The organism is Streptomyces sp. Sge12, from assembly GCF_002080455.1.
GTDB lineage: Bacteria > Actinomycetota > Actinomycetes > Streptomycetales > Streptomycetaceae > Streptomyces.
The window spans coordinates 4,633,170-4,688,488 of the sequence record NZ_CP020555.1 but is presented as its reverse complement, the minus strand read 5'-3'; the positions used below and the strand labels follow the sequence as shown (position 1 = coordinate 4,688,488).

At 73.4% G+C, this 55,319-nt stretch carries 55 protein-coding genes (2 of these 55 cut by a window edge); 21 read left to right on the top strand and 34 right to left on the bottom strand.

Features of this window, described 5'->3' with window-relative positions; genetic code table 11:
- The 5 genes from B6R96_RS21025 to mscL form a co-directional block, all read left to right on the top strand.
- Positions 1-293, top strand: partial view of an S-methyl-5'-thioadenosine phosphorylase gene (locus B6R96_RS21025; protein ID WP_030386243.1) — the final stretch only. The gene continues 541 nt to the left of window position 1, outside the view; only the last 293 of its 834 coding nucleotides appear in the window; its start codon lies beyond the left edge, outside the window; it ends in the stop codon at positions 291-293.
- Between the two features lie 84 nt (positions 294-377).
- Positions 378-935 (top strand): carboxymuconolactone decarboxylase family protein, encoded by a 558-nt coding sequence (locus tag B6R96_RS21020; RefSeq protein ID WP_081523227.1) that lies wholly within the window; start codon positions 378-380, stop codon positions 933-935.
- A 16-nt stretch (positions 936-951) separates the two neighbouring features.
- The gene (pyrF, locus tag B6R96_RS21015; protein WP_081523225.1) at positions 952-1,818 is read left to right on the top strand and encodes an orotidine-5'-phosphate decarboxylase; all 867 of its coding nucleotides are present in this window, start codon (positions 952-954) and stop codon (positions 1,816-1,818) included.
- A 175-nt stretch (positions 1,819-1,993) separates the two neighbouring features.
- The gene (locus B6R96_RS21010) at positions 1,994-2,479 is read left to right on the top strand and encodes a hypothetical protein (RefSeq protein ID WP_443069935.1); all 486 of its coding nucleotides are present in this window, start codon (positions 1,994-1,996) and stop codon (positions 2,477-2,479) included.
- 132 nt (positions 2,480-2,611) lie between these two features.
- The gene (gene mscL, locus B6R96_RS21005) at positions 2,612-3,097 is read left to right on the top strand and encodes a large conductance mechanosensitive channel protein MscL (RefSeq protein WP_384506274.1); all 486 of its coding nucleotides are present in this window, start codon (positions 2,612-2,614) and stop codon (positions 3,095-3,097) included.
- Positions 3,098-3,119: 22 nt separating this feature from the next.
- Here the strand turns inward: mscL and B6R96_RS21000 are convergent, their stop codons facing one another.
- Positions 3,120-3,332, bottom strand: a complete 213-nt coding sequence (locus B6R96_RS21000) for a hypothetical protein (protein ID WP_081523222.1) — start codon at positions 3,330-3,332, stop codon at positions 3,120-3,122.
- 245 nt (positions 3,333-3,577) lie between these two features.
- Here B6R96_RS21000 and B6R96_RS20995 point away from each other — a divergent pair, with 245 nt between their 5' ends.
- Positions 3,578-4,726 (top strand): low temperature requirement protein A, encoded by a 1,149-nt coding sequence (locus B6R96_RS20995; RefSeq protein ID WP_081523221.1) that lies wholly within the window; start codon positions 3,578-3,580, stop codon positions 4,724-4,726.
- Positions 4,727-4,794: 68 nt separating this feature from the next.
- Positions 4,795-6,048 (top strand): cytochrome P450, encoded by a 1,254-nt coding sequence (locus B6R96_RS20990; protein WP_081523220.1) that lies wholly within the window; start codon positions 4,795-4,797, stop codon positions 6,046-6,048.
- Positions 6,049-6,168: 120 nt separating this feature from the next.
- Here B6R96_RS20990 and B6R96_RS20985 read toward each other — a convergent pair whose 3' ends face one another.
- Together B6R96_RS20985 and B6R96_RS20980 are read right to left on the bottom strand one after the other, a co-directional pair.
- A complete protein-coding gene (locus tag B6R96_RS20985) occupies positions 6,169-6,663 on the bottom strand; it encodes a DUF5949 family protein (RefSeq protein WP_030009737.1) in 495 nt (164 codons plus the stop codon).
- A gap of 56 nt (positions 6,664-6,719) precedes the next feature.
- The gene (locus tag B6R96_RS20980; protein ID WP_051779231.1) at positions 6,720-7,337 is read right to left on the bottom strand and encodes a hypothetical protein; all 618 of its coding nucleotides are present in this window, start codon (positions 7,335-7,337) and stop codon (positions 6,720-6,722) included.
- Positions 7,338-7,493: 156 nt separating this feature from the next.
- Here B6R96_RS20980 and B6R96_RS20975 point away from each other — a divergent pair, with 156 nt between their 5' ends.
- Positions 7,494-7,931 carry a DUF6299 family protein gene (locus B6R96_RS20975; protein ID WP_081523219.1) on the top strand — a complete coding sequence of 146 codons (438 nt, stop codon included), beginning with the start codon at positions 7,494-7,496 and terminating at the stop codon, positions 7,929-7,931.
- A 71-nt stretch (positions 7,932-8,002) separates the two neighbouring features.
- On the opposite strand, the gene B6R96_RS37310 is transcribed toward B6R96_RS20975, so the two are convergent.
- The 5 genes from B6R96_RS37310 to B6R96_RS20955 all read right to left on the bottom strand — a co-directional run bounded on the left by B6R96_RS37310 (position 8,003) and on the right by B6R96_RS20955 (position 13,513).
- On the bottom strand, positions 8,003-8,170 hold the full coding sequence (locus B6R96_RS37310; protein ID WP_159061886.1) for a hypothetical protein: 168 nt from the start codon (positions 8,168-8,170) through the stop codon (positions 8,003-8,005).
- A gap of 71 nt (positions 8,171-8,241) precedes the next feature.
- Positions 8,242-10,326, bottom strand: coding sequence for a SpoIIE family protein phosphatase (locus B6R96_RS20970; RefSeq protein ID WP_237291475.1), 2,085 nt, complete (start codon positions 10,324-10,326; stop codon positions 8,242-8,244).
- A gap of 12 nt (positions 10,327-10,338) precedes the next feature.
- A complete protein-coding gene (locus tag B6R96_RS20965) occupies positions 10,339-10,596 on the bottom strand; it encodes a hypothetical protein (protein WP_030386254.1) in 258 nt (85 codons plus the stop codon).
- 24 nt (positions 10,597-10,620) lie between these two features.
- The gene (locus tag B6R96_RS20960; protein ID WP_053701867.1) at positions 10,621-11,922 is read right to left on the bottom strand and encodes an NAD(P)-binding domain-containing protein; all 1,302 of its coding nucleotides are present in this window, start codon (positions 11,920-11,922) and stop codon (positions 10,621-10,623) included.
- 91 nt (positions 11,923-12,013) lie between these two features.
- Positions 12,014-13,513 (bottom strand): carboxylate--amine ligase, encoded by a 1,500-nt coding sequence (locus tag B6R96_RS20955; RefSeq protein ID WP_443069934.1) that lies wholly within the window; start codon positions 13,511-13,513, stop codon positions 12,014-12,016.
- A 183-nt stretch (positions 13,514-13,696) separates the two neighbouring features.
- On the opposite strand from B6R96_RS20955, the gene B6R96_RS20950 reads away from it, so the two are divergent.
- Positions 13,697-15,331 (top strand): glycoside hydrolase family 26 protein, encoded by a 1,635-nt coding sequence (locus B6R96_RS20950; protein WP_081523217.1) that lies wholly within the window; start codon positions 13,697-13,699, stop codon positions 15,329-15,331.
- 5 nt (positions 15,332-15,336) lie between these two features.
- On the opposite strand, the gene B6R96_RS20945 is transcribed toward B6R96_RS20950, so the two are convergent.
- The 9 genes from B6R96_RS20945 to B6R96_RS20905 all read right to left on the bottom strand — a co-directional run bounded on the left by B6R96_RS20945 (position 15,337) and on the right by B6R96_RS20905 (position 26,711).
- Positions 15,337-16,479 carry a GNAT family N-acetyltransferase gene (locus B6R96_RS20945; RefSeq protein ID WP_030386258.1) on the bottom strand — a complete coding sequence of 381 codons (1,143 nt, stop codon included), beginning with the start codon at positions 16,477-16,479 and terminating at the stop codon, positions 15,337-15,339.
- Entirely contained in the window at positions 16,476-17,297 is an 822-nt protein-coding gene (locus B6R96_RS20940; protein WP_237291474.1) for a lipopolysaccharide biosynthesis protein, read from the bottom strand. Before B6R96_RS20940 ends, B6R96_RS20945 begins: the two co-directional genes overlap by 4 nt.
- Before the next feature lie 71 nt (positions 17,298-17,368).
- Positions 17,369-18,628: a glycosyltransferase gene (locus B6R96_RS20935; RefSeq protein ID WP_030386260.1), complete on the bottom strand. Its 1,260-nt coding sequence runs from the start codon at positions 18,626-18,628 to the stop codon at positions 17,369-17,371.
- Positions 18,625-19,401 carry a polysaccharide deacetylase family protein gene (locus B6R96_RS20930; RefSeq protein ID WP_081523216.1) on the bottom strand — a complete coding sequence of 259 codons (777 nt, stop codon included), beginning with the start codon at positions 19,399-19,401 and terminating at the stop codon, positions 18,625-18,627. The genes B6R96_RS20935 and B6R96_RS20930 overlap by 4 nt, the downstream gene beginning before the upstream one ends.
- Positions 19,391-21,166 (bottom strand): murein biosynthesis integral membrane protein MurJ, encoded by a 1,776-nt coding sequence (gene murJ / locus B6R96_RS20925; protein WP_443070018.1) that lies wholly within the window; start codon positions 21,164-21,166, stop codon positions 19,391-19,393. Before murJ ends, B6R96_RS20930 begins: the two co-directional genes overlap by 11 nt.
- Positions 21,167-21,513: 347 nt before the next feature.
- Entirely contained in the window at positions 21,514-22,896 is a 1,383-nt protein-coding gene (locus tag B6R96_RS20920) for an O-antigen ligase family protein (RefSeq protein WP_081523215.1), read from the bottom strand.
- Positions 22,896-24,416 carry an exopolysaccharide biosynthesis polyprenyl glycosylphosphotransferase gene (locus B6R96_RS20915; RefSeq protein ID WP_384506144.1) on the bottom strand — a complete coding sequence of 507 codons (1,521 nt, stop codon included), beginning with the start codon at positions 24,414-24,416 and terminating at the stop codon, positions 22,896-22,898. Before B6R96_RS20915 ends, B6R96_RS20920 begins: the two co-directional genes overlap by 1 nt.
- Positions 24,413-25,600: a glycosyltransferase gene (locus B6R96_RS20910; RefSeq protein WP_081523214.1), complete on the bottom strand. Its 1,188-nt coding sequence runs from the start codon at positions 25,598-25,600 to the stop codon at positions 24,413-24,415. Before B6R96_RS20910 ends, B6R96_RS20915 begins: the two co-directional genes overlap by 4 nt.
- A 19-nt stretch (positions 25,601-25,619) precedes the next feature.
- Complete coding sequence (locus B6R96_RS20905; RefSeq protein WP_037860106.1) at positions 25,620-26,711, bottom strand: hypothetical protein; 1,092 nt, start codon at positions 26,709-26,711, stop codon at positions 25,620-25,622.
- Positions 26,712-26,885: 174 nt separating this feature from the next.
- On the opposite strand from B6R96_RS20905, the gene B6R96_RS20900 reads away from it, so the two are divergent.
- From B6R96_RS20900 to B6R96_RS20880, 6 genes are all read left to right on the top strand, one after another.
- The gene (locus B6R96_RS20900) at positions 26,886-27,140 is read left to right on the top strand and encodes a chaplin (protein WP_053701828.1); all 255 of its coding nucleotides are present in this window, start codon (positions 26,886-26,888) and stop codon (positions 27,138-27,140) included.
- A 118-nt stretch (positions 27,141-27,258) separates the two neighbouring features.
- Positions 27,259-27,669, top strand: coding sequence for a rodlin (locus tag B6R96_RS20895; protein ID WP_030386268.1), 411 nt, complete (start codon positions 27,259-27,261; stop codon positions 27,667-27,669).
- 255 nt (positions 27,670-27,924) lie between these two features.
- Positions 27,925-28,158, top strand: a complete 234-nt coding sequence (locus B6R96_RS20890; RefSeq protein ID WP_081523213.1) for a chaplin — start codon at positions 27,925-27,927, stop codon at positions 28,156-28,158.
- A 121-nt stretch (positions 28,159-28,279) separates the two neighbouring features.
- The gene (locus B6R96_RS20885; protein ID WP_081523212.1) at positions 28,280-29,329 is read left to right on the top strand and encodes a chaplin; all 1,050 of its coding nucleotides are present in this window, start codon (positions 28,280-28,282) and stop codon (positions 29,327-29,329) included.
- 8 nt (positions 29,330-29,337) lie between these two features.
- Positions 29,338-29,442, top strand: coding sequence for an LPXTG cell wall anchor domain-containing protein (locus B6R96_RS36905; RefSeq protein WP_107475556.1), 105 nt, complete (start codon positions 29,338-29,340; stop codon positions 29,440-29,442).
- 179 nt (positions 29,443-29,621) lie between these two features.
- Positions 29,622-29,969: a hypothetical protein gene (locus tag B6R96_RS20880; protein WP_081523211.1), complete on the top strand. Its 348-nt coding sequence runs from the start codon at positions 29,622-29,624 to the stop codon at positions 29,967-29,969.
- An 84-nt stretch (positions 29,970-30,053) separates the two neighbouring features.
- On the opposite strand, the gene B6R96_RS20875 is transcribed toward B6R96_RS20880, so the two are convergent.
- Positions 30,054-30,293, bottom strand: coding sequence for a chaplin (locus B6R96_RS20875; protein ID WP_030386272.1), 240 nt, complete (start codon positions 30,291-30,293; stop codon positions 30,054-30,056).
- A gap of 152 nt (positions 30,294-30,445) precedes the next feature.
- Complete coding sequence (locus tag B6R96_RS20870) at positions 30,446-30,904, bottom strand: hypothetical protein (RefSeq protein WP_053176767.1); 459 nt, start codon at positions 30,902-30,904, stop codon at positions 30,446-30,448.
- A gap of 271 nt (positions 30,905-31,175) precedes the next feature.
- Here B6R96_RS20870 and B6R96_RS20865 point away from each other — a divergent pair, with 271 nt between their 5' ends.
- Positions 31,176-31,586: a rodlin gene (locus B6R96_RS20865; RefSeq protein ID WP_030386274.1), complete on the top strand. Its 411-nt coding sequence runs from the start codon at positions 31,176-31,178 to the stop codon at positions 31,584-31,586.
- 112 nt (positions 31,587-31,698) lie between these two features.
- On the opposite strand, the gene B6R96_RS20860 is transcribed toward B6R96_RS20865, so the two are convergent.
- Positions 31,699-32,340 (bottom strand): vitamin K epoxide reductase family protein, encoded by a 642-nt coding sequence (locus B6R96_RS20860; RefSeq protein WP_030386275.1) that lies wholly within the window; start codon positions 32,338-32,340, stop codon positions 31,699-31,701.
- A gap of 192 nt (positions 32,341-32,532) precedes the next feature.
- Between B6R96_RS20860 and B6R96_RS20855 the strand changes: the two genes are divergently transcribed.
- Positions 32,533-33,309 (top strand): DUF6227 family protein, encoded by a 777-nt coding sequence (locus B6R96_RS20855; RefSeq protein WP_081523210.1) that lies wholly within the window; start codon positions 32,533-32,535, stop codon positions 33,307-33,309.
- A gap of 36 nt (positions 33,310-33,345) precedes the next feature.
- Here B6R96_RS20855 and pfkB read toward each other — a convergent pair whose 3' ends face one another.
- From pfkB to B6R96_RS20840, 3 genes are all read right to left on the bottom strand, one after another.
- Entirely contained in the window at positions 33,346-34,290 is a 945-nt protein-coding gene (pfkB, locus tag B6R96_RS20850; RefSeq protein WP_081523209.1) for a 1-phosphofructokinase, read from the bottom strand.
- Positions 34,287-35,048, bottom strand: coding sequence for a DeoR/GlpR family DNA-binding transcription regulator (locus tag B6R96_RS20845; protein ID WP_081523208.1), 762 nt, complete (start codon positions 35,046-35,048; stop codon positions 34,287-34,289). The genes pfkB and B6R96_RS20845 overlap by 4 nt, the downstream gene beginning before the upstream one ends.
- A gap of 137 nt (positions 35,049-35,185) precedes the next feature.
- Positions 35,186-36,748: an MFS transporter gene (locus B6R96_RS20840; RefSeq protein ID WP_081523207.1), complete on the bottom strand. Its 1,563-nt coding sequence runs from the start codon at positions 36,746-36,748 to the stop codon at positions 35,186-35,188.
- Between the two features lie 62 nt (positions 36,749-36,810).
- On the opposite strand from B6R96_RS20840, the gene B6R96_RS20835 reads away from it, so the two are divergent.
- A complete protein-coding gene (locus B6R96_RS20835; protein WP_030386280.1) occupies positions 36,811-37,764 on the top strand; it encodes a helix-turn-helix transcriptional regulator in 954 nt (317 codons plus the stop codon).
- A gap of 67 nt (positions 37,765-37,831) precedes the next feature.
- Here B6R96_RS20835 and B6R96_RS20830 read toward each other — a convergent pair whose 3' ends face one another.
- The 4 genes from B6R96_RS20830 to B6R96_RS20815 form a co-directional block, all read right to left on the bottom strand.
- Positions 37,832-38,809 carry a sigma-70 family RNA polymerase sigma factor gene (locus tag B6R96_RS20830; RefSeq protein ID WP_081523206.1) on the bottom strand — a complete coding sequence of 326 codons (978 nt, stop codon included), beginning with the start codon at positions 38,807-38,809 and terminating at the stop codon, positions 37,832-37,834.
- A 514-nt stretch (positions 38,810-39,323) separates the two neighbouring features.
- Complete coding sequence (locus tag B6R96_RS20825; RefSeq protein WP_237291472.1) at positions 39,324-40,097, bottom strand: dioxygenase family protein; 774 nt, start codon at positions 40,095-40,097, stop codon at positions 39,324-39,326.
- A 111-nt stretch (positions 40,098-40,208) separates the two neighbouring features.
- The gene (locus tag B6R96_RS20820; RefSeq protein ID WP_053176775.1) at positions 40,209-41,741 is read right to left on the bottom strand and encodes an MFS transporter; all 1,533 of its coding nucleotides are present in this window, start codon (positions 41,739-41,741) and stop codon (positions 40,209-40,211) included.
- A gap of 62 nt (positions 41,742-41,803) precedes the next feature.
- Positions 41,804-42,523, bottom strand: coding sequence for a TetR/AcrR family transcriptional regulator (locus tag B6R96_RS20815; RefSeq protein WP_081523205.1), 720 nt, complete (start codon positions 42,521-42,523; stop codon positions 41,804-41,806).
- 304 nt (positions 42,524-42,827) lie between these two features.
- Here B6R96_RS20815 and B6R96_RS20810 point away from each other — a divergent pair, with 304 nt between their 5' ends.
- A complete protein-coding gene (locus tag B6R96_RS20810; RefSeq protein WP_030386286.1) occupies positions 42,828-44,105 on the top strand; it encodes a M6 family metalloprotease domain-containing protein in 1,278 nt (425 codons plus the stop codon).
- Positions 44,106-44,182: 77 nt separating this feature from the next.
- Here B6R96_RS20810 and B6R96_RS20805 read toward each other — a convergent pair whose 3' ends face one another.
- The 7 genes from B6R96_RS20805 to B6R96_RS20775 all read right to left on the bottom strand — a co-directional run bounded on the left by B6R96_RS20805 (position 44,183) and on the right by B6R96_RS20775 (position 53,737).
- Entirely contained in the window at positions 44,183-46,375 is a 2,193-nt protein-coding gene (locus tag B6R96_RS20805; protein WP_081523204.1) for an FAD/NAD(P)-binding protein, read from the bottom strand.
- A gap of 78 nt (positions 46,376-46,453) precedes the next feature.
- Entirely contained in the window at positions 46,454-47,569 is a 1,116-nt protein-coding gene (locus B6R96_RS20800; RefSeq protein ID WP_081523203.1) for a 2-aminoethylphosphonate aminotransferase, read from the bottom strand.
- A complete protein-coding gene (gene aepY / locus B6R96_RS20795; protein ID WP_237291471.1) occupies positions 47,566-48,738 on the bottom strand; it encodes a phosphonopyruvate decarboxylase in 1,173 nt (390 codons plus the stop codon). The genes B6R96_RS20800 and aepY overlap by 4 nt, the downstream gene beginning before the upstream one ends.
- On the bottom strand, positions 48,735-50,372 hold the full coding sequence (locus B6R96_RS38205) for an isocitrate lyase/phosphoenolpyruvate mutase family protein (RefSeq protein WP_237291470.1): 1,638 nt from the start codon (positions 50,370-50,372) through the stop codon (positions 48,735-48,737). The genes aepY and B6R96_RS38205 overlap by 4 nt, the downstream gene beginning before the upstream one ends.
- A gap of 148 nt (positions 50,373-50,520) precedes the next feature.
- A complete protein-coding gene (locus tag B6R96_RS20785) occupies positions 50,521-51,201 on the bottom strand; it encodes a 4'-phosphopantetheinyl transferase family protein (protein ID WP_081523202.1) in 681 nt (226 codons plus the stop codon).
- On the bottom strand, positions 51,198-52,805 hold the full coding sequence (locus B6R96_RS20780; protein WP_081523201.1) for an MFS transporter: 1,608 nt from the start codon (positions 52,803-52,805) through the stop codon (positions 51,198-51,200). The genes B6R96_RS20785 and B6R96_RS20780 overlap by 4 nt, the downstream gene beginning before the upstream one ends.
- Complete coding sequence (locus B6R96_RS20775; RefSeq protein WP_053701801.1) at positions 52,802-53,737, bottom strand: sterol desaturase family protein; 936 nt, start codon at positions 53,735-53,737, stop codon at positions 52,802-52,804. Before B6R96_RS20775 ends, B6R96_RS20780 begins: the two co-directional genes overlap by 4 nt.
- 268 nt (positions 53,738-54,005) lie before the next feature.
- On the opposite strand from B6R96_RS20775, the gene B6R96_RS20770 reads away from it, so the two are divergent.
- Complete coding sequence (locus B6R96_RS20770; RefSeq protein WP_159396353.1) at positions 54,006-54,809, top strand: alpha/beta fold hydrolase; 804 nt, start codon at positions 54,006-54,008, stop codon at positions 54,807-54,809.
- Between the two features lie 3 nt (positions 54,810-54,812).
- Positions 54,813-55,319: the 5' end (the start) of a beta-ketoacyl-[acyl-carrier-protein] synthase family protein gene (locus B6R96_RS20765; RefSeq protein WP_081523199.1), read on the top strand. 750 nt of this gene lie beyond the right edge of the window; only the first 507 of its 1,257 coding nucleotides appear in the window; it begins with the start codon at positions 54,813-54,815; its stop codon lies off the right edge, out of view.

The following is a 55,319-nucleotide window of genomic DNA, read 5'->3' as shown; positions in this document are numbered from 1 at the left end:
ACGCGGCGGCGGGCTGGTCGGTGGTCGGCATGACCGGTCACCCGGAGGCGGTCCTCGCCCGTGAGCTGGGGCTCTGCTACACCTCCATGGCCCTGGTCACGGACCTGGACGCGGGCGCCGAAACCGGCGAGGGGGTCTCTCACACGGAGGTCCTGAAGGTGTTCGGCGAGAACGTCGGCCGGCTGCGCGAGGTCCTCTTCGACGCGGTGGCGGCCCTGCCGGCCACCGAGACCCGGGACTGCCTGTGCACGCACGCCCACGACGGCTGGGACCTGGGCATCGAGCTCCCGTAGGGCCCGCTGTCACATTCGGCCCGGCTGTCCGGTCCTCCCTGTGAAGGCGGAAACAAGACCGCCCCTGCCCGGGAGATGACTGTCATGCCGCGTATCTCGCTCACCCCGCCCCGCACCCTCCTCATGCGCATCGGCTCGTGGTACTCGCGCCGCACCTACGGCAAGGTGCTCGACCCGGGCCGGGCGTACGGGCACCACTCGCAGGTGCTGCTGTCCTACGTCCGGCTGGAGCGGAGCGCGGCGAAGTGGAGGGCGCTCGACGCCGGCCTCAAGCACCTCGCGGTGATGGCGTCGGCGGCCCGCATCAACTGTTCGTGGTGCATGGACTTCGGCTACTGGGAGGGCCACGAGCTGGGCGTGCCGGCGGAGAAGATCGAACGGGTGCCGCGGTGGCGGGAGGCCCCGGAGGTGTTCACCGTGCTGGAACTGCTGGTCATGGAGTACGCCGAGGCCATGACGGAGACCGAGCCGACGGTCACGGACGAGCTCGCGCGGGAGCTGATCGCGCGGCTCGGCGAGGAGGCGTTCGTCGAGCTGACCGCGACGGTCGCGCTGGAGAACTGGCGCTCGCGCGTCAACAGCGCCTTCGGCCTGACCAGTCAGGGCTTCTCGGAGGCCTGCCGGGTCCCGACCGGGCGATGACGTCGACAATGACGGCGTGAACACGGACCCCGCCCCCGCACCCGCCCTTGCTCCCGTCCCCGCTCCCGTTCCCGCTCCCGCTCCCGCCGACCGCAAGGTGATCGTCGCCCTCGACTTCGACGAGCGCCGGGCCGCCGAGGCGCTCGTCGAGCGGCTCGGCGATGCCTGCGGCTTCTACAAGATCGGCCTGGAGCTGCTGACCTGCGCGGGCCCCGGACTCGCACGGGACCTCGTCGGGCGGGGGCACGAGGTCTTCCTCGACCTGAAGCTCTTCGAGATCCCGAACTCCGTGGCCGGCGCCGTCCGGGCCGCCGGCGCGCTGGGCGCGTCCATGGTGACCGTGCACGCCATGGGCGGTACGGGGATCATGTCCGCGGCGGTGGAGGCGGCGCGGGAGTTCCCGCGGCTGCGGGTGCTCGCGCTGACGGTGGTCACGAGCATGACCGGGAGCGACCTGGCGGACATCGGCGTCGACGCGGGCACCGAGGAGCAGGTGCTGCGGCTGGCCCGGCTGGCGGCGGGCGCGGGATGCGACGGGGTCGTCGCCTCGCCCCGGGAGGCCGCGGGGGTGCGCCAGCTGCTGGGGCCGGACCGGCTGGTCGTCACGCCGGGGGTGGCCCTACAGCCGGAGGGCTCGGCGGGCTCCGGTGGGACGGCGGGCTTCGGTGGCGCGGCGGGCTCCGGTGGCGCGGCGGGCTTCGGTGGCGCGGCGGGCTTCGGTGGCGCGGCGGGCTTCGGTGGCGCGGCGGGTGGGCATGCCCGGGCGGGGACGCCCCGGGCGGCCTTCGCGGCCGGGGCCTCGCACGTGGTGGTGGGCCGGTCCGTCAGCCGGGCGGCGGACCCGGTGGCGGCGCTGCGGCGGGTGGTGCGGGCCGCTGGTTGACTCTTGCGGGTGACGGGGTTGTCCACAGGCCGGGGACGGTCCACAGGCTCCGGCGGGATTCCGTGGGAGGCCGGATCGTGGGAGGTGTCCGGGCGACGGGTCCGGGCCCGGCTTCTCACTCCGTCTGGTGGTGTTCGTCATGTCCCGTTGTTCCACGGCCTCTTCGACTTCCTCCGTGTGTCCCCCCGCCCGCCCGGTCCCGCCGTTCCCCCCGCTTCGGGTCGGGCGGGGCGGGGACCGGCTGCGCCGCGCCGTGCGGCGCCGGCGGCGGGTCGCCTCGGCCGCGCTGGCCGTCGTGGCGGCGGCGCTGGCCGTGGGCGGGACGGAGGCGCAGGCCTCGCGGGGCGCCGCGCCGCCCGAGGCGCGGGCCGCCCGGGGCGCTCCGCCCGCCGCGGTGCGGATGGTGTCGGCCCCGGTGCGCATCGCGGACGCCGCGACCGTGCGGCTGCTGCGGCCCGGGGACCGGGTGGACGTGGTCGCTGCGGAGCGGTCCGGATCGCCCACGGTGGTGGCCGCCGGAGCGCGGGTGGCCGAAGTCCCCCACCCGGAGAAGGGTGTTGCGGACGGCGGGGCGCTGGTGGTGCTGTCCGTCCCGCGGGACACCGCGCGGGTTCTCGTGGGTGCGGGTGCCACGACGCGACTGGCGGTGACGCTGTGCTGATTCGCACAAAGGGCCAGTCAAGTCACCACGGGGTGAGACCCGATTGGACACGCCGCGCCCGGACTGCCGTAACTTTCGGAACCGTTGGCTCCGTGTTCGGCAGATACGAAGAAAGGCTCAGTGGTGAGCGAGATGAAGAAGGAGAGCGTGCTGGCAGGCTTCAAGGCCTTCCTGATGCGCGGCAACGTGGTCGACCTGGCGGTGGCCGTGGTCATCGGCGCCGCGTTCACGAACATCGTGAACTCCGTGGTCAAGGGGATCATCAGCCCGGTGGTGGGCGCGGTCGGCACGCAGAGCCTGGACGGTTACAAGTCCTGCCTCAAGGCGCCCTGCGGTATCGGTGCGAACGGCCAGCCGACCGGTGTCGAGATCCTCTGGGGCTCGGTGCTGAATGCGGCGCTGACTTTCGTGATCACCGCTGCGGTCGTGTACTTCCTGATGGTGCTGCCGATGGCGAAGTACCTGGCGCGGCAGGAAGCCCGCCGCAAGGCCCGCGAAGGCGTCCAGGAGCTCGTCGAGATCACCGAGCTGGAGGTCCTGAAGGAGATCCGGGACGAGCTGGTCGCACAGCGCTCGGGCGGCGGCAGCGGGCCGGTGGGCTCCCGCGACGGGTTCTGACCGATCCGGCCGCCCCGGCCGGTCAGATGTGGTGCGGGGGCTTCTCGTCGAGGAATCGGGCCAGGTCGGCCGCGCTTCCACCGGCGGGCGGCCGCTCGCCCCAGCCCCGGTCGGTGTCGTCCGAGGACTGCTGGTCCAGCGGGTCGTCGAAGACCAGCCTCGGCTTGGGGCGGGGCTCGTCGGCCTCGGGGGCGGGGCGCACGGGCTGCGGCTCGGGGGCGGGGGTGCTGCTCATGCCTCCAGGGTACGGCCGGTCCGTCCCCGGGCCGGTACGTCTCGGCCCGGTGCGAGCGCACCCGCGGGGCGGGTGCGGGGGTGGTTGTGGACAGGGCCGTCGGTCCTTCGGGGCGCGGAGCCACAGTCCGATCACACCCCCGGTCCGTCGGTCGCGGCTCCGGCAGCCGCCGCCCGGGGCACACCACGGGGGTGAGCAGCGCGTCCGGACTGCCGCGGAGCGGTCCCTCTGGTCTCCTGGCCGGTATGGCCTACTCCCCCATGACCGCCCGCAGCCGCGACGAGGACCACCGTGCGGCCACCCCGCTGGAGCTGTTCTTCGACCTGTGCTTCGTCGTGGCGATCGCGCAGTGCGGGCAGCGGCTGGTGCACTCGCTGGCCGAGGGCCATCCCGTCACCGGGGTGATCGGCTACTTCTTCGTCTTCTTCGGCGTGTGGTGGGCGTGGATGAACTTCACGTGGTTCGCCTCCGCCTACGACTGCGACGACGTGCCCTACCGGATCGCGACCCTCGTCCAGATCGCGGGCGTCCTCGTCTACGCGGCCGGGGTGGGCCGGGCCTTCGACGAGAACGACTGGTCCGTCGCCGTCGTCGGCTACATCATCATGCGCGTCGCGCTGACGGCCCAGTGGCTGCGGGCGGCCTCCGGGGAGACCGGCACGGCCCGCACGGCGGCGCTGAAGTACGCCACCGGGCTGGTGCTCTGCCAGCTCGGCTGGGTGGCGCTGCTGTTCGCTCCGAACGACTGGAAGCGGTGGCTGTTCCTGGTCGTGGCCGCCTGCGAACTGCTGGTTCCGGTGATCGCCGAACGCGGGCACCAGACGCCCTGGCACGCGCACCACATCGTGGAGCGGTACGGCCTGTTCACCATCATCGTGCTGGGCGAGACGATCGCCGCGAGCACGGTCGCGGTCAAATCGGCGCTCGACGAGCACGAGGCCCTGGACCTGCTGCTGCCCATCGCGGCCGGCGGGCTGCTGATCGTGTTCGCCGCGTGGTGGATCTACTTCGCCGTGCCGATGCACCAGCACCTGACGTCCAACCGCGAGGCCATCCCGTGGGGCTACGGGCACCTGCTGATCTTCGCGTCGGGTGCGGCGATCGGCGCGGGCATCGAGGTCGCGGTGGAGCACGCGGTCCACAAGGCGCACATCTCGCAGCACGCCGCCAATGCGGCCGTGACCGTCCCGACCGCGCTGTTCCTGCTGATGGTGTGGCTGTTGCACTCCCGGCACTTCAAGCGCGGCCTCGCCCAGCAACTGGTCCTGCCCGTCGCCGCCGTGGTGACGCTCGCCTGCGCGTGGACGGGCCCGTACGCGGTGCTCTGGGCGGGGCTGGTGTCGACCGCGACCGTGGCGGTGGGCGTGAGCATGTCCACCCGGACGCAGCGTTGACACCCGCGCCCCCGCAACGGCGCCGTGGCGAACCGTCACCCCCGCACCCCCGCCACCGTTTCCAGGCCATGACACTCCCCCCACAGCGCCCCGGCGAGGACCCCGGCAGGGAGCTGGCCGAGCCAGGCTTCTGGCAACAGCCCCCCGCCCACCGCCTCGCCGCCTTCGCCCGGCTGCGCGCGGCCGAGGGCCCGGTCCACGTACCCGAGGGGTCCGGGCCCGGCCACTGGGCCCTCGTACGGCACGCCCAGGTGCAGGAGGCGAGTCGGCTGCCGAAGGTCTTCGCCAGCGCCCCCGGCGTGACCACTCCCGAGCCGGCCCGCTGGGTGCGGGCCCTCTTCGGGGACTCGATGGTCAATCTGGACGGCCCGGACCACGCCCAGCTGCGCAAGATCGTGCAGCGTGCGTTCACGCCCCGGCTGCTGGCCGCCGCCGAGGCCGACATCCACTCCGTGGCCGCCCGCATCGTGGACGACGTACTGGCCGAGCAGCCCGACGAGTTCGTCTCGGCCGTGGCCTCCCGGCTGCCCCTGGAGGTCATCTGCAACATGATGGGCATCCCGGAGCACTACCGCGCCGAGATCGCCGACCGCGTCAACCACGCTTCCGAGAACATCGGGGTGGAGCGGGGCCTGGCCTCCCGGCTGCGGATGCCGGGGCGCGGTCTGCGCGCGCTCGCCCGGATGCAGCGGATGGTCGCGGGGATCGGGCGGGAGCGCCGCAAGAACCCCACCGACGACCTGATCTCGGCTCTGGTGTGCGCGAACGTCGACGGCCAGGCCCTCGGGGCCCGCCAGCTCGGCGCCTTCTTCTCCCTGTTGATGGTCGCCGGGGTGGAGACCACCCGGAACGCGATCACCCACGGGCTGACGCTGCTGACCGATCACCCGGACCAGCGGGACCTGCTGCTCTCGGACTTCGAGGCGCACGCGGACGGCGCGGTGGACGAGATGATCCGGCACTCGACGCCGATCATCCAGTTCCGCCGGACCGTGGCCGCCGAGCACACCATGGACGGGCACCTGTTCCGGCCGGGCGACAAGGTGGTCCTCTACTACGCCTCCGCCAACCGCGACGAGAGCGTCTTCCCCGACCCCGATGCCTTCGTCATCACCCGCTCGCCCAATCCGCACCTGGGCTTCGGCGGCGGCGGCCCGCACTTCTGCCTGGGGGCACACCTGGCCCGGGTGGAGATGAAGGCGCTCTTCCGCGAGCTGCTGACCCGGCCGGTCGGGCTGCGGGCGGTGGGCCTGCCGGACCTGGCGGGGTCGAACTTCGACAACCGGGTCCGCTCGCTGAAGTTCGCCTTCGAACGGCCCTGACGGCGGCCCCGGGCCCACGGCCCGCGGCCCCGCCCCGCACCGCCCCCGGCAGGAGGGCGGAACCGGCCACCGGGCAGGCTGGGAGCCCGGCGGCCGGAGCGGTGGGACGGCGCCCCGCAGCTAGCGCTGCACGCGCCGCACGGCGAGGACGCAGTGCGCGCTGCTGGTGAGCACCGACTCGTCGCCCGCGAACGCCTGCAGGGTCTCCGGCGCGACCGGCTGGCCGGGGACCGCCTCCGGCCAGGCCCGGGTGGCGAAGAGGAAGTACGCCTGCCCGCTCTCGTCGGCCGCGGCGACCCACTCGTCGGGGGCGGTGCAGCGCGCGTTCATCCCGGGCAGGGTGAGCGCGATCTGGTTGCCCTCCAGCAGGATCTGCACGGGGAAGGTGGCCGCCTTGAGGGTGCCGTCCATGACCACGTCGCCGATGGGCAGGCCGATCTCCTCCAGCAGCCCGCGGGCGGCCGCCTCGCCGGCCTCCCGGCCCTGCGGTCCGTCACCGAGGGTGTAGGCGAGGAGGTACGGGATGTCGTGCGCCTCTTCGGGGTCTCCGATCCAGGCGAGCACCGAAAGGGTGCCGAGCTGGGACCGGTCGATTTCGGCTTGAGTAGAAGTCATGCGCGCACCCTAGTGGTCTCTCCGCCGGGCCTTTCACGGCCCTTCACCCGGCCGGGCTAGACGGCCCAGAATCCCTCTCCGGAATTCGTCTGCATGTTCGCGTCCTGGTACTGGAGGCGCACAATGCGCGCGCTTTCCGGAATTTCGAACACGACCCATCCCTCGGCCCGCTCACCGACCTCCAGGGAATCGAAGACGATCGGTTTGCCGGTCGTCAGCTCGCCGGTCTTCACCACCGGGTGGCGCTGCCCCGCGCTGTCGTGCGCCCACATGCGTCCGAGAGCCCCGTACGAGGCTCCGCCCACGTTGACGAAGGACATCGAGGCGGCCACCCAGCGCTTCCCGGCGGGCGGGGCGAAGTTCTTCTCCACGCTGATCGCCGGGTCCACGAACGCCCCGAGCTCGACCTGGAGGTGCCGGCCGACCTGCCGGGCGTGCACCCTTACGGGGTCACCCACATGGGCGTCCTTCGCCCCGGGCCGTGCTGGTTCCTCCGGCGCGCCCGGCACCCCGTCGTCCACCGGGACCGCGGGCGCGGCGGCGGGGGCGAGCGCCGCTCCCTCGGGTGCGCCCGTGCAGCCCGTGGAGCCGAACAGGAGGAGCGGGAGGAGGGCGGTGGCGGCGAGGGCGGGACGGAGAGCGAAGGCGGGGCCGGGGGAGGCGGGCTGGCGCATGCGGGATCCCTTCTGGGACGTATTTCGGTCAGTCTCACGCCCCCGACCTGCAAATCACGCACAACGACACGAGCGCGCGGAGCAAGTGCGTACGCCCGGCTGCCAGCACAATGCGTTCCGGCGGAATCCCGCCGTCCGACACACCTGGAGGAATGAATGCGCATCTCCGCCCGCCGAATGTCCCTCGCGGCCTTCTCCGCACTGGCCGCCACCACGCTTTTCACCGCTCCGGCCGGCGCCACCGTTTTCGACCAAGGGATTTCCGTACAGGACGCCCACCTCGCCCACGACGGCGCCGTCACCCTTTCCGGGTCGTACCACTGCGAGCAGGCGTCACCCATGGGGGCGATGCAGATCAAGGCGACCGTCGCCCAGGAGGGCGGCGGCCGGCTGAGCATCGGCGCGGAGCAGATCGTCTGCGACGGCCAGGAGCGCCGCTGGGTGGCCAACGCGCCGGGCGCCTTCGCGAACGTGCACCCGGGGCGCGCGGTGGTCACCGCCGAGCTCCAGGAGGTCCGGCTCTCGGGCCTGATGCCGCGGTCGGTCACCACCGTCGCCCAGGACAGCAAGGACGTCGAGGTCCGCGAGCACTGAGCGGTGCGGCGGGCCCGCGGGCGCGCGCCCGGCCCGATCGGCACGAAACCCCCCGGCCGCCGCTGCCGCCGCTACCGGCAGTCGGGGGCGACGTCCGTCATCGACATGAAGGCCACCGACTGGCAGGCGGGGTCCGCGTGGGGGCGCCCCGTCGCCCAGTCCACCACCGCCGGCACCCCGGCCACGAGCAGGAGCGCGGCCAGGACTCCCGTCACAGCCGCCTTGGTCAGCCCGCGCACGTCACGATCCGTTCCATGGCTCGCATCATCGCCCGGCCCCCGGCGCCCCACAACCCGGGGTGATCGCCCGGTCACCCCGCGCTCCGCGGGACGCCGACGTCGAACTCGCACCACACCGCCTTGCCGTCGCCCCGGGACTCCACCCCCCAGTGCGTGGCCAGCGCGTCCACCAGCAGCAGCCCACGCCCCGTGGTGGCCGCCTCGCCCGGGCTGCGCCGGCGCGGCCACACGCTGGACCGGTCCTTGACCCACAGCCGGATCCGCCGGACCGGCTCCGGCAGCACCTCCATGGTCAGCACCGCCCCGCCGTCGGTGTGCAGCAGTGCGTTGACCAGCAGTTCCCCGGCGGCCAGCTCCACGTCGTCGGCGAGATCCGGCATGCCCCAGTCGCGCAGGGCCTGGCGCAGGGCGTAGCGCGCCTCCGAGAGGCCTTCCGGGTCGGCCTGGTGGACGTACTGGTGGATGCGCGGCGCCCGGTGGGTGCCCGGGTCGGGGGCCCGGCGCAGCACCAGCAGGGCCACGTCGTCCCCGGAGCCCCAGCGCTCCCAGAGCCGGTCCGAGAGGTGGTCGGCGAGCGCCGCGGCGTCCTGGGGGCCGCTGCGCACCGCCTGGGCCAGGGCCTCCATCCCGGCGGTGATGGTGGTGCCCGGCTCCTCCACGAGGCCGTCCGTGCACAGCACCAGCGTCTCCCCGGGGACCAGGTCGAGCCGGGTCTCGGGGAACTCCTCGCGCTCGAAGAAGGTGGCCAGCCCGAGCGGCAGGCCGCCGCGCACGTTGGGCCAGCCCGTACGCCCGTCCGTGTGTCGGATCAGCGGGCCGAGATGGCCCGCGCGGACCGCCCGGATGCCGCCCGTCTCCAGGTCCACCTGCGCGTACATGCAGGTGGCGAAGCGTTCGGTGTCGAGTTCGGCGAGGAAGCGGGAGGCCCGGGCCAGCACGGTGGAGGGGGGATGGCCCTCCCCCGCGTACGCCCGCAGCGCGATCCGCAGCTGGCCCATGATGGCCGCCGCGTGCGTGTCGTGGCCCTGGACGTCGCCGACGACGACGCCGACGCGGTCGCGGGGCAGTGCGATCACGTCGTACCAGTCCCCGCCGACCTCCCGCCCGCTCCAGGCGGCGTGGTAGCGGACCGCGATCTCGCCGCCGGTGATCTCCGGGATCCGCCGCGGCAGCATGGCGGCCTGCAGGCCGGTCGCGAACTCCCGCTCCTGGTCGAAGAGGAGCGCCCGCTGGAGGGACTGGGCCACGATGCCCGCCAGGCCCAGGCAGAGGTTGCGCTCCTCCGGGCTGAACTCGCTGCGCCGCCGGTAGAAGAGGACCAGCCCGCCGATGGCCTTGGCCTGCGCGATCAGCGGCAGGTAGGCGGCCGCATCATACCGGATCCGGTCCAGGTACTCCGACAGGAGCGGGAATTCGCCGTCGAGTTCGCTGAGCGAGGTGACGAAACGTGCCTGCCGGGAGATCACCGCTTGCGACAGCGGCAGCGAACCGTCCAGCCGGGTGAACCGGCGCTCGCTCAGGATGTCCAGCGACTCCCCGCTCAGCGCGATGATCTTGATGGTGCCGCCCTCGACCAGTCCCAGGGCCAGCCCGTCCGCACCGAGCCGCTCCAGCGCGCCCGCCCCCGTCAGCGCGGCCGTGACGTCGTCCACCGTCACCGCCCGCGACAGCGCCTCCGTGGTCCGCTGCACGATCGTCGTCTGCTGGGCGCGGGCCGCCTCCAGCTTGCGCAACAGCGTCGCCTGGGCCAGCTCGGCCGTGGCGTCCCGGACGATCCCCACGATCCGCTCCGGCTGCCCCGCGCCGTCCCGGAGCAGCCGGCCCGCGGTGTGCGTCCACTGGTCGCGGCCGTCGCGCCGCTGCACCATGAAGTACGCGCCGTACGTGTCCCCGCCGCCGGCCAGGACCCCTTCGATGATCTCCGTCAGCCGGACCCCGTCCTCGGGCGGGACGCGCAGTCCGACCCCGGGCACGGTGCCGTCGAACTCCTCCGGCTCGAGGTCGAAGACCTCCAGCGCGGCCTCGTCCAGCACCACCGTCCCGGCTCCCAGGTCCCATTCGAGGCTGCCCATGCCGTTGAGCGCGAACCGCTCCCCGGGGGCGGTCCCGGAGGACCGCCGGACCGGCTCGGGTCCGTCGCGTTCCGCCGCTGCCACCTTCCCCACCCCCTAACGGCCGGGCCAGCACGGCTGGGAGATCAGCCTCTCCCACTCCTCGTCAGGATGCCCCGGAAGGGTGCGCCCGGCCTCCCGCCAGCGTTTGACCACGGAGAGGTAGATCGTGGGCTGGTCGGCGTGCGAGGCCGTCGCGTACGGGCCCGCGTACGGGGCCCGGTCGTACCCGCCGGCCCTGGCCCTGGCGGGCTGTTCCCCGCGGCTGGCGGGAATGCGTACCCAGCCGCGGCCCTGCGATCGCTCCGAGCTCATCACGGACCCCTCTCTCCGCGGATCTCACCGCAGATACGTCTTCGGATGCCCTGGGGGTACCCCCGGAAGGTGCCCGGGGGACGCAGCCCGGTCCGGCCGGGCGACGCCGGGGGAACCCGGCCGCGGACCCCGGGCGCCGAGGCGCTTGCGGACTCCTCTCACCAGTCTCCCCGCCGTGAAGCCTGCGCCGTGTACGAATCGCATGGAAGGGCCGAATGAGGGAGCCGTCAGCAGCCCCGCGAAGAACAGTCCGGGCCACGAGGACTCGAACCCGGGGCTCAGCTCCGGCGCCCCGCTGTGCCCCACTGTCTCCAGAGCGGCCCGCAGCCCCGCGTCGAGCAGCTCCAGCCGGTCCAGTTCCGGAAGGAACCCGGTGGCGGCGATGACGTGCGCGGTGTCCAGCACGACCGACTCCCCGGCCCGGCTGGTCAGCCCGAGCCGGGTCCGCTCGCCCACCGCCACCGCCCGGTGCAGCCGGTGCCCGAGCAGCACGGGGACGCGCCGCTCGAAGCGGTCCCGAAGCCACCAGGCGCCGGCCGGGCCCAGCGCGGTCGCCGCGATCCGCTCCCGGGTGGGCGCGGGCAGCCGGCGCACCGCCCAGGGCAGCTCCGACCAGACCCAGCTGCGCCAGCCGGTGCCGAGCCCGCTGTGGGGGTCGCGCAGGGCCCGCAGCGGGGGCCGCTCCAGGGGCTGCGGGACGGTGTTCCAGTTCAGCCGGGTGCGCCGGGCGACCAGGCAGGGCCGGGCCCCCTGCTCGGCCAGCAGGGCGGCCGTCTCCAGGGCCGCCTGCCCGGCCCCGAGCACGGCCACCTCGCGGCCCTCGAACCGGCTCAGGTCCCGGTGGCCGCTGCTGTGCGAGTAGTGCCCGGGCGGGAGGTCCCGCAGCGCCTCGGGATGGTGGACGAAGGGCATCACCCCGACCGCGAGGGCCACCGTACGCGCGAGCAGGGGCGGGCCCTCGGCGGTGCGGATGCGGAAGCCGTCGCCCTGCGGGGTCACCTCCAGCACGGTCACCTCCTCCACCTCGGGCGCGGCCTGCCGGGCGAACCACATCCCGTACGCACTGAACGTACCGATCGGCAGCGGAGTGCCGTGTTCCGAGACCGTTCCGAGGGTGGCGCAGTAGTCGGCCAGCGTGTGCCGCCCGTCGGGCGCGGACAGGTTGGACGACCAGGGCTCCGACTTCAGGAACATGCCGCCGGGCATGTGGTCGCGCCAGGAGGCCATCGGCCGTCCCAGCACCCGTACGTCGAGACCCGCGGCCGCCGCGTGGGCGGCGATCGACAGCCCGTACGGGCCCGCGCCGATCACCACGAGATCGTCGATCCGCGTCACGGCCGTTCCTCCCACTCGATGGTCACGGGCCCGGCCCGGTCCGCGGCGACGGGCACGGGCACGGGCGCGGGCGCGGGCACGTTCAACGGGTCACCAGCTCGTCCGGCTCGGCCGAGGCCTCCGGCGGAACGGGCCGGGAGGCCGGTCCGGCGGAGCCGGTGGACCCGGCGGAGCCTGTGGACCCGGCGGAGCCTGTGGACCCGGCGGAGTCCGTGGACCCGGTGGAGTCCTGGCTCCGGCCGCGCTGGCGGGGCGCGCGGGCGACCGCCCGCGCCGTGCGGCGGCCCTGCTCCGGAACCCCGCGCAGGGCCCGTACGCCCTTCCCCGCGCCGCGGCCCAGCAGGGCGCCGAGCATCGCCAGGAAGGGCATCAGGTCGTCGCCCGCGAACCAGGCCGTCTCGACCCGCCCGCGCTCGGCGTCCCGCTTCGGGGCCGCCCGCCGGTCCGACGGCCGGTCAGCACCCGGCGGTACGGGGGCCGACGCCCTCGGCGCCCCCGCCGGCCCGGCCGCTCCCGCGGGGCCCGCCGCCCGGCGGCGCGGCAGCGACCCGCCCCGGACCGCCGCCAGCAGCGCGTAGTTCTCGGCGACGAACACCCGGCCCGGTCCGCCCGAGGGCTGCGGGACCTGCTGGCCCGTCAGGTCCAGGTACATCGCCTGGACGACGTCGAGCCCGGCCGCGTCCGCGAACAGCCGGAACTGCGCGCCCGGGCGGGGGTTGAAGTCCACCAGCCGGAAGCAGCCCCGCTCGTCGCGGCGGAAGTCCAGGTCCAGGATCCCCTGGTAGCCGAGCCGTTCGGCGAGCCGCAGCCCCGCCTCCTCCACCGCCGGATCGGGCAGCCAGCGCCCCACGGCCGTCAGGCCCGTCCGCACCGGCCAGGACAGCTCCTTGCGGCCCGAGCCCGCGAGCAGCGGCCGCCCGCCGCGCGCGAAGGCGCCGTGGAAGAACCAGTCGGTGTCCGGCCCGGCCGGCAGGAACCGCTGCAGCAGCAGCCGGCTCCCGGCCTCGGCGGAACGCTCGAAGAGCCGGCGCGCCTCGGCGGTGGTGTGCAGCAGCATGGTGCTGCGCAGTCCGTCCGCCCCGGCGGGCAGCAGCCAGGGCCGGCTCCACTTGGCGATCACCGGCAGGCCCAGCCGCCAGGCCGCCTCGGCCGCCTCGGCCCCGCTCGCCGGGATCACGGTCTCCGGGTGCGGGACGTCCCACCGCGCGCAGAGCCGCGACAGCTCGGCCTTGTCGGCCACCCGGGCGGGCAGATTGTCGGGCTGATGGGGAATCCGGAAACGCTCGCGGAGCATCGGCGCGACCCGGGACACGGCGATCGCGCTCAGGTCGTCCATGGCGATGAGCACGGCCGGTCGGCCGATCCGCTCCGACACCCCGGTCAGGCACTCCAGCAGCGTCTCGGGCGCCTCCGGGTCCAGGCCGCCCGCCGGCCCGGGATGCACGGCGCGCAGATACCGCGAACGCCCCACGGGACCTCCCCCGGCCTCGACGACGGCATGGACCTCCACGCCCTTGCGGCCGAGGGATCTGACGGCGCCGAGGGTTCCGTGGTGGAACGGATTGCGATCGAGTCTGAGCACAACGGCGGGCACATGGTTGAGATAGGCGTGCATGGCAGCGGTGTCTTTCACCTAGTCGGACCAAGCGGGGGTGGTGTGCACCTGCTAATGGCCTACGCGGCAGGCACCGGACAGGCCATTCGTCAGATGTGATGCCTAACGTCTTTGGTAAGCACACCGATTCAGGAAAGCTCGGGAGACGCCATGCCCAGACCACGCCGCCGACTGGCGAGCACCTGCATCGGTACGGTCACGGCCGGACTGCTGGCCACCGGTGCCGCGCTCGCGGCTCCGGAGGAGGACCGGCCGGAGGGCTCCGACATCGCCATGGGCGCCTATCTCGACTACGGGCCGCCCGGGGTGGCCCGGATCCCGTACCTGTCGAGCTGGCTGGGCGGCAAGGAGATCCGGGTCGGCCACACCTATCTGCCCGGCGACACATGGGCGGGCATCGAGGGCCGGGTGTCGTTCCTGGAGGACTGGGCCGACTGGCGCCGGGAGGGGCACGACCGGCTGTTCGTCCTCAACGTGCCCATGCAGGAACGCAACGAGGGCCGGGTCTCCGACCGCCGGGTGGCCCAGCTGATCAGGGCGGGTGCGCAGGGCCAGTTCGACGGGCACTTCCGCGAGCTCGGCGAGCGGCTGGTCGAGCTGGGCGTCCCGGACACGGTGATCGTGCTCGGCTGGGAGATGAACGGCGTCACCTACACCCACCGCTGCGCCCCGGACCCGGAGAACTGGAAGGCGTACTGGCGGCGGATCGTCAAGACGATGCGCGCCGTCCCGGGGCAGGAGTTCACCTTCGACTTCGCGCCGAACCGGGGTACGGACGCGATCGGCTGGACGAAGTGCTACCCGGGCGACGACGTGGTCGACGTCATCGGAATGGACACGTACGACCAGGGGCCCGGCCAGACCTTCGACGACCAGATCACCCAGCCGTACGGACTCCAGCAGCACGTGGACTTCGCGAAAGCACACGGCAAGCCGGTCTCCTACCCGGAGTGGGGCCTGTTCCGGCGCGGGGACAACCCGGAGTACGTACGGCGCATGCTGAAGTGGATCCAGCAGCACAAGCCGCTCTACCACACCATCACCGACTACTGCCCGCACGGCGTGTGGCAGTGCAAGGACAACCCGCAGTCCGCGAAGGTCTTCCGCGACGCGCTGACGCCCGAGCGGCCCGGCCCGGTGGTCCCGACCCCGGTGGTGCCCACGCCCGTGGTCCCGACCCCGGTGGTCCCGACCCCCGTGGTGCCCACGCCGGTCGTGCCGACCCCGCAGGTCCCGACGCCCCAGGTCCCGACTCCGCAGGTCCCGACTCCGGAAGTGCCCAGCCCCACGCCCACGCCGGCACCCACACCGTCGCCCGTGGCCCCGAGCCCGCTCGTCCCGACGCCGGTCACCCCGACGCCGGTCACCCCGACGCCGGTCACCCCGACGCCGGTCCCGAGCCCGGTCGCCCCGAGCCCGGTCGTCCCCAGTCCGGTCGCCCCGAGCCCGGTCGTCCCCAGTCCGGTGGCACCCAGCCCGCTCGTCCCGACGCCCGAGGTCCCCGAGCCCGAGCCCACTCCGGTGGTCCCCACGCCCCAGGTGCCGGCGCCCTCGCCGGCCGTCCCCAGCCCGGCCGTCCCGAGCCCGGTCACCCCGAGCCCGGTCGTGCCGAAGCCCGAGCCGACCCCGCCGAAGCCCCTGCCGGAGCCGACCCCTCCGCCGGTCAACAGCAAGCAGTGGTGCGTGCCGCTCAACTTCGGCGAGTGGCTCTCCAAGCTGGTCGGCAATCAGGCGGTCTGCATCAAGCTGGACTTCGGCAAGGGTTCCGGCACCTGGCCCTTCTAGACGGGTCATCGCACCCGCAGTTCGTTGAGCCGCGCCCGCCAGTCCCTGGCGGCCGGCAGCGCCTCCCGCAGCACGTCCACCGCCCGCTCGCGCCCCGTCACCTGCGACTCGTGCAGCCGCAGCAGGGGCGCGAGCGCCGCCGTGGCCAGCAGGAAGCGCTGGTTGACGACCGTCGCGGGCCGCCAGTGGTTCTTGTACGGCTCGTTGCCGCGCAGGAAGCTCACCACCGGCCGGCCCTCGGCGAGCGCCCGCCCGGCCTCGTAGCGCAGCAGCAGCGTCGCCACGTCCACCTTCCGGTTGCGCAGGTCCGGGTCGGCCCCGTAGAGGTAGCCGCCGCTGAGCCCGGACGACAGCAGCGTGACGTTGGCCGCCACCACCTTGCCGTCCAGCCGGAACTCCGTCAGCCGGCTCTCGCCCGCCCGCACCATCCGCCGGGTGGCCCGGGTGAGGTGCTCGGCGAAGCGCGGCCGCAGGTGCTCGGGGGTCACCCCGCGGCCGCGCCACTGCTTCTCGTGCAGCCGCAGCAGGGTCCGTACGGCACGCGGCACCTCCTGCTCGCCGACCTCGTGCTCCTCGATCCCGGCCGCGTCGGTCTTGCGCAGTTTGGCCCGCACCCGCTGGGCGCCGGAGGCCGGCATCCGCTTGACCAGCTCGTCGAACGGCAGCGTGGGCAGTTCCATGCAGGTGGAGTCGGCGAGCCGGCTGGAGACGCCGGGCCACTGCCGGTACAGCTCCTCGGCGGCGGCCCCGGGCCGTACCTCCCGCAGGTCCACCACCGCGCCGCGGGCGGCCCGGTGCAGCCCGCGGGCCAGCGCCGGGACGACCTGGCCGGCGTGCTCCGCGGCCACGAGCACGTCGAAGTAGTCGGTGATGGGGCCGCCGAGCGGCACCAGCAGCGGCATCGGCCGGTGCACGAGCATCAGCGGGGCCGCTCCGACCAGCTCCTCGCCGCGTCGGACGAGGACGATCCGGAGCCTGCCGTCCTTGCCGTACGACAGCCACCAGGAGTGGAGCCAGGCGTGGCTCTGGAAGGGGGTGGCGGTGGGGCAGCCGCGGAAGAGCCTGTTCCACGACTCCTCCAGCGCGGCGAACTGCCGGGGGTCGCGGCACAGCGTCACCGACAGGGCCCCGGCGGAGCCCGAAGTCATCGAACGGACTCCTTCTCCTTGGCCGAGGTGGGCTCGCCCTGGGCGGGCAGCGAGGCGTACTCCTCGACCGGGGCCGGGGCGGCGGGCTCCACCGCGGACGCGACCGGGGAGCCGGCGGCCGCGCGGGCCGTGCTCTCCTCGCCGCGCCGGGCGCGGCCCGGCCGGGCGAGCAGCCACAGGCCGCCGAGCAGCCCGCCGGCGCACAGGCCGACGGCGCCGCTGATGGCGGCGGACGGGGAGGCGGGCTCGGAGGGGGCGACGGCCTGGTTGAACAGGAGCAGCTGGACGCCGGTGTTCTTGGCGGCCTGATTGCTGCTCAGGGACAGGGCGTCGGCGACCGCGTTCGCGACGTCGGCGGCCTCGGCGGGGCTCTTCGAGGTACCGGTGATGGCGATCATCGGGGACTCGGGGGAGGTCTCCGCGCGTACCTGGGTGCGCAGCTTCGCGGCGCTGATGCCCGCGCGCGGCTGGGCGTAGGCGAGGGTGGAGCTGCTGGTCGCGATGCGGGCGTAGGCCTGGGCGAAGCCGAGGGCCGTGGCCGGCTCGGTGGTGTCGTCGGGTACGGCGACGACATAGCTGGTGGCGGCGTACTCGGGGGCCTTGAGCACCCCGTACGCCCCGCCCGCGGCCAGCCCCAGCAGAGCGCAGGCGGGCAGCGGCCACCACAGGGGCGCCGAGAGCCTGCGGCGGCGCGGCCTCCGCTCGGAGCGGTGGTCCGCCCTCCGCTCCGACCTGCTCTCGGCCCCGCTGTCGGACCTGCTGTCGGTCCTGCTCTCGGCCTTCTTCTCGGACTTCTTCTGGTCGGCGGTATCGGCCATGAACGTGCTCGCTTCCTGGGTGAGGGGAGTTCCTTCGGGTCCCGTCGGGACCCCGTCGGGGAGGGGACGGATCAGCCGGTGCCGGTCGGCTCCGCCGGTTCGGGGCCGACCGGCTCGCGCCGGGCGCCGACGACGGCTGCGCCGCCGGGCACGGCGGCACCGGCGCGGCCCCGGGTCGCACCGGTGGCACCCGGCGCGGCCGAGAGGGCGAGGTCGTACACGTCCAGCAGCTGCCGCGCGCTGCGGGCGATGTCGTAGCGGCGGACCACCTGCGGTGGGGGCAGTCGGCGCGCGCCCGCCTCCATGTGGCCGCGCAGGGCGGCCACGAGTTCCTCGGTGCCGGTGCCGATGCGGCGGGCCCCGGGGGCCTGCGCCGCCGGGAGGTCGTCGATGGCCGGGCAGGTCACGTGCAGCACGGGAAGTCCGGCGGCCAGGGCCTCCACGACGGCCAGCCCGAAGGCTTCCTCCCGCGACGGGGAGACGAAGACGTCCATGGCGGCCAGCAGCGCCGGGATGCCCGGGGTGCGGCCGTCCGCGCTGTCGCCCAGCGGATCCCGCTCCCCCAGCAGGTGGATCCGGCTCTGCGCGCCGAGCTCGGCGGCCAGCCGGCGCAGTCCCGCCCGCTCCGGCCCGTCCCCGGCCAGCAGCAGGTGCGCCCCCGGCAGCGCGGCCACGGCCCGCACCAGGACGTCGAACCGCTTGCCCGGGACCAGCCGGCCGACCCCGCCGACCACGAAGGCCCGTTCGGGCAGCCCGGTGCGGGCCCGGGTGGCCCGCCGGACGCCCTCGTCGAAGCGGAAGCGGACGGCCTCGATCCCGTTCGGTACGACGTGCACCCGCGCGGCCGGCACCCCCCACCCCTCGAGCCGGGCGGCCACGGTGTCCGACACGGCCACCGTGGCCGCGCCCAGCCGTTCGCTGGCCAGGTAGAGGGTGCGTACGCCGCCCGACAGCGGCCTGCCCTCGATCTCGCCGTCGCCGAGGGAGTGTTCGGTGGCCACGGTCGCCCCGGTGCCGGCGAGCCGGGCCGCGAGGCGCCCGTACACGCAGGCCCGGTACAGATGCGTGTGCACGAGGTCGTACTGACCGCGCCGGATGAATTTGACCAGCCGGGGCAGCGCTCCCAGGTCCCGGTTGCCCCGCATGCCGAGGTGGACGACCCGGACCCCGTCGGCGCGCAGCCCCTCGGCCACGGGTCCGGGGTTGGTCAGCGTGAGTACGTCGCATTGCATGGGCATGTGGCGCAGCAGCAGGCGCAGTTGCTGCTCGGCGCCGCCGACGCCGAGTCCGGTGATGATGTGCAGGGCCTTGACCGACTGGAGCGTCTTCACCGCTGCACCCCGCGCCGCAGCTCGCGCACCTGGTGGCGGATCTGCTTGATCCGCAGCCGGGCGCCGCCGTCGGCCTGGCTGATGTGCGTACGCGGCAGCGCGTACGGACCCGCCATGCGTCCGGGGTCGATGGCGCAGGCGTAGCCGTACCCGGCGGCCCGCGTGGCGTCGACGACCCGGGCGTCGAGGTGCCCGTACGGGTAGCAGAACCCTTCGGGCAGGGTGCCGGTCAGCTCGCGCAGCAGGTCGCGGCTGCCCCGCAGCTCCTGCTGGAGCAGGTCCTCGGGGGTCGCGGTGAGGTCCTGGTGGAGCAGCCCGTGCGAGCCGATCTCCTGTCCGGCGTCGGCGACTTCGCGGATGCCCTCGGCGGTGAGCAGGGACTTGCGCGGGCCCAGCGGGTCCCAGACGTTGTCCACGCCGAGCCGTCCGGGCAGCACGAAGAGGGTGGCGGTGAAGTCGTGGTGGCGCAGCAGTGGCAGCGCGTGGGTGAGGAAATCGGTGTATCCGTCGTCGAAGGTCAGCCCGACCAGTCCGGCCCCGCGCCCGGCGTCGCGGGCCCGCAGCAGCTCGCCGACCGACACCCCGCGCAGGCCGCGGGAGCGCAGCCACAGCAGCTGGGCCTCCAGGGCGAGGGGGGTGACGGTGATCCCGTACGGGTCCTCCGCGGGGTCGGTGAACTCGGCGACCGAGTGGTACATCAGGACCCACGGCGAAGCGGCCCGGCGGGTGGGGACCACCACGGCGGCGGGAGCCGTGTCGGTGTCAGCGGACATTGCGGAACCTCTGCGTGAGCTGGGAGATCTGACCGGGCAGGGCGGTGACTTCGAGGGCGCGTATGGCCATGCCGGTGGCTCCGAACATGGCGGGGACCAGCAGGCAGCCGAGGGCGGCACTGAGCATCGGGTCGGGGATCATCGGGCCGGCGATCCAGCCGGTGGCGGCCGCGGCGACGGCGGCGACGCCGAGCCGGCCGATGCTGGCGGCGACCCGGCGGACCTGGATGGTGATGATCCGGGAGCCGAGGCCGGTGAGCAGGAGGACGGCGGTGGTGGAGATGCCGGCGGCGTTGGCGGCGGCGATGCCGTAGGTGCCCCACCAGCCGACGGCGAAGGCTCCGGCCACGATGTTGACGAGCAGGCCGGCGCCCATCGCGAACGCCGGGAACCAGATGGGCCGGGCGGTCGAGAAGAAGGGCCGGGACAGTGCTCCGACGAGGCAGTGGCCGAGGAGTCCGAGTCCGTAGACCCGCATGACGGAGGCGGTGGCGAGGGTGTCCCGGTGGGTGAAGGCGCCCCGTTCGAAGAGGACCTCGATGATCTGGGGCGCGTAGCCGATGACGAGTGCGGTGCCCATGAGGACGGCGAGCGAGGCCAGCGCGAGGTCCCGCTCCACCCGCCGCCGGGCCTTCTCCCGCTCTCCCCCGGCCATGGCCTGGGCGACGACGGGGAAGGTGACGGTGCAGATCATCAGGGAGAGCACCATCGGCATCTGCGCGACCTTCTGCGCGTAGTTGAGATGGGAGATCGCCCCGGACGGGAGGGAGGCGGCCAGGAACCTCTCGACGAGGACCTGCGACTGGCGGAAGACGGCGAAGAAGATCACCGGGGCGATGACCCCGAAGGCGATGAGGGTGGGACGGTCGCGGTCGCGCTGGCTGCGCGGCGCGGAGCGTTTGGCGCGGGGCGGGCCGAAGCCCACGTTCCGGATGAAGGCGGGCAGTTGGACGAGGGCCATCAGCAGCCCGCCGACGGCGACGCCCGCGGCGGCGGCCCGTACGCCCCACAGGGCGTGCAGGGCCAGCATCGTGCCGATGATGCCGACGTTGTACGACACGTAGATCGCGGCGGGCGGTACGAAGGATCTGTGCGCCCGCAGTGCCGCGCTGAAGTACCCGGCGATGCCGAAGGAGAGCACGGTAAGCGCCGTCAGCCGGGTGCACTCGATGGCCAGTCGGGGGTCGGGCAGACCGGGAGCGAGTACGGCGACGACGATCGGGGCGGCCATGACCAGCACGGAGGCGACGGCGGCCAGCAGCACGACGAGGCGCGGCAGCGTCGCCCCCACCAGGAGCCGTACGGGGTCCTGGGCGCGGGCCTCCCGGCGGGTGAGCCCCGCCCTGGCGGCGGCCCGCCGGGCCAGGGCGTGGCTGAAGGCGGGCACCATCAGCAGCGCCATGGCGTCCTCGATCAGCAGCGTCGAGGCCATCTCGGGCACGGTCCAGGCGATGAGGAAGGCGTCGCTGTCGTGCCCGGCCCCGAAGAGGTGCGCGATGGTCTGGTCGCGCACCAGCCCGAACACCGCCCCGGCGGCCGTCAGCCCTGCGGTGACGGCGGCGGCCTTGGCCAGGAACCTGCCGAGCGGCTGGCCCCCGCCGGAGGTGTCGGACCCGTCGCCGTCCGCCCGGTTCCCGCCGGGGGTGGCGGACAGCGCGACCGCGCGACGGGCCCGGCGCGAGGGGCCCCGCCCGCCGGGGTCGGCCGACGCCGGGCTCCCCGGGGTGGCGGCAGGACCGCCGGACCGGGCCTCGGAGCCGACCACCGTGCCCCGTCCGCGTCCGCCCCGCGCGGCCACTCGGCTCCCGCCGGGGGTGGCGGAGTCCTCGCCCGTACGCCGGGCAGGACCGGGCCCGGCCCCGGGCCCGACGGCGGAGCTGCCTGCGGCCCGCGCGGCCACCTGCACGCTGTCCCGGCCCGGGGCGCCGCCGGGATACCCGGCGGAACCGAACACGGGCCGGCGCGCACCCGGTTCACCGCCCGGGATCCCACCGGCGACGAATCCCGGGTCTGCCGGGACACGCGACGGGCCGGGGTCCGGGGCGCCCGGGACACGGGCGTGGCCCGCCCCGGCCGGGGGGCCGGAGGCGGGCCGCCAGGGCGTGGGGCCCGTCACGGGCGGGCCGCAACCACGGGGGCACTGCCCCGTGCATCCGCAGCGCCGAAGGCCCCGGAATCCGCGGCCCCCCGGGAGGGCAGCGCCCACCAGGCCGCCAGGCCGATGATCACTCCGGTGAGCACCGTGGAGGGCCCGCCGATGTCCGCGTAGAGGAAGTCGGTCAGCTGCCACACGAACAGCCCGATCGCGACCAGCCCGCAGTCCCTGGCTCCCCCGCCGGAGAGGAGCCGCCGCATGCCCGCCACCAGCAGCGCCGCCCAGCCGCCCACGAGCGCGATCAGCCCGATCAGGCCCTGCTCGCTCAGGATCAGCAGGTACATGTTGTGCGGGGAGAGCAGCGGCTGGCGCAGGTACGCCTGCCCCGCGCCCGCGGTGTCGCTGCCGGAGGAGAGACCCAGCGAGGCGTGCCCGTCACGGTTGGCCGGGAAGCCCTTGAGCCCCACCCCCACCGCGGGCCGCTCGCGCCACATCGACTCGGCCGCGGCCCACATCGTGTAGCGGTCGGTCACCGACTGGTCGGGGGCGCTGGAGACCTGGGTGATGGAGGTCAGCCGCTCGGCGACCATCTCCGAGCCGACCCCGAACCCGCCGACCAGGACCACCCCGGCCGCGGCGAGCGCGGCGACGACCTTCAGGGCCCGCCGGATCCCGGCCAGCGCCATCACCAGCACCGCCGCGCCGAAGGTGGCGATCCACGCACCCCGGCTGAAGGACAGCACCAGCGGCAGCACCAGTGCCAGTGCGCAGCCCGCGGCGATCCGCCGGACGCGCCGCGGCAGCTCCGGGGCCAGTGCGGCGGCGGTCGCCACGATCAGCCCGTACGCCACGACGGTGGCCATGCCCATGACGTCGCCGGGGCCGAAGGTGCCGACGGCCCGGACGTCCTCGCCCTGGTAGGAGGCCCCGGTGTGGGTGGCGTACTGGACGACCCCCACCGCGCCCTGCACCAGCGCCAGGACCACGAAGCACCCGGCGGCCACCCGGAACTCCGCGGCGCCCTGCACCAGCAGCACCACGGCCGCCGGGACCAGGACGAAGACCTGGAGGTAGCGCACGAAGCCGGGCAGGGCGGCGTACGGATCCCCCGCGGTCATCGTGGCGACCGCGAGGCCCACGGCCGGCATCCCGAGTACGAGCACACCCAGCGGGTTCAGCGCCCGTACCCGGCCGCGCAGTGCCTGCACGGCGCAGGCGAGGACCAGCAGCAGCGAGGCGGCGTCGGCGGGGCCGACCTTCCCGGAGGCGGTCGCGTCGCCCGCCGGGAGCGGGGCGAGGAGGAACAGGACGGTCGCGGCGAGCGGCAGCAGCGGCCAGTGCCGGCGCAGCAGACCCGGCACGTCGGGCCGGATCCACTGGCCGGGGACGACGAGGCTCATCAGCTGCCCCCCAGCCGGAAGCGGAAGAAGGAGGCCGCGGTGCGGGCGAGGATCCACAGGTCCTGCCACAGCGACCAGGTGTCGATGTAGTGGTTGTCGAAGCGGGCCCGGTCCTCGATGGAGGTGTCCCCGCGCAGGCCGTTGATCTGGGCGAGGCCGGTGATGCCGACGGGCATCCGGTGCCGGGCCTCGTAGCCGGGGTGGACGGTGGAGAACTTGGCCACGAAGAACGGCCGTTCGGGACGCGGACCGACCAGGGCCATGTCACCGCGTACGACGTTCCACAACTGCGGCAGCTCGTCCAGCGAGGACTTGCGCAGGAAGGAGCCGACCGGGCTCATCCCGCGGTCGCCCGCCACCGTCCAGCGGGTGGCGGCCTCGTGCTCGTCGGCGCGCAGGGTGCGGAACTTCAGCAGGGTGAAGGGACGCCCGTACAGGCCGACCCGCTCCTGCCGGAAGATCACCCCCGGGCCGTCCCAGATCCGTACGGCCAGTGCGCACGCCCCCATCACGGGTGCGGCGGCGAGCAGCGCGACCAGGGCGAGCGCGGTGTCGATGCCCCGCTTGGCCCAGCGCTCCAGCGGCCGGGCCGGGCGCGGCAGCAGCGGCTGGACGGCGTACCCCCACAGCTGGTCGGTGGGGTGGGCCACCCGCATGCCGGTGATCCTGGCGGTGCCGGCCGGGTCGGCGAGCCACAGCCGGCAGCCGTGGTCCTGGAAGAGCCGGACCAGGGAGGCGGTGCGCTCGTCGGCCTCGGGGGGCCGGGTGAACACCGCGTGCCCGACGGAGTTCTGGATGACCGCGCGCCGGATGTCCTCGTGGGTGGCGAGCAGGGGCAGGGCCCCGCCGTCGGCCTCCGTGGCCGGTGCGGTGTCGGCGAGCCCGACCGGGCGCAGCCCGTACTCGGGGCGGCCGTGCAGGGCGGCGGCCACCGCGCTCGCCCCGGCGCCGGGGCCGACGACGAGGGCGGAGGCGGGCCGGCGTACGGCGGCCCGCCGCCGGAACTGGTTGACGAGGCCGCGGCCCGCGCACGCCAGGACGGTCTGGAGGCAGACGGCGGTGAGCAGGGTGCTCCAGCCGATGGCCCCGGCCGGGTCGACGGCGGCCGCGACCGCGGCGAGCGAGCACCACAGGACGGCGGACCGGCCCGCGAGTACGGGGAGTTCGAGGAGCGCGGAGGGGGCGAGCCGCGGCCGGTAGAGCCCGGCCTGGGCGTGCAGCGCGGCGAGCAGGAGGGGGGCCGCCGACAGGACGGGCAGGTCCGCTGCGGGCAGGGTCGTCGAGGTGAGTACGACGGCCAGCGCGTCGGCGGTGAGCAGCGGGAGCACGCGGCCGCGGCGGCGGACCCGCTGCGGGCGCAGGGCGGAGCGGGCCAGGTCGGTCCTGGGCCCGCGCGGGGGGTGGATGGCGGTCGTGGAACGGCGGGCCGCCGCGTGGGGTGCGGGCGCGAAGGCGCTGCCGCCGGCGGGCCCCGTGCCGCCCTGCCCGGTGTGCCGGGCGGGTGCGCTGTCCATCGTCATCGGCTGATGCGCTCCTGGTTCAAGGGCCGGGGCCTGCCCAGCAGTTCGTGGTACAGGCCGGTGACCGCGTCCGTGGTCCGCCGCACGTCGAAGTCGGTCCGGGCGTGCTGCCGGGCCTGCTCGCCGAGTTCGGCGAGGAGCCGCGGCTCGGCGAGCAGCCGTCCCAGGGCCCCGGCCAGGGCCGTCGGGTCCTCCGGCGGCACCAGGCACAGGCGTCCCTGGCCCGGGGGCAGGCTCTCCCTGGCACCGCTGACGTCGGAGACCAGGACCGGGCGGCCACAGGCCATGGCTTCGAGCGGGGCGAGCGCCATGCCTTCCCACCGCGACGGCAGTACAACGAGATCGGCGGCCCGAAGCCACGGTCGGATGTCGGCGGCGGCGCCCGCGAAGTGCACGCGGGGCGGTGCGGTGCGGCGCAGCCGTTCGGTGTCGGGGCCGTCCCCGACGAGCACGAGCCGGGCTCCGGGGACGGTGGCCAGCAGCTCCGGCCAGGCCCGGAGCAGGATGTCCTGGCCCTTCTGGAGGCAGATCCGGCCGACGCAGACGGCGAGCGGTCCGTCGTCCGGGAAGTCCGCGGGCAGCGGCAGTTCGGCGCGGGCCCGGGCCCGGTCGCGCTCGGGGTCCGGGCCGCCGGGGCGGAAGTGGTCCAGGTCCACGCCGTTGCGGATCACCGACCAGCGGGCGGTGATCCCCTCGGTCTCGCCCGCGTCGCGTTCGGCCTCGCTGACGCAGAGCACCCGGTCAGCCCAGCGGGCTCCGTACCGCTCCCAGCGCAGCGCGAGCGCGGCGGTGACCCCGCCGACGGCGTCGAAGGACCAGGCATGGGGCTGGAAGACGGTGGGTACGGTGCCGCGCGCGGCGAGCCGTCCGGCCAGTCCGGCCTTGGCGCTGTGGGCGTGCAGGAGGTCGGGCCGCACCCGGCGGAGCACCTGGCGCGCGCCGGCGATCTCGGCGGGCAGCCCGGGCCCGGGGGCCCGGCCGGCACGCCAGGTGAGGACCTCCGCCCCGGCCGCTCGCGCGGAGTCGCCGAGCGTGCCGCCGGGCGGACAGCCGACGACGGTACGCAGTCCTTCGGCGGTCTGGGCGCGGACGAGGTCGGTGACGACCCTGGCCACGCCGCCGTCGACGGGCTGTACAAGGTGGAGGACGGTCGTGGGCTGTGCCGCCCGAGGTTGACTGGGCACGTGGAGTGGTCTCCTACGTTCAGCGGCGCGCGTCTGTCTGAACGAAGAGCACACCGAGGAAATGACCCTGACTTTCACCCGTGAACCTGAAGTTCAGGCTGCGGGCACCACCGGACAGGGCGGGACTCAGGTCGAACACGTCCGCGTCATATCCGAGATTATTCATATGTTCGGGCTGTCGCACGAACGGTTGATCTCCGAATTCCGTGATCGTGGAATTCATAACATCATTAAAAGGATTTTCTCCATCACTGAGGCTCACCCGCCGCCCGCTGTCGGCGGTCACGGTGAGTGAGTCCCCGAGGGTTCCCCGGTCGCCGTCGTACGCGACGACCCCGACCCGGCCCGAGGAGCCGGCCGGCGCGTCCAGGCCCTCGACCTCGACCGTTCCGTCACCGGCCCGGGCGGCGAGCGACTCGAAGCCGTCCCACAGCGAGATCCGGCGCATCGGCTCCTGCGGGTGCTCGTAGGCGACGACCAGCGTCCAGCCGCCCCAGGCACCCACCTCGGAGTGGCCCATCGCGATGTTCAGCTGGGCCACCGTCCACATGCCGGCGCCGCCCTTGCGGACCAGCGGGGTCACGTCGGCGGAGGCCTGGTAGGCATCGCTGCCCGCGTCCGTGCGGTGGCCCACGACCGTGTCGGCGAGGACCTCCTTGTACGCGCCGCCGGGCTCGGCGACCAGCACCCGGCCGTTGTCCTGCGGCGGCTTCTGCTCGCCCACCCGCAGGTTGCCGCCCCAGTACAGGCGGGCGTACGAGACCTTCGCGCCCTGCGGGACCTTGAGCTCGGCCCGGGTGGAGTTGTAGGTGTCCGGGTCCTTGTCGACCTCGCTGTAGAACATCTCGAAGTCGCTGTTGACCCCCGCCGCGCCCTTCTTGACCTCGGCGCACGGCTCGGCCTGCGGGGACTGCTCCTTGCGGCAGCTGATGCCGGAGTTGGAGGCGCGCACCAGGCCGCCGTGCTGCACGGCCTGGTAACGCTGGGTGAAAGGGATCCGGGGCAGTTCCTTGGGAGCGGGAGCCGCCGCGTACGCCAGCGGGGCGTTCACGGAAAGGGTGAGGCAGGACAGCAGACCGAGCGCGCCGAGGATTCTGCGGGAGGAACCCATGACCCTGTCTCCATTTTCGATCAAGGGGACAAAACAGGAGTGAACTTTGTCAGAAATCGGGCTGGAAATCACGTCGGACTCGCTCGTACGGCCTTTTGGGCGATAGCACGCACCCTCGCAACGGGCGGGTCGTTATGGCTTGCACCATTGTTCGAACCGAAAGGAAATACGGAGATGAAGAAGAGGCTGGTGCGCGGCACCACCATCGCCGTCGCGAGCGCCGCAGCACTGCTGGGCGGCGCGGGCCTCGCCTCCGCGCACGGCGGGGACGGTGCGACGGCCCACGGCGCCACCGCCGGGTCCCCCGGCGTCCTGAGCGGCAACCTGCTCCAGGTGCCCGTCGACGTCCCGGTGAACGCCTGCGGCCTCACCGTGAACGTGGTCGCCCTGCTGAACCCCTCTTTCGGCAACACCTGCATCAACGCCTGACCGTCAACCGCCTTGCCCGAAACGCCCGCATCCGAGTGAAGCCACGCAACCCGAACCGGGGCCGCGGCGTTGATCCGGGTGCTCCACTACCGGGCAATCCTGCAAAAAAGGGACGACAATGATCAAGAAGATGATGGCCTCGGCCGCGGTTGCCGCCTCGGTCGTGGGCATCGGTGCCGCCATGGCGCCGCAGGCGATGGCAATCGGCAACGACAACGGCGTCAACACCGTCCAGGGCAACGGCGCCGCGCAGATCTACGGCAACCAGGCCACGTACGGCAACATGAGCCCGCAGATGGCGCTGATCCAGGGCTCCTTCAACAAGCCCTGCATCGCCTTGCCCGCGAAGGCCAACGTGCAGTCCGTGCTGGCCCTGGTCAACGTCGGTGTGCAGGACATCCCGGTCCTGTCCAGCCCGCAGAACCAGCAGTGCACCGAGAACTCCACCCAGGCCAAGGGCGACGAGGCCCTCTCGCACATCCTGGACAACATCCCGATCCTCTCGGGCAACGTCTCCAACGGCAGCTGACCGAGGCCCGCGCCAGCGAGGCCGTCGCACCCACGGGGTCGCGGCGGCCTCGCCGCATGTGGGGCCGGGACGGGAACCTCCCGGCCGCTGAATTGTCGATAAGAATCCGCGACACCTCGAATTCGACCCGAACATCCATCGGGGCATTGGGGTGAATTACCGGCAGACCGCCGAGAATACGCGGTTTCTTTTTCCCCGACCGCTCGTTGTTAATTCTGCAGTGGACACGCCTCTGCGGGAAGGAAAGAAATCAAAATGACGTACAAGAAGGCAGTGGTGCTGGCCGCCGGCGCTCTCATGCTCGCCGGTGCCGCCTCCCCCGCCATGGCCGACTCGACCGCCGAGGGCGCGGCCGTGGGCTCCCCCGGCGTCCTCTCCGGCAACCTGGTCCAGGTCCCGGTGCACGTCCCGGTCAACGTCTGCGGCAACACCGTGAACGTCATCGCGCTGCTGAACCCGGCGTTCGGCAACACCTGCGTCAACGCCTGACGAAGCGCTTGAGCCCGTGAGGGCAAGCCTCCTCGGGGTGGCCTCGGAGTGCACGGCGGTGCACTCCGGGGCCACCTTCGATTCCACACCGGCCGTGGCGCCGGTAGACAGGGAAGGACCCATGCGACAGGTACTGAGCCGACAGGTACTGGGCAAGGGGATGCTCACGGCGGCAGCCGCTTCGAGTCTGCTGTCGATCGCGACCGGCGCGGCCTACGCGCACCCCGGAGCGACGGCCGAGGCCTCGCATTCGCCGGGTGTGCTGGCCGGCAACAGCGTCTCGGTACCGATCACCTTCGCACCGAACGTGTGCGGCAACAGCGTGGACGGCGGTGCGGCGCTCAACCCCTCGATGGGGAACACGTGCGTGACCAGCACCGGTTCGCACGCGGACGAGGGCTACGACTACGGCCGCCACCTCAGCCCCGAGCACGCCGAGGCCATCGAGCGCTACCTCGACGAGCGCGGGGGCGGCCGGCACGCGGTCCCGGAGCAGCGCCACGAGAACGGCTACGAGCAGCCCCGGCCCGAGCGGCCCCGCAGCGAGGGACCGCGGCACGCGAAGCCCCGGCACGAGGAGCCGCGCCACGAGGGCGGCTACGGCGGCCAGGGCGGGGAGCAGCCCAAGGACGAGGAGTGCGACGACCACCCCGGGTCCGCGCCGCCGCCCCCGCCGACCCACCACGCTCCGCCCGCGCCCGAGCACCCGCACCCCATGCCGGAGCCGGTGGAGGAGCACCCGGTCCCGCTGCCCACCCCGGAGCCGGTCCAGGAGGCGCCCGCGCCGCTTCCCGAGGTCCCGCCGGCGCCGCCCGCGCCCCCCGCGCCGCAGCCCCCGGCGGAGGAGGCCCCGGCCCCGCTGCCCGCCCCGGAGCCCCTCCCGGCACCGGAGGCGCCGCACACGCTGCCCGCCCCGGCCCCCGGCCCGGCGCCCGTGGTCGAGGAGGGTCCCGCGCCCGGGCCGCCGCGCGGCAGCCTTCCCGTGGAGCACCCCGCGCCGGCTCCGGCGCCCGCGCCCGGGGTCGTACCGCCGGCGGACCAGCCGCCGGCCACGCCCGGCGGTGACACCCCGGTCGGCCTTCCCCCCGGCACCGGCACCGCTCCCCGCCCCCCGCGCCGGCCCCGGCGCCCGCTCCCGCGCAGCCGGCGGCCCCCGCTCCGGCGCACGTGACCGGTCCGATGCTGGCTGAGACCGGCGCGGGTCAGCCCGCGGCCGCGGCCGCCCTCGCCAGTGCCCTGATCCTGGGCGGCGCCATTCTGTACCGGCGGTCCCGCATCTCCTGACCGTCAATGCCGGTCATCAGAAGAAATGTCGGCCGGAGAATCCCTCGTCGGATTCTCCGGCCGCTGTCATGTCCTCGCGCCTTCGCGTTTCCGTAGCGGCGGGTAATCGTTACCCAGGGCGAAAGTGGCGCGACGGTCGCCACTGACGCCTCTGTCCACGAAAGAAGAGGATTTCGATAATGAAGCTCACGAAGGTCGCCGCTGTCGTCGTCGGCTCCGTCGCCGCGCTCGGCGCCTCCACCACCGCCTTCGCCGCCGACACCACGGCCGCGATGCCCCCCATGAGCCTGACCGGCGGGGTGACCGAGACGCTGAACTCCGTCGGGCCCGTCACCGAGTCGCTTCCGCAGACCGTGGGCCACGGGCTGGCCGAGCAGGGCGACACCGTCAACAAGGTCGTGGGTACCGCCCAGAAGGTGAACAAGGTGCGCAACGACGTGCCCGGCACCGTGCTCGGCCTCGCGAACGGCGCCACGCAGGCGAGCCCGATGCTCGGCGGCGTGAAGCTCAACGGCGGCCAGGGCTGAACCCTCCCGGCGCAAGACCCGCCGACACGGCTGTGGGCGCCACCGGCAAGGCCGGGGCGCCCACAGTCGGTTGTTCTGCCGACGTCAGTTGTTGACGCAGACGTTGCCGAACGCCGGGTTCAGCAGGCCGATGACGTTCACGGAGTTGCCGCAGACGTTGACCGGGATGTGCACCGGCACCTGGGCCAGGTTGCCGGAGAGGACGCCGGGGGAACCCACGGCCGCGCCCTCGGCCGACGAGTCGGCGACGGCGGAGCCGGCGGCACCGGCCGCGGCGAGACCGGCGGTGGCCAGGACCAGGGCGGCCTTCTTGGCAGAGTTCATGGGAAGTGCACCTTCTGTTCGATGTTCTGCCCCGAACCGGGGCTCACACCGAGCGAAACGGTCCATCTTCCCGGACGACACGGTCACGCGCACAAGGAGACCTGTTCGGCTCAATTGTCGTAACCATCGGACGGGTTCGGTCGTGGCCGCTCCTACGGGACAGCAGGAAGGGCCGGGACCTCGGGAAGCGTCGGGGTCGCGGGCAGCTCGGGGATCGCCGGGACCTCGGGGACCGCGGGCAGCTCCGGCACCAGCCCGTCCACCGGCGGCAGCTGGGGGATGAGGCCGGACAGGTCCGGGATGGTCAGGTCCGGGAGCTTCGGCAGCTCGATCGGCGGCAGCTTCACCCCGGCGGGCAACAGGCCCCCGACGGAGGAGAGGAGGTCCTGCAGCGTCTTGGTGAGCCCTGCCAGGAGGTCGTCGATCGGACCGGCCTTGGCGCGCTGCTCGATCTTCTCGACCTGGCGCTGGACGGAGGCGACCCGACCGGTCAGGGCCGCGGAACCGTCGCCGTCCGCGGCGACCGCGGGGGCAGCCGCGCCGGACAGTATGACGACGGCGAGGGCCGACGGGACGAGGAGGCGGGCGCGGGACGGCTTCGTGCGGTGCATGGACGTTCCTTCTCGGTGGGGACATGGAAACGGACCCGAATGATCCGCTTCCTCACCCACCGTGCGAACACCTCCTACGGAGCGCAACCGGAACCTCGGCGGATGCGGGCTGCGTACGGGCTTCGCGCACGCGTCCGGAGGCGCCTCACCCGGGCCGGGGAAAACCTCGACACGCACGGGCCGTTTGAGTGAAGCAGCGGAACCAACCCCCCGACCGGGCAGTTGACCAGGGCGCTCCATCAGCGGGCACTCGTGCGACAGAAGGAACAAGATGTTCAAGAAGTTCATGACCGCCGCCGCGGTCTCCGCCGTTGCAATCGGCGCGGGCGCTGCCGCCGCGGCCCCGGCCATGGCCATCGGCAACGACAACGGGGTCAACACCGTCAACGGCAACGGCGCCGTGCAGGCCTACGGCAACCAGAAGACCGCCGGCGACATGAGCCCGCAGCTCAGCGTGGTCCAGGGCACCCTCAACAAGCCCTGCATCGGCCTGCCCGCCAAGGTCAACGCCCAGTCGCTGATCGCCGCGCTCAACATCGGGGTCCAGGACATCAACGTCCTGTCCAACCCGCAGAACCAGCAGTGCGCCGAGAACTCCACCCAGGCCAAGGGTGACGAGCCGCTCTCGCACATCCTCTCCAACATCCCGGTCCTGTCGGGCAACCTCTCCGCCAACAGCTGACCTGCTCCCCCGCCCTCCGGGCGATCGCGGGCCGCTGAGCCTGTGGAGTGAATGACGAGGGCCCCGGCGGCGTCCAGCCGCCGGGGCCCTCTTCGTACGCCGCCCCGGGCGGTCAGCCGGTCCAGAAGTCCCACCAGCGGGTGAGGACCAGCATGCCGATCACTCCGATGTGCAGGGCGGGCGGCGCCCAGCCGAACTCGGTGAAGAAGCCCCGCAGGGGGCCGGGCGCCGGCAGGACGCGCGTGCGGACGTTGTGCGCGGTGACCGCCCAGAACATCAGCAGGGTCGCGACCCAGGCCAGGCAGCACCAGAGGCAGAGCGCGTTGATCTCGTAGAGCGACTGGACCATCAGCCAGCTGCAGAATGCGACACCGAAGAGCGTGCCGGCGTTCAGTCCGAGCCAGAACCAGCCGCGGTAGCGGGCGCCGGCGAGCAGGCCCGCGCCGATGCAGACGACCACTCCGTACGCGGCGAGGCCCAGCATCGGATTGGGGAAGCCGAAGGCCGCCGCCTGGTCGCTCTGCATCACGCTGCCGCAGGAGACGACCGGGTTCAGACTGCACGCGGGTTTGAAGTCCGGGTCCTCCAGCAGGAGGAACTTGTCGAGGGTGATCACCCAGGAGGCCAGCAGCCCGGCCGCCCCGGTGACGGCCAGCAGCCAGGCCAACCCCCTCGGGGTGGTGTTCCGCTCGCCGTCGTGTCCACTGCGGGGCCTGACCTGCTGGCGCGGGAGGCCCACCGTATTCGTTGCCATGTGTCCCATAGTCCCGCGCTTCCCCTCAGATCGGGCCCAACCGGGCTCATCCGTACGCAAGTTGACCTGAAGGTGTGGCGGGAACCTCCGATGCTTCCCGGACGTTTTACCGAACCCCGGACGTGATGTCAGAACCAGGGGTTACGTTGAGCTTCCGCGAAGTAACAAGCTGCGACGGCCTGGAGACCCACCTTGAGCGATCCGTACGAGACAACCGAGGCGCACCTCGAACGACTCCTCGGCCGCGCCCTCAACTCCTTCGACCTGCCCGACAGGTTGGTCGAGCGCCTCGGTACGGCGCTCGCCCACAGCTCTTCGCTCTACACCACCCACCACAGTCCGGAGGCGGGCATCTGGCGGGAGACCCACCGGCACACCTACCTGCTGAGCGACGGCGGTTCGGTCTCGCTGTGGGAGCTGACGTACCGGCTGGTGGGCGACCGGGCCGTCCGGCACGAGGTCTTCGCGAGCAAGGCGGAGACCTGCCTGGCCGTGACCCGGCTGTTCGGCGAGGCGTCCGCCGGGACCTCCCCGGACCCGGTGCTGGTGCCCGGTGAGGAGGAGCCGGTGGACGACGTGTCGGTGCTGAGCGCGCTGTACGCGGCCTCGGCGCCGGTGCAGCGGCACCGGGAGTACGTGGTGGAGCAGTCCGCCGACCACGCCCGGCGGGTGCTGCGCCGCGCGGAGAACGCCGACCGGCCGGGTGAGCCGGTGGCGACGCTGCTGCGGTCGGCGTACGCGCACCAGATCACCCAGGCCTTCGGTGCGCGGCAGTGCCCGGCGGACGGGCGCGGTTCGGGCGCCGGGTTCAACCTGTACGAGCACGCCTTCGTCCTGCTGGACGGCACCGAGCTCAGCCTGTGGGAGGTCGAGCACACGGCGACGCCGGACGGGCGCCACATGTGCGAGGTGTACGAGAGCGAGGCGGCCGCGCGCGAGGCGATGGAGCTCCGCGCACGCGTGCGGTGACCCCCGCAAGCCCCCTCTGATCGGCAGGACGCCCCCCTAGAACGTGTCGGTGAGCGGGAGGTCCGGGGGCGGGTTCCGGGTGATGCGGACCTGGTCGGGGCGCAGGTCCGCCGGAGTGGGCATGGCGCTGCCCGGCAGCTGGACGGCGGCCGCGCCGTGGGCCAGCGCCGAGGCGAGGGCCTGGGGGCCGGCGCCTCCCGCTATCAGGAAGCCGGCCAGTGAGGCGTCGCCGGCCCCTACGTCGCTGCGCACCGCCGGGGTCGGGGCGGTGCCGTGGAAGGCGCCCTCCGCGGAGACCAGGAGCTGGCCGTCCCGGCCGAGGGAGGCCAGTACGGCTCCGGCGCCGCGGGTGCGGAGTTCCTCCGCGGCCTTGACCGCGTCACCCAGGGTGGGCAGCGGGCGGCCGACCGCCGCTGCGAGCTCGGCCGCGTTGGGCTTGATCACCTCCGGGCCCGCCGCGAGCGCCGCGGGCAGCGCCGGGCCCGAGGTGTCCAGGGCGATGCGGGCGCCGGCCGCGTGGGCCCGGCGGACCAGTTCGGCGTACCACTCGGGTGCGAGGCCGCGCGGGAGGCTGCCGCAGCAGGCGATCCAGGTGACGTCCGCGGCGCAGGAGCCGACGGTGTCCAGGAGGAGGGCGGACTCCTCCCGGGAGAGCTCCGGGCCGGGCGAGTTGATCTTGGTGAGGGTGCCGTCCGGTTCGGCCAACGCGATGTTCGAGCGGGTCTGCCCGGCGATCGAGACGGCCGTGACGTCCACGCCCTGCGCGCCGAGGAGTTCGGCGAGCAGCACGCCGGGGGTGCCGCCGAGCGGGAGGACCGCCGTCGTGCGCAAGCCCGCGGCGGCCACCGCGCGGGAGACGTTGACGCCCTTGCCCCCGGGGTCGACCCGCTCTCCGTCGGTGCGCAGCACCCGGCCCCGGCTCAGGGCGGGGACCCCGTAGGTGCGGTCGAGGGAGGGGTTGGGGGTGACGGTGAGGATCATACGAGCGCAACTTCCGTACCGGCGGCCTCGATGGAGGCCTGGTGGGCGGGGTCGAGCCCCGTGTCCGTGATGAGCAGGTCGATGTCGGCGAAGGAGCCGAAGCGGGCGAAGTGCTCCTGGCCCGCCTTCTCGGAGTCGGCGAGGAGGACGACGCGGCGGGCGGCGGCCATCGCGGCGCGCTTGACGGCCGCCTCGGCCAGGTCCGGGGTGGTCAGGCCGCCCGCGGCCGTGAAGCCGTTGGTCGCGAGGAAGAGCACGTCCGCGCGGATCTCGGCGTACGCGCGCAGCGCCCATGCGTCCACGGCGGCGCGGGTGCGGTGGCGGACGCGGCCGCCGACGAGGTGGAGGTCGATGCCGGTGCGGTCGGCGAGCCGGGCGGCGACGGGCAGCGCGTGGGTGACCACGGTGAGCACCGCGTCGGCGGGGATCGCGGCGGCCAGCCGGGCGACGGTGCTGCCGGCGTCCAGGACGACGCTGCCGCCGTCGGGGAGCTCGGCCAGTGCGGCCGCGGCGATGCGGCGCTTCTCGTCGGCGGCGGTGGCCTCGCGCTCGGTGAGGTCGGGCTCGAAGTCGAGGCGGCCGGCCGGGATGGCCCCGCCGTGCACCCGGCGGAGGAGACCGGACCGGTCGAGGGCCGTGAGGTCCCTGCGTACGGTCTCGGCGGTGACCTGGAACCGGTCGGCGAGGGAGAGCACGTCGACGCTGCCCGCCTCGTGGGCGAGGCGGAGGATCTCCTGGCGGCGCTCCGGCGCATACATGTGGCTTTACGTCCGTTCCATGCCCGAATAGGTGGTTTCACCCCACCGTACGCAGGTGTGCGGCGAGAAACAAAAAAGAACGGACATGTCCGCCCCTCGGGGCGGACATGTCCGTGCGGTGGCTCCGGAGGTCCGGATCAGCCGGCCGGGACCTTCTCGGGGGCCGGGGCCGCGTGCTCGGCGGCGCCCTCGCGCTGCTCCATCGGGAGCGCCCGGCGCGGCAGGACGAACATCACCGCGAAGATCACGACGAGTACGGCCACGACCCACCACAGCGCGCCGCGGAAGGCCTCCACGTACGGCGGGCCGAAGACCATGTCGTCGTCGATCAGGCCGAAGAAGACGACGGAGGTCAGGGCGAGACCCAGGGCGTTGCCCATCTGACCGGTGGTGTTGATCAGGCCCGAGGCGGATCCGGCGTGCTGGCGCGGCACCTCGGAGAGCACGGTGTCGTTCAGCGGGGCCACGATCAGACCCATGCCGACACCCATGACGATCAGCGGCGCGGCCATCTGCCAGGAGGCGATCTCCATGCCGTAGTGCTGCGACTCCCAGATGTAGAGGAGCAGCCCGGCGGCCATGGTCAGCGCGCCGGCCTGGAGCACCTTGCGGCCGAAGCGGGGCACGAGCTTCTCGACCGAGAGGCCCGCGGCGACCGAGACGGCGATGGAGAACGGGATGCCGGTGAGACCGGCGCGCAGCACGCTCCAGCCCAGCCCCATCTGCATGTACATCGTCCAGACCAGGAAGAAGATGCCGGTGGCGATGCCGAAGGTCAGCTGGACGGCGATGCCGCCGGCGAAGCTCTTGACCTTGAAGAGGGAGAGCTCGACGAGCGGCGAGCCATCCTTCTTGATCTTGTACTTCTCGTAGGCGATGAACGCGGCGAAGACGAACGGCGCGGCGATCATGCAGCCGAAGCCCCACAGCGGCCAGTCGTTCTCGTGGCCGTGGGTCAGCGGGAAGATCAGCAGGACCAGGGCGAGGGTGGCGAGGACGACACCGACCAGGTCCAGGCGCAGCGCCTGCGGGGCCTTGGACTCGGCGATGAACTTGCGGCCCAGGATCACGCCCATGATGCCGACGGGCAGGTTGATCAGGAAGATCGGGCGCCAGCCGAGGCCGAAGAGGTCCCACTCGATGAGCAGCGCGCCGAGGAGCGGGCCCGAGACGGCCGCGAGGCCCACGATCGCTCCGAACATGCCGAAGACCTTGCCGCGCTCCTGCGGCGGGAAGGTGACGTGGATGATCGCCAGGACCTGCGGAACCATCAGGGCGGCCATACCGCCCTGGAGGAGGCGGGCGACGACGAGCACGTCCGGGGTGGAGGCGATGCCGCAGAGCAGCGAGGCCGCGGTGAACCCGGCGATGCCGATGAGGAAGATGCGCTTGCGGCCGTAGATGTCACCGAGACGACCGCCGGTGATCAGGCCGGCGGCGAAGGCGAGCGCGTAGCCCGCGGTGATCCACTGGATCGCACTGGTGGAGGCGCCGAAGTCCTCGCGCATGGTGCGGATGGCTATGTTGACGATCGTGACGTCGACCAGGTCCATGAAGGCCGCGGTCATCACGATGGCGAGCGCCAGCCAGCGGCGGCGGTCGGCGGTCGAGCTGGTTGCGTCGTGGGCTGCGTCGTTCCGCTCTTCTTGTATGGGCCCGTTCTCTCTTTCGGGCGATGCCTTGGGCGTCTCGGTGCTCATGAGGAGAAACTTAGACGGCGTCTAGGTCAGTCTGTGTCCTATTTCGCTGGCAGCCTTGATTCATGACCGACACCCCCGCACGGCTGCTGTCCCTGCTGTCCCTCCTCCAGACCCCGCGCGAGTGGCCGGGCAGCGAGCTGGCGCTGCGGCTGCGGGTGAGCGCCCGCACCATCCGGCGCGACATCGAGCGGCTGCGGGAGCTCGGCTACCCGGTGGAGGCCACGCTGGGCGCCGAGGGCGGATACCGGCTGGTCGCGGGTGCGGCGATGCCCCCGCTGCTCCTCGACGACGAGGAGGCCGTGGCGATCGCGGTGGGGCTGCGGGCCGGGGCCGGTCATGCGATCGAGGGGGTCGAGGAGGCCTCCGTACGGGCCCTGGCGAAGCTGGAGCAGGTCCTGCCCTCGCGGCTGCGGCACCGGGTGAGCGCGCTCCAGTCGGCCACGATCGCACTGACCCGGGGCGACGGCGCGAGCGTGGACCCGCGGACGCTGACGACGATGGCGGCCGCGGTGGCGGGGCCGGAGCGGCTGCGGTTCGCGTACCGGGCGGGGGACGGCGCCGAGTCGCGCCGGCTGGTGGAGCCGTACCGGCTCGTGAGCACCGGGAGCCGGTGGTACCTGGTCGCCTACGACCTGGAGCGCGAGGACTGGCGGACCTTCCGGGTGGACCGGGTCGACGAGGCGTTCGCGACGGGGGCCCGCTTCGTGCGGCGGGACCTGCCGATGGAGGCGGAGGAGTTCGTCCGGCGGGGGCTGCGGGGTGGCGAGAAGCAGCCGTACCTGGTGGAGGTCGTCTTCGCGGCGGCCCCGGCGCAGCTGCCGGCCTGGCTGCGGGCGGCGGCCCTGCCGGGGGCCGACGGCGGGACCACGGTGCGCTTCGAGAGCGCGGACGCACCGGAGTGGACGGTGGCGCGCCTGGCCCTGACGGGCCTGCCCTTCACCGTGCGGGAGCCGGGCGTGCTGCGGGCGGCGGCCGGGGCGATGGCCGCGCGGCTCACCGGGGCGGCGGCGCCGTAACCGGGAAAGGGGGAGCCCCGGCGCCTGGGGGGGATAGGCACCGGGGCTCGTACGGGGGCGGGGCCGGTCAGGCCACCGCGTCGAAGCCGGTGTCGCGCGCCATCCGCTTCAGCTCCAGCAGCGCGTGCTTCTCGATCTGGCGGATCCGCTCACGGGTCAGGCCGTGCTGCTTGCCGACCTCCGTCAGGGTCCGCTCGCGGCCGTCGTCGATGCCGTACCGCATCTTGATGATCGACGCCGTGCGCTGGTCGAGCTTGCCCAGCAGGTCCTCCAGCTCCTCGCTGCGCAGCAGGGAGAGCACGGACTGCTCGGGCGAGATCGCCGAGGTGTCCTCCAGGAGGTCACCGAACTGGGTGTCGCCGTCGTCGTCGACCGACATGTTCAGGCTGACCGGGTCGCGCGCCCAGTCCAGTACGTCGCCCACGCGCTTCTCCGTCGAGTCCAGCTCGGCGGCGATCTCGGCGTGCTCCGGGTCGCGGCCGTTCTCGCGGTTGAATTCGCGCTGGATGCGGCGGATCCGGCCGAGCTCCTCGACCAGGTGGACGGGGAGGCGGATGGTGCGGGACTGGTCCGCGATGGACCGGGTGATCGCCTGCCGGATCCACCACGTGGCGTACGTGGAGAACTTGAAGCCCTTGGCGTAGTCGAACTTCTCGACCGCGCGGACCAGGCCGGCGTTGCCCTCCTGGATCAGGTCGAGCAGGGGCAGACCGCTGCGCGGATAGCGCCGGGCGACGGCCACGACGAGACGGAGGTTGGAGCGGATGAAGACTTCCTTGGCGCGCTCGCCCTCGGCGGCCAGCGCCTCCAGCTCCTCGCGGGCCGGGGTCTCCCCCTCCCGCTCTATCGCCCCGTCGAGGATCTGCTGGGCGTAGACGCCCGCCTCGATGATCTGGGACAGCTCCACTTCCTTGGCGGCGTCGAGCAGCGGGGTGCGCGCGATCTCGTCCAGGTACATGCCGACCAGGTCGCGGTCTGCGATCTCCCCGCCCACAGCGCGGGCGCTGCTCGTGGACTGACGACGGGCGACGGCGCGGGTTGCCATGCGTGCTCCCTTGCGAAGTGTTCGGTCGCGGTGCGGCTGGTGGACGCCACCGGGACGGCTGCCAACCGGTCCGGAACGTCACGGACACTCTCCCGAGTGCCCGCTTCCGAAGGAAACAACGACTGGAATCGGGACAGAATTCCCGCGCTGCTCCCTCTTTCTCGAGATCTTGCAGTATCCTGCCCCGCCGCGCCGCGCCCCCGGCGGGAGCCGGAACTCCACGAAGGCTTGAATGAGCGCAGGTCAGGGCCGGTACGGAGGCGGAACCGGAGGCTCGCGCGGTTCTTTACCTCCACCAAACCTTTGAGACCGCCGTCACCATTGACGCGACCCCGCTCGCCCCGGAAGAGCGCCGATCCCGGCTGCACTCCGCCCCTGAAGACGGCCCCCGCCGGGTTCTGGTTGCCTGGACTGGCGATCGAATGCCAGAATTCCCCACAAGCGCGCTATTCAAGACGAACCGGACCCTTCACCGGCCCTGGCGAGGCACCCGCACGTCCCGAGGGGGGCGGGGCTAGCCGAACTGGAGGGAGCGCTTCGAGAGGCCCAGCCAGAAGCCGTCCACCGGGGTGCGGGCGGTGGTCAGGTCGGATGCGGCCGCGCCGAGGGTGACGAAGAGCGGGGCGAAGTGTTCCGTGCGGGGGTGGGCCAGCCGGCCCGCCGGGGACTTGTTCTCGAAGTCCAGCAGGGCGTCCACGTCCGACGCGGCCAGGGCTTCGCTCCCCCAGGCGTCGAACTCCGCCGACCAGGCGGGGACGCCCGGGCCCGGGTGGCGCAGGGCGGCCAGGTTGTGCGTGAAGAAGCCGCTGCCGACGATCAGTACGCCCTCGTCGCGCAGCGGGGCCAGCTTGCGGCCGAGGTCCATCAGCCGGGCCGGATCCAGGGTGGGCAGGGAGATCTGGAGGACCGGGATGTCGGCGTCCGGGTACATCTCCACCAGGGGGACGTACGCCCCGTGGTCCAGGCCGCGGTCGGGGATGTCCTGGACGGGGGTGCCGGGGGCCCGGAGCAGTTTGCGGACCGAGGCGGCCAGCTCCGGGGCGCCGGGGGCGTCGTAGCGGACCCGGTAGTAGTGCTCGGGGAAGCCCCAGAAGTCGTACACGAGCGGGACGCGCTCGGTGGCGCCGAGGGCGAGCGGGGCCTCCTCCCAGTGGGCGGAGACCATCAGGATCGCCCGGGGGCGGGGCAGACCGGCGGACCACTCGGCGAGCTCGCCGGGCCAGATCGGGTCGTCGGCCAGCGGGGGTGCGCCGTGGCTCAGGTACAGGGCCGGTATGCGGGTGGTCACCGGGCACTCCTCCGGGTAGTTGAAATACGTAGTGAAAACAGACTAACCCCGTCTCGTTCAAATTTGAACGAGACGGGGTCATCAGTCATTCCCCGGGGCCCTCGACCCCGATCAGTGGGCGATCACCGGAACCTTGAGCTCGGCGTCCTCCACGGAACCGGAGGCCACCGGGCCGCCCGCACCCGGACGGCCGGTGTTGATCAGCGCCAGGGCGATGGCCGAGCTGGCGACGAGGATGCCGACCGCCCACCAGATGGCGGAGGCGTAGCCCTCGACCATGGCCTGCGCCTGGATCAGCTGCCCGGCCGGGCCGCCCGCCGCGGCCTCGGCCGCGTGGTCGGTCAGGTAGGCGGTGGTCGCCGAGGCGGCGATGGTGTTGAGCAGTGCGGTGCCGATGGCGCCGCCGACCTGCTGCGAGGTGTTGACCATCGCGGAGGCGACTCCGGCGTCGGCCGGGTTCACCCCGTGCGTGGCCAGGGACATCGCCGGCATGAACGCCGTGCCCATGCCGAGGCCGAGCAGCAGCTGCGCCGGCAGGATCAGCGCCGGGTAGGAGGAGCCGACCTCCAGCTGCGTCAGCAGCAGCATGCCGAGGGCGGCGACCAGGAAGCCGGGGCCCATCAGCAGGCGCGGCGGGACCCGGGTCATCAGACGGGCGCCGATCTGGGTGGAGCCCGTGATCATGCCCGCGATCATCGGCAGGAAGGCGAAGCCGGTCTTGACGGGCGAGAAGCCCTTCACGACCTGGAGGTAGTAGGTGAGGAAGAGGAACAGGCCGAACATCGAGATGACGGCGAGGCCGAGCGAGAGGTAGACACCGCCGCGGTTGCGCTCCAGCAGGACGCGCAGCGGCAGCAGCGGGGACTTCACCTTGGACTCGACGAGGACGAAGGCGGCCAGCAGCAGCGCCGAGGCGACGAACATGGTGACCGTCAGGGCGTCCGACCAGCCGGCGGACTCGGCGCGGGTGAAGCCGTACACCAGGGCGACGAGACCGGTGGTGGACAGGACCACGCCCGGGATGTCGAGCGGCGCGCGGTTGCGGGAGCCGGCGGGCTCACGGATGACCATCCAGGCACCCACGGCCGCGACGATCGCGAAGGGGATGTTGACGAAGAAGGTCCAGCGCCAGTTGAGGTACTCGGTCAGGAAGCCGCCGAGGATCAGGCCGACGGCGCCGCCGCCGCCCGCGATGGCTCCGTAGATGCCGAAGGCCTTGGCGCGCTCCTTGGCGTCGGTGAACATGACCGCGAGCAGCGACAGGGCCGCCGGTGCGAGCAGTGCGCCGAAGGCACCCTGGAGGGCGCGGGCGCCGAGCATCATGGCCTCGCCGTTCGCGGCGCCGCCGAGCGCGGAGGCCAGGGCGAAGCCGATGAGGCCGACGACGAAGGCGTTCTTACGGCCCCACTTGTCGGCGATGCGGCCGCCGAAGAGGAGCAGTCCGCCGAAGGCCAGCGCGTACGCGGTGATGACCCACTGGCGGTTGCCGTCCGAGATGCCGAGGTCGGTCTGGGCGGAGGGGAGCGCGATGTTCACGATGGTCGCGTCGAGGACGACCATCAGCTGGGCCAGGGCTATGAAGACGAGTGCCTTCCAGCGGCTGGGATCGGCAGCCGGCGCGAGGCTCGCGGCTGTTTTTGACATGGAGGTACCCACTTCACTGTGCGGAATGACTGAAAAAGACTAGTTCTTGAGCTTTGTGCGGGTCACATGGTTTTCTGCCGCAGGTCGTCCAGCGTGGCCGCCGAGCCCGGGAGCTCGGAGCGCGCCGGGGCCCTCAGGCCGTCGAGGAAGAGCTGGAGATGGCGGTGGGCGAAGCGGTCGGTGTCCAGGCATCCGGTCCCCGGGAGGGGGCGGCTGAGCTGGGACAGGGCGACCATCAGATCGCCCGCGCCGATGTCCGTACGGACCAGTCCGGCGGCTTGGCCGGCCGCCAGCAGGGTCACGACGGCCTGCTCCAACGCGGTGCTCGCCGCGAGGAGTTCGGGGTGTTCGCGGTCGAAGCCGTCGGCGAGCATCGGGCACAGGGCGCCGATCCGCTCGTCCGCGGCGGTGTGCGTGAACCGGCAGAGCGCGGCGAAGGCATCGGGCTCCTCGGCGAGGGAGGCCTCGGCCGAGGCCGTCACCCGGCCCATCGTGAAGAGCACGACGTGGTGGACGAGGGTGGCACGGTCGGGGAAGTGCCGGTAGAGCGTGGCGTTGCCGATGCCGGCCCGGCGGGCCACCTCGTCGAAGGGGATCGCGGAGCCGGACTCGACGAAGGCCTCGCGGGCCGCCGCCAGGATGCGCTCGCGGTTGCGGACGGCGTCGGCGCGCGGACGCGGAACGGCCGTCGCCGCCGGGACCGGTACCGGTACCGGTACCGGCTCCCCGGCAGCCGCGGGGGCGGGCCGGACCGCCGTGGCGGTACTGCTGGAGCGCTTCATTCCGGGGCCTCCCTGGCGCGGACTCGCGGACTCGCGGACTCGTGGTGCGGACGGTGTGGACGGCGTGGACGCTGCGGGGCGGTGCGACCGCCCCGCACAAACGGGGAGCCGCTCCCCGCTTGACGGGACTCACGTACAAACGGGGATCCCGTCCCCGGTTATTTCACTCCCCCGTGTGACCTGAGTCACCACCCCGTCCACGTTCGGCCTCTCCCGACGCGCGGGCGCGACGCGCCCGGCGGAGGGTGATCGGACAGAGCGCAGACCGGGCAGGGCCGGCTGCCGCGGACCGAAGGCGATCTCCATGCCGCAGACCCGCCGGCGGATACGCAGACCACGCCGCACCAGCGCGTACATCGGCCTGACCGCGCTGGCCCTCGGTGTCACGACCACCGCGAGCACCGGCATATCCAGCCGCGGGCACTCGGCGGCCGGAGCGGTGGCGACGACCGTGGAATCGGCCCTCGCGCCCTGCCGGATCGCGGGCACCATGGGCGTGCAGATGTCCGAGGGCATGCCGACCCCTCCCGGGTACGCGCGCTCGACCGGCGAGATCCGGGCCCTGAACCTGATGATCGACTTCCCCGACGCCAAGGGCGAGGGCACGGCGGCGGACCGGATGGCCGAGTTCTTCCCGCAGACGGCCGAATGGTTCCGCACCAGCTCCTACGGCCGGCTGGCCTACCGGGCCGAGGCTCCGATAAGGAACTGGCTGCGGATGCCGATGCCCTTCGCGGCTTACGGGATCGAGCGCGGGTCCGCGTACGAGCCCGGCTACCGGCAGCTCGTCGAGCACATCGCGAAGGCCGCCGACGCCGAGGTGGACTTCAGCCGGTACGACCTGATCAACATCCTGGTCACGCCGAACGCCGGGCCGTCCGCCCTGGACACCGTCCTGTCGGTGACCTTCTCGGGCAACGGCGAGGCGCCGGTCGCCGACGGGGTGCCGCTGGCCAACACGTCCTTCGTCTACAGCCGGCAGGACGACGGCTCCGGCACCTACCGGGAGACCGGCTACCGGGTGCTCCCGCACGAGAACGGGCACGTCTTCGGGCTGCCCGACCTCTACACCTCCGACGGCGGGAGCACGGTCGGGCACTGGGACATCATGAGCGAGGACTGGGGGGCCAACAACGACCTGATGGGCTGGCACAAGTGGAAGCTGGGCTGGCTGGACAGCACGCAGATCAGCTGCGCGTCCAAGTCGGGCACCAGCGACCACACCCTCTCCCCGCTGGGGGTGCGGGGCGGCACCAAGCTGGCCTTCATACCGCTGTCGGAGAGCGTGGGGTACGCGGTGGAGGTGCGCACCCGTGCCGGGAACGACGAGGCCGTCTGCAAGCCCGGCGTCCTCATCTACAAGGTGGACTCCGACGTGGACACCGGGCACGGCCCGATCACCGTGTCGGACAGCGCCGACGCGAGCGGCGGCTGCACCCGGCGGCCCAATGTCCACGCGGAACTCTCGGACGCGCCGTTCCGGCCGGGCGAGACCTTCACCGACGAGAAGGCGGGCATCAGCGTCTCCGTGGTCGGCGAGCTGCGCAACGGCAGCTACCAGGTCCGCGTCATCCGGCCCTGACCGCGGCGGCGGGGGCCGCCGCCGAACCGGAGCCGCGCCCTGCGCGGCTCCGGCGCCTGCCGCGCCGCCGGTGAGGGTCAGCGGCTCGTGGCCCTGGGCCAGAAGAGGTCCAGCCAGACGAGGGTGTCCCGCATGACGTAGTGGTCGGCGTGGGGGCGCAGTGCGGAGAGCAGGAAGGACCGGGCGCCCTCGGAGGGCACGCCCAGGACGGTGAACCGGGGGTCCGGCGTGCCGTCGGGGTCGACCGGGTGGAACTCGGGCGTCAGGTCGAGCCCGCCCGGCAGGAAGTCCTCGCCGTCCGCCGACGGGTTGCGCCACAACCGCACCAGGCCCCGGTCGAGCAGGTTGCGGTAGAGCGGCAGGGCGTCGAGCCGCGGGTCGAAGCCGTGCATCCGGGCCTCGACCAGGACGTCGACCGGGCGGGACAGGCCGGTGTGCGGGCCCTCGACCACGCTCTTGCCGGTGGCTCCGTCGAGCCGGACCCGGGCCCCGGGTCCCGCGCCGACGTCCAGCAGCCCGCAGTCGATCAGGGCGGCCATCTTCGCCATGATCTCGGGGGCCGCGCCGTTCGCGAGCCGGTTGTGGTGGCGTACGTAGTGCCGCAGGAAGTGGCGCTGGGAGGCGGCGGTCAGTCCCGCGTGGTCCACCGCGTACGAGATGACCTGGCGCAGGTCGCGCCAGACGCCGTCTGAGGCCGCCTTGTGGGGGTTCGCGAGGTTGCCCTGACGGGCCCACAGCTGGTCGCGGGCCATGAACGTCCGGACGGACGCGCGGAACTCCTCGGGACTCGCGCCGGGCGGGACCGGGGCGACGGCCCGGTGCCAGTCGAAGCGGTTGCCGTGCAGGTACGTCTCCAGGCCCCAGGCCGAGTCGAGGGCGTCGGTGACCGTGCCGGGCGGCAGCGACCGGTCGACGCAGCGGCGGACCCCGGCCTCGGCGGAGGGGCCGTACACGGTCCGGGTCCAGTGCAGCAGGACCTCGCGGACCGGCCAGGTGACCGCTGCCTGGGCGGTGAACAGCGCGCACTTGCCGCGCAGTACGCCCTCCAGCACGTCGGCGATCTCGTCCACCGCACGCTCCAGCGGGGCGAGGAGGTGGCCGGGCCCGTCGGCGGGCGTGCCCGTCACGAAGGCCAGGTAGGCCGGGAGCGCGCGCTGGGTCAGCAGCAGGGCCGCGGCCGGGCCGAAGAGCGTGACGTAGTGCAGGTGGGCCATCTCCAGGACGATCAGCGGCAGCAGGTCGCGCTCGAAGTCGAGCTGCGCCCGCCCCGGCCCGTCGCCGGACGGGGCCCGGCCGACGTGGGCCCGCAGCTGGTCGACCGCCCCGGTCGTCAGGAAGGTGCCGGGGTGGTCGCCGGATCCGTCGCTGGGCTTGTGGTTGTCGGGGCGGGCGAAGGTGAACAGCCCGGAGCCGCTGAAGGCCACGACGGCCGCCGGTTCCCGGCCGGAGCGCCGGTAGACCAGGGCGGGGCCGTCCTCGTGGAAGGAGCCGCCGCGCCCTTCGGTGAGGTGGAGGATCGTGTCGATGGCGGTGAGTCCCATGCCGGCGCAGCCGACGACCGTGTCGGGTCCGCAGCTGCCGGCGTCGAGCCGGTCCTCCAGCGGGTACGGGTGCGGCACGTGGCGGGTCCCGCCGCCGGTGGCGGGACCCGCCGAGCGCCGCGGATCGTGGTACGAGTGCCCCGTGAGCAGCAACACCTCGTCCGCGGTGCGGCGTTCGCCGTCGGCGGTGACGACCTCCAGCCGGCGGTCCGCGGCGGGGGCGATGTCCACGACCTCCGCGTGGTGCAGGTGCAGTGCGGCGCCCGGGTGGCGGCGCAGGTCCGCGGCGAAGGTCTCGAACATGTCGCGCAGGGCCAGTCCGTGGACGTAGCGCTTGGGCCAGTCCTCCGGCCCCAGGTCCAGGTCCGGGTCTCCGGTCTCCGCGAAGCGGCGCCGGCACCACTCGTGCAGGGTGGGCCGCTCGGCCGGCGGGCGCAGCGGGCCGGCGCCGGTCACCGTCTCGTCGGCGGCGAAGCCCACCTGGGCGCCGATCCGGTTGAGGTAGCTCGTCCGCGCCTGGTCCGGGCTGTGCGCCCGGCCCGCGCCGAACGCGCCGGTGCGCTCGTAGAGGTGGACCTCCAGCCGGTGCCCCTCCCCGAGCCGGTCGATCGTCGCCGAGAGCCTCTCCAGGGCGTACGTGGCCCTGGGCCCGCCCCCCACCACGGCGAGCCGGTAGGGCTCGGCCGTGGCCGCGGGTCGGCCGGATGCGTCAGCTCGGGGGGTGGTCACGGGCACCTCATTCAGTGGTCGCAGCGGCTGGGCCGTCTCCGGGCCCGGCGGGATCCGGACGGGACGGCCCGGGGTGTGTCAGGCCCGGGTCGGCAGGGTGCGGGCGAGGGCGGCGAGGAAGCGGTCGATGTCGGTCTCCGTCATCCGGCCCATGGTCGAGAGCCGGAAGAAGTCGGCCGCCAGCTGTTCCTGGGCGCTGTAGATGACGAACCCCTCCGCGCGCAGCCCGCGGTGCAGTTCGCGGTAGCCGATGCCGGCCGGGATCCGGACGGCGGTGAGCGAGGCGGCCCGCTGCCCGGGCGGCAGGAGGATCTCCAGGCCGAGTTCCTCCAGGCCGTCGCGCAGCCGCCCCGCCAGGGCCGAGTAGCGGGCGTGGCGGGCCTCGCGGCCCTCGGCCAGGGCCAGGTCGAGGGCCTCGTCGAAGGCGTAGAAGGCGGGGATGCCGGGGGTGAACGCCGGTGCCTGCGCCTTCTCCTGGGCCGTGTAGTGGCGGTGCAGGTCGAGGTAGTAGCTGCGCCGCGGGGCGCCGGCCAGTCCTTCGAAGGCGGTCCTGGCCGCGCTGACGAATCCGAGGCCGGGGGCGCCTTCCAGGCACTTGTTGGCGGAGCCCGCGAGCCAGTCGATGCCGTCCTCGGCCAGCGCGATGTGTTCCGCTCCGATGCTGCTGACGGCGTCCACGACGACCTCGCGGCCGTGGGCGTGCGCGATCCGGGCCACCGCGGCCACGTCGTTGAGCATGCCGCTGCTGGTCTCGTGGTGGACCACCGCGACGTGGGTCAGGCCCTGGTCGGCGGCCAGGGCCCGCTCGACGGCCGCCGGGTCCACGGGTGTGGCCCAGCCCAGTTCGAGGCGGTGGGTGCGGATGCCGTGGGCGTCCGCGATGTGCTGGAACCGTTCGCCGTAGTGGCCGTTGTCGACGACGAGGAGGGCGCCGTCGCGGGGCACGGCCGAGCTGACGGCGGCCTCGACGGCGGCGGTGCCCGAGCCGGTGAGGACGACCGAGGTGTGCCGCTCGTCGCCGCCCGCGGCGAGGGTGGTCTTGTGCCGGACGCGGGTGAGCAGGTCGGAGAACTCCGGTTCGCGGTGGCACATGTCGGGGCCGGCGAGCGCCGCGCGCACCCGGTCGTCGGTGATGACGGGGCCGGGGTTCATGAGGACCAGGCGCTCCGGGCGCGGTGGCGTGCTGTCGTTCATCGGGCGATCGCTTCCTTGAATCGGGCCGCCGAGGCGGGCGGGGCGAGGGCCGGGCGGCCCAGGTTCGGGTCGGATCCCGGGGCGATCCGTACGCGGACCAGTTGGGCTCCGCCGTCCCGCTGGGCGCTCAGCACGGCGGCGCGCAGGGCGTCCGCGTCCGCGACGTCGTGGGTGGCGCGGTATCCGCAGGCCTCGGCGATCGCCCCGAAGTCCACCCCGGCGGAGGCGGTGGGCTGGCCGCCGGTGGATTCGTAGGACTCGTTGTCCAGCAGGATGTGGCACAGGTCGGTGTCGCACCGGCGGCCGATGGTCGCCATCGCCTCGAGCCGCATGAGGGCGGCGCCGTCGCCGTCGAGGACGGCGACCCGGCGGTGCGGGGCGTACATCGCGACGCCGAGGGCCACGCTGGAGGCGCAGCCCATGGAGCCGACGACGTACAGGTTCTCGGGGCGGTCCCGGTCGCGCTCCAGCTCCCGGGCCGTCTTGCCGGTGGTCGCGACGAGCAGGGTGTGCGGGTCCATGGCGGAGACGATGTGGCCGATCGCCTCGGCGCGCTTCATGAGTTGCGGGCCGGGGACGGTGGACCGGACGCCGCCGGGTGCGCCGTAGGGGGCGATGGCGCCCTTGGGCACGATGAACGCGAACGGCAGTCCCGTGGCGGCCATGTGCGCGGCGGCCGCCTCGAGGCGCTGCGCGAGCAGGGCGGGGTCGGCCGGGAGCACCTCGTTGCGCACGCCCATGGCGGTCAGCAGGTCCGGGGTGATCCGGCCCATCAGCTCGTGCTGCGGCTCGTCGGTGTGGCCGGGGCGGCCGCGCCAGGTGACCAGGAGCAGGACCGGCAGGCGCAGGGTGTGGCAGAGGGAGGTCAGCGGGTTGACGGTGTTGCCCAGTCCCGAGTTCTGCAGGATGACCACCGGGCGGCGGCCGGCGAGGTGGGCGCCGGCGGCGAGGGCGACGGCCTCGCCCTCGTTGGCGGCGATGACGTACTCCTGCGGGTGCTCGGCCTCCAGGCAGGAGATGACCGGGCCGAGGAAGGAGCAGGGCACGCCGGTGAACGGCCCGTGCCCGTGCTCCTGGAGCAGTTCGACCAGGGTGCGCGCCTCGAGGACCCGCGGGGGCGCCGACGTGGCCGTCGTGGCCTCCGTGGTCGCCGTGTTCGGCGCGCTCACTGGCCGCTCTCCCGGGTGGCGAACAGCTCGGTGGCGCGGGCGAGGTCCTGCGGGGTCCGCAGTTCCAGCCAGCCGGAGCCGATCTCGACCGCCCGCACCCGGTGTCCGGCGGCGAGCAGGTCGACGAGCAGGTCGGCCAGGGTCGCCTCGCGGCCGTTGGCGCGGCGCTTCTCGGCGACCTGGCGCAGCGCGCCGAAGCCCTCGGCGGAGAAGACGGCGGCGCCGGCGAACTCGCCGTCCGCCTCGGCTGCGACGGCGGCGAGGACCCCGCTGCCCGAGGCGGCGCCGATCCGGCGGCCGTCCCGGGCGACGGAGTCCAGGGCCAGCGGCAGCGCGTCGGCACGGCGCCGCGCACCGGGGCCGTCGGACACGTCGACGAGGACGGCGATGTCGCCGCCCGCGGCGACCAGTCGGCGCAGCGGCTCGCCCTCGACGAAGACGTCGCCGGTGACGACGACCGTGCCGCTCAGGAAGTCGTCGTCCAGCGCCAGTACGGCGCCGGCGGCATCCAGGTGGGAGGGCAGCAGCGTCACGTCCTGCGGGACCTGCCCGTGGTCGTCGCCCGTGCCTGCCTCGGCCGGCGCCTCTGACACCGCCTGCACCGCCGACACCGCCGACACCGACTCGATGTCCGCCCGGCGCAGCGCGGTGCTCTGCTCGGCCAGCAGGCCGGCGGCGGGCGCGGTGGGCAGGCCCGGGACGATGAGGGAGCGGGCCCGGCTCGCGTACGGGGTGATGTACTCGGCCTCGTGCCGCTTCTGGAGGGACATCCCCTGGAGGTCGAACACGGTGGCCAGGGGGGCGATCCGGTCCTCGATGCCGGTCGTGCGGTCGTCGCGCAGGATCGCCTCGAAGGTGTCGGTGACGGCGGCGATGCCCGCGCGCAGACCGTGGTTGGCGTAGATGACCATCTTGGCGCCGGCCTCGGCCAGTTCGGTGGCGGTGATGGTGTGGTAGGTCGTGGGGACCACGACGACCGGAGTCGGCAGGGTCCAGCGCTCCAGGAAGCGCAGCACCGGTTCCGGCGAGCTGCCCTTGGCGTGGATCAGCACCGCGTCGGCGCCGGCCGCCGCGTACGCCTCGCCGCGGCGCAGGGCCTCGTCCATGCCCCAGCCGGCGATGAGGGCCTCGATCCGGGCGATGACCATCAGGTCGGGCGTGGTCTGGGCGGCCTTGGCGGCGCGCAGCTTTCCGCAGAACTCGGCGATCGGGGCCAGTTCCTGACGGCCGGGGATGAAGCTGTTGACCTTCGGGAAGCGCTTGTCCTCGATGGAGACGCCGGCGATGCCGGCCGCCTCGTAGCGCCGGATCATGTTCATGACGTTGTGGGCGTTGCCGTAGCCGGCGTCGCAGTCGGCCACCACGGGGACCTCGACCGCGGCCGCCAAGGACCCTGCGGTGGCGAGCAGTTCGCTCATGGTCAGGATGTCGGTGTCGGGCACGCCCTGAGAGGCCGACACCTCCAGGCCGCTCGACCAGACGCCGTCGAAGCCGGCGCGCTCGGCGAGGCGCGCACCGAGCGGGTTGTGCGCGCCGATGATGCGTACCGTGCCGGGGCGGGCGAACAGTGCGCGGAGCCGCTGGGCTCCGGACGTCCGGTGGTCCGCGCGTGCCTCTGTCGTCCCAGTAGTCATGCCGATTCTCCTGTTGTCCGCATTTGTGCGTGAGGGGCGCAGCATCATCGGGGCGGCCCACATAATGCAATTGCCGGGAATTCAATGAGTGGGGCTGAAAAGGCGGTCCGGATTTCCGGTCCGGCGCTCCGCGCATTCACACCCCGGGTCATACGGTGACCGCTGTGATCACCAGGCCGTCGGCCACCAGCCAGCGGCCGTCGAAATGCCGTACGGTACGGCCGCCGGCCACCGGTCCGGGAACGAGCAGGCGGGCCCGGAACCGGCCCTCGCCCTCGCCCGTGGCCGTGGCCGGGCCCGGTTCCGGACGGAACCGGAGCTCGGCCTGGGTGAAGTCGAGCCAGCGCCCGGTGAGCGGGAACCACGCCTTGTAGACGGACTCCTTGGCGCTGAACAGGACGGTGTCCCAGTGCAGCCCGGGCCGGGATCCGCCCAGCTCCCGCAGCTGCCCGCGCTCGTGCGGGAGCGTCACCGCCTCCAGGACTCCCGCGGGCAGCGGAACGTGCGGTTCGGCGTCGATGCCGAGTCCGGCCAGCTCCGCGGACCGGGCGGCGGCGGCCGCCCGGTAGCCCGCGCAGTGGGTGATGGCGCCGACCGCCCCGGCGGGCCACAGCGGTTCCCCCGAGCCGCCCACGGGCACCGGCCCGGCGGGCACGCCCAGGCGTTCCAGTGCCCGGTGGGCGCAGTGCCGTCCGGTGCCGAAGACGCGGCGGCGGCTCTCGGAGGCCCCCGCCACGGCGGCCAGTTCCACCGGGTGGAGGCGGGCGTCGGGTACGTCCGCGTACTCCTCCGCACCGGCCGCCCCGGCGGGCAGGATCCGCTCGATCACCGGTCGTGCCCTTCGCCGGTCCCCGGGGGCACGGCCTTGCCGGGCCCCGCGAAGAGGCCGGCGACGGCGCCCAGGGCGGCCACCGCCGCGGTCGCCAGCAGGGCCTGCTGCATGCCCTCCAGGAACACCGCCTGCCCGATCCGGGTCAGCGTGGCCTGCGCCGCGCCGACCGCGCCGGCATCCGGTGCGAGACCCACGGCCACCGTGCGGACCGCCTCGTCCAGGGCGCCGGGCTCCAGCACGACGCCCTCCGCGGCGAGGCGGCCGGGCAGCGCGGACGCGGCGTGGGCCGCGACCAGTGCGCCCACGACGGCGGTGCCCAGGCTGCCGCCCACCTGCATGGACGTCTGCTGCATCCCGCCGGCCACACCGGACAGTTCCACCGGTGCGCTGCTGATGACGAGCTTGGTGGCGCCGACCATCACCGGGCTGAAGCCGAGCCCGAGGAGGAAGAAGCACAGGGTCGTCTGCAGGGTCCCGGACTCGGCATCGAGCCGGGACAGGGCGCACATGGCCGTGGCCGTGACGAGCAGTCCGACCACGACCGGGGCGCGCGGGCCGGACCGGCTGATCCACATGGCCGCGGGCGGTGCGCCCACGATCATCAGCAGGGTCAGGCCCAGGACCCGGATCCCCGAATCGGTGGGCGACAGCCCGAGCACGTTCTGCAAGTAGAAGATCAGGACGAACGGGGCGCCGAACATCACGAACGACATGGCGAGCATGGTCAGGACGCCCACCGTGAACCGCACCGACCGGAAGATCCGCGGCGGCACCAGCGGATCCGGGGCCCGCCGCTGCCACCGGACGAAGAAGGCGCCGAGCAGCAGCGCGGCGGCCAGCAGGGCCGTGGTCCGGGCATCGGGCCGGCCCCGGTCGGCGACCGTGGCCAGGCCCCCGACGAACAGGCAGAGCGCGCCGCCGAGGACGACCATGCCCAGCAGGTCCAACCGGCCGGACCGGCCGCCCTCGGCCCGCGCGTCGTGCAGGACGACGACGCCCAGCACCAGGGCGAGGGCGCCCAGCGGCACGTTGAGGAAGAACACCCAGCTCCACGTCGCGTGTTCGACCAGCAGGCCGCCCACGACCGGGCCGGCCGCGGTCGAGGCCGCGATGACCGCGCTGCGCACCGCGATCGGCATGTTGAGCTTCTCGGCCGGGAAGGCCGTGCGCAGCAGGCCGAGGGTGGCCGGCTGCATCAGCGCACCGAACACGCCCTGCAGTACGCGCAGTCCGATCACCCAGCCCAGGCTGCCGCAGGCGCCGATGGCCACCGAGGTCGCCGTGAAGCCCGCGGCGCCGATGAGGAAGACGGTGCGGTGGCCGTAGCGGTCCCCGAGCCGGCCCGCGGCGATCAGCAGGGCGGCGACGGCGAGCAGGTAGCCGTTCGTCACCCACTGGATGCCGGTCAGGCTCGCCCCGAGGTCGGCCTGCATGGCCGGCTGGGCGACGGTGACGATGGTCCCGTCGAGCGAGACCATCATGGCCCCGACCGACAGGGTCAGCAGGGTCAGCCAGGGGTGGCCCCGCACTCCCCGGCGCGCCGGGGCGGGCGGGCGGCCCTGCTCCCCGGCGGCCGCGGTGTGTCCGGTCGCCCCGCTCATGTAAGGAGCTCACCCGGCTGCCTCGCCGCCGCCGGGCCGGACGTCGCTCCGGACGCCGCTCCGGAGCCGTCGCCGTCGTCCGCGGGCTTCCAGCCGGGCGGGCCGAAGACGTAGCCGAGCTTGTGGCGCAGCGTGCGGGCCCCGCGTACGTCGCGGAACATGTTGCCGAACTCGTGGACCTGGATCTTCCAGATGGAGAAGGTCTCGATCTGCTTGGTCAGGCCGTAGGTGGGGCGCTGCACCTCGGGCTGGAAGGTGCCGAAGATGCGGTCCCAGAAGATCAGGATGCTGCCGAAGTTCTTGTCCAGGTACTCCGGGTCGTTGCCGTGGTGCACCCGGTGGTGCGAGGGCGTCACGAAGATGTACTCGATGGGGCGCGGCAGCTTGCCGATCTTCTCGGTGTGCGCGAAGAGCCCGTACACGAGGTGGGCCGAGTGCATCGTGAACACCAGCGCGGGGTGCACGCCCAGGAGGGGCAGCGGCAGCCAGATCATCTTCTCGAACCACTGGGCCCACTTGCGGCGCAGGGCGGTCGAGAGGTTGAAGTACTGGCTGGAGTGGTGCACCTGGTGACCGGCCCAGATGAGCCGGATGCCGTGCGCGGCGCGGTGGTACCAGTAGAGGAGGAACTCCACTCCGAAGAAGAGGACCACCCACGTGGTCCACGACGTGGACGACAGGTGCCAGGGCGCCACGTACTCGTAGACCAGCAGGTACAGCGCGAGCGCCACGGTCCGCAGCAGGGTGGACGAGAGCAGCGCGCCGAAGCCCGTGAGGATGCTCGCCCGGTGGTCCCGGAGGTCGTAACCGGGCCGCTCGTCGTGGTCGTCGCCGAACTTGATCGCCAGCATCTCGATCACGATCAGCAGGGCCATGGCGGGCAGGGCGTAGACCGCTGGATCGTGCAGCCGGTCCAGGACCTTATCGAGCATCGGTCTCTCTCCTTGGTTTCGACTTCCGCAATAGCCTAAAGACGCTCCCTAAAAGCCTCCCTAAAGCCGTCCTTAACTTCCGCCTGCACGCCGGCGGCGGGCAGTCGGGCGGAACTGTTTAAGTCTCGTTTTAGCCGCCGCCCGGTACGCTCGCCGTCGGCTCGGCAAAATCCCGAAGATCATGCGGGAAAAAATCCGGCCGCGCGTCGATCGAAATCACCATTTCCCGGTCGTCGCCCTTTCGAACGAATCCAGGAACGGGGAGCGGATGAGCGGGAGTCGTGTGCAGGTCCGCCTGGAGCGGCCCGCCCGGGACACGGGCGCCGTGCGCGTGCTCGCCCTGCACGGACTGGCCGCGAGCGGGACCAGCTGGCGGCCGTACGCAGAACTCGCCTCACCGGATGTGGAGTTGTGGACGGCCGAGCTGCCCTGGGGCGCGGCGGGCCCGACGGACTGGAGCCGGCACGGCGACCCCGGCGAGTGGATCGGCGCCGCACTGGCCGCGGTCCCGGGCGGCGCCGACGTCGTCCTCGCGCACTCCTTCTCCGCCGTCCTCGCCGTGCGGTACCTGGCCGGCATCCCGCAGGTCGAACAGCCCCGCGCGCTGGTCGCCGTATCGCCCTTCCACCGCGCGGACCCGGCCGACTTCCACTGGGACGACGCCGCCCACTACCTCGGCATCTTCCAGGAGGCCTTCGAGGAGGCGGTGCGGATCGCTTCGGTGCGCGAACTCGCCCCGCAGACGCGCCGGGACATGGCCGTCCTCGTGCGCAACCGCGTCGGCCCGTACGGGTGGCTCAGGTTCTGGGAGAGCTACCTGCGCACCCCCTCCGTCGACACCCGGGCCCTCGGCCTGCCGGTGCTCGTCGTGGCCGGGGAGGACGACCGCCTGGCCCCGCCGCGCGACGCCGCCGTACTGGCGGCGGCCCTGCCGCAGGGGCAGCTCGAACTGCTGCCGGGCTGCGGCCACTTCCCGATGGCCGAGCAGCCGCGGCTGTTCGCCGACACGGTCCGCCGGCTGATCGCCGAACGCATCGCGACGCCGTCCGCGGCCGCCACGAGAGTGAGTTGACCCTTGTCCCCCTCCTCACCCACCACCCCCACCACCCCCGATGTCTTCGTGACCGGAATCGGCGCGATCAGCTGTCTCGGCGGCAGCGCGAGCGAGTTCTGGACCGGGCTGAAGGCCGCCGCGGCCACCGCGCGGCCCACTCCCGTGCCGGGCCTCACCGAGCGGGTGCCGGACGTCCTCGCGTACCAGGTCGCCGACGGGGCGACCGGCTCGGCCGGCCCGGCCGGCGTCGGCGCGCGCGCCGACCTGGGCCGCGCCGCGGGCTTCGCGCTCGCCGCCGCCCGCGAGGCGGTCGCGGACGCGGGCCTGGGGTCGCGCGAGCTCGCGGGGGCGGCCGTGGTGATCGGCACCGCGGTCGGCGAGAGCGGCGGCCGCGAGAGCGGGGACCGGGACGGGAGCACCAGTGCCGGGAGCACCGGTGACGGCGGCGGCGACGGCGGCGACGGCGGCTGGGAGCCGATGTTCTCCGTCGCCGCGTCGGTCGGCGGCGAACTCGGCACGTTCGGCACC

Excerpts from the sequence above, each read along its gene's own strand:
- B6R96_RS21020 (WP_081523227.1), top strand. The coding sequence starts at position 378 with ATGCCGCGTATCTCGCTCACCCCGCCCCGCACCCTCCTCATGCGCATC.
- mscL (WP_384506274.1), top strand. The coding sequence starts at position 2,612 with ATGAAGAAGGAGAGCGTGCTGGCAGGCTTCAAGGCCTTCCTGATGCGC.
- B6R96_RS21000 (WP_081523222.1), bottom strand. The coding sequence starts at position 3,332 with ATGAGCAGCACCCCCGCCCCCGAGCCGCAGCCCGTGCGCCCCGCCCCC.
- B6R96_RS20995 (WP_081523221.1), top strand. The coding sequence starts at position 3,578 with ATGGCCTACTCCCCCATGACCGCCCGCAGCCGCGACGAGGACCACCGT.
- B6R96_RS20990 (WP_081523220.1), top strand. The coding sequence starts at position 4,795 with ATGACACTCCCCCCACAGCGCCCCGGCGAGGACCCCGGCAGGGAGCTG.
- B6R96_RS20985 (WP_030009737.1), bottom strand. The coding sequence starts at position 6,663 with ATGACTTCTACTCAAGCCGAAATCGACCGGTCCCAGCTCGGCACCCTT.
- B6R96_RS20980 (WP_051779231.1), bottom strand. The coding sequence starts at position 7,337 with ATGCGCCAGCCCGCCTCCCCCGGCCCCGCCTTCGCTCTCCGTCCCGCC.
- B6R96_RS20975 (WP_081523219.1), top strand. The coding sequence starts at position 7,494 with ATGCGCATCTCCGCCCGCCGAATGTCCCTCGCGGCCTTCTCCGCACTG.
- B6R96_RS20965 (WP_030386254.1), bottom strand. The coding sequence starts at position 10,596 with ATGAGCTCGGAGCGATCGCAGGGCCGCGGCTGGGTACGCATTCCCGCC.
- B6R96_RS20950 (WP_081523217.1), top strand. The coding sequence starts at position 13,697 with ATGCCCAGACCACGCCGCCGACTGGCGAGCACCTGCATCGGTACGGTC.
- B6R96_RS20945 (WP_030386258.1), bottom strand. The coding sequence starts at position 16,479 with ATGACTTCGGGCTCCGCCGGGGCCCTGTCGGTGACGCTGTGCCGCGAC.
- B6R96_RS20940 (WP_237291474.1), bottom strand. The coding sequence starts at position 17,297 with ATGGCCGATACCGCCGACCAGAAGAAGTCCGAGAAGAAGGCCGAGAGC.
- B6R96_RS20930 (WP_081523216.1), bottom strand. The coding sequence starts at position 19,401 with ATGTCCGCTGACACCGACACGGCTCCCGCCGCCGTGGTGGTCCCCACC.
- B6R96_RS20920 (WP_081523215.1), bottom strand. The coding sequence starts at position 22,896 with ATGAGCCTCGTCGTCCCCGGCCAGTGGATCCGGCCCGACGTGCCGGGT.
- B6R96_RS20915 (WP_384506144.1), bottom strand. The coding sequence starts at position 24,416 with ATGACGATGGACAGCGCACCCGCCCGGCACACCGGGCAGGGCGGCACG.
- B6R96_RS20905 (WP_037860106.1), bottom strand. The coding sequence starts at position 26,711 with ATGGGTTCCTCCCGCAGAATCCTCGGCGCGCTCGGTCTGCTGTCCTGC.
- B6R96_RS20900 (WP_053701828.1), top strand. The coding sequence starts at position 26,886 with ATGAAGAAGAGGCTGGTGCGCGGCACCACCATCGCCGTCGCGAGCGCC.
- B6R96_RS20895 (WP_030386268.1), top strand. The coding sequence starts at position 27,259 with ATGATCAAGAAGATGATGGCCTCGGCCGCGGTTGCCGCCTCGGTCGTG.
- B6R96_RS20890 (WP_081523213.1), top strand. The coding sequence starts at position 27,925 with ATGACGTACAAGAAGGCAGTGGTGCTGGCCGCCGGCGCTCTCATGCTC.
- B6R96_RS20885 (WP_081523212.1), top strand. The coding sequence starts at position 28,280 with ATGCGACAGGTACTGAGCCGACAGGTACTGGGCAAGGGGATGCTCACG.
- B6R96_RS36905 (WP_107475556.1), top strand. The coding sequence starts at position 29,338 with ATGCTGGCTGAGACCGGCGCGGGTCAGCCCGCGGCCGCGGCCGCCCTC.
- B6R96_RS20880 (WP_081523211.1), top strand. The coding sequence starts at position 29,622 with ATGAAGCTCACGAAGGTCGCCGCTGTCGTCGTCGGCTCCGTCGCCGCG.
- B6R96_RS20875 (WP_030386272.1), bottom strand. The coding sequence starts at position 30,293 with ATGAACTCTGCCAAGAAGGCCGCCCTGGTCCTGGCCACCGCCGGTCTC.
- B6R96_RS20870 (WP_053176767.1), bottom strand. The coding sequence starts at position 30,904 with ATGCACCGCACGAAGCCGTCCCGCGCCCGCCTCCTCGTCCCGTCGGCC.
- B6R96_RS20865 (WP_030386274.1), top strand. The coding sequence starts at position 31,176 with ATGTTCAAGAAGTTCATGACCGCCGCCGCGGTCTCCGCCGTTGCAATC.
- B6R96_RS20860 (WP_030386275.1), bottom strand. The coding sequence starts at position 32,340 with ATGGCAACGAATACGGTGGGCCTCCCGCGCCAGCAGGTCAGGCCCCGC.
- pfkB (WP_081523209.1), bottom strand. The coding sequence starts at position 34,290 with ATGATCCTCACCGTCACCCCCAACCCCTCCCTCGACCGCACCTACGGG.
- B6R96_RS20845 (WP_081523208.1), bottom strand. The coding sequence starts at position 35,048 with ATGTATGCGCCGGAGCGCCGCCAGGAGATCCTCCGCCTCGCCCACGAG.
- B6R96_RS20840 (WP_081523207.1), bottom strand. The coding sequence starts at position 36,748 with ATGAGCACCGAGACGCCCAAGGCATCGCCCGAAAGAGAGAACGGGCCC.
- B6R96_RS20835 (WP_030386280.1), top strand. The coding sequence starts at position 36,811 with ATGACCGACACCCCCGCACGGCTGCTGTCCCTGCTGTCCCTCCTCCAG.
- B6R96_RS20830 (WP_081523206.1), bottom strand. The coding sequence starts at position 38,809 with ATGGCAACCCGCGCCGTCGCCCGTCGTCAGTCCACGAGCAGCGCCCGC.
- B6R96_RS20820 (WP_053176775.1), bottom strand. The coding sequence starts at position 41,741 with ATGTCAAAAACAGCCGCGAGCCTCGCGCCGGCTGCCGATCCCAGCCGC.
- B6R96_RS20815 (WP_081523205.1), bottom strand. The coding sequence starts at position 42,523 with ATGAAGCGCTCCAGCAGTACCGCCACGGCGGTCCGGCCCGCCCCCGCG.
- B6R96_RS20810 (WP_030386286.1), top strand. The coding sequence starts at position 42,828 with ATGCCGCAGACCCGCCGGCGGATACGCAGACCACGCCGCACCAGCGCG.
- B6R96_RS20800 (WP_081523203.1), bottom strand. The coding sequence starts at position 47,569 with ATGAACGACAGCACGCCACCGCGCCCGGAGCGCCTGGTCCTCATGAAC.
- B6R96_RS38205 (WP_237291470.1), bottom strand. The coding sequence starts at position 50,372 with ATGACTACTGGGACGACAGAGGCACGCGCGGACCACCGGACGTCCGGA.
- B6R96_RS20780 (WP_081523201.1), bottom strand. The coding sequence starts at position 52,805 with ATGAGCGGGGCGACCGGACACACCGCGGCCGCCGGGGAGCAGGGCCGC.
- B6R96_RS20775 (WP_053701801.1), bottom strand. The coding sequence starts at position 53,737 with ATGCTCGATAAGGTCCTGGACCGGCTGCACGATCCAGCGGTCTACGCC.
- B6R96_RS20770 (WP_159396353.1), top strand. The coding sequence starts at position 54,006 with ATGAGCGGGAGTCGTGTGCAGGTCCGCCTGGAGCGGCCCGCCCGGGAC.